Raw genomic sequence first — 57671 nt, 5'->3', positions numbered from 1 at the left:
TATGGTTGACGGTGACCTTGTTTTTTGCGGTAGTTCTTTTTAGGCTTGTATTTGAAAACCGTAATTTTCTTTCCACGGCCTTGCTTGACAACTTTACCTGTTACAGTAGCGCCTTCTACGAATGGAGCACCGACTTTAACGTCATCTCCGCCCACCATTAGCACCTTGTCAAACGTTACCACTTCATCAGCTTCACCAGAAACCTTCTCAATGTAGATTTCTTGGCCTGCTTCAACTTTGATTTGTTTTCCACCAGTTTCAATAATTGCGTACATACTTGCACCTCCTCATTTTACTCAGACTCGCCTTGACAGGTGATTCGACTTGCAAATACTTAGACCTGTTCAGTGCGGTTGTAGCACGGGTGCTACAATCAATAACAGTAAAATATTATCATGTAAGAAGTAAAAGGTCAAGCATTATCTTTATATGAATGACAGCTTACTTATTTTTAGCCGCTAATTCAACGTAGAACGCTTCCTACCAATCGCCATTTGTTCAAAGATTTGTTCATATTTCCGAAAACGATAGGTGATAATATTTTGAATAGCTAAAAATGAGGTGAGCAGTACGTAGGGCATGCTATCTGGCAAGTAGCTGGTCAAATAGACGGTTAGTATGATTGAAGCAATGATGGAGTAGAGTGTGAAGTGTGAACGTGTAATGTATTTGTTTTGATCGGTCTCTAGCAATACTGAAAGAACTTGTCCGCCATCTAACGGCAATATTGGCAGTAAATTGACAGTCAGTAAAATGATTTGTATTTGCAAAAACTGCTCATTCCCGGGAAACTCCACCAATAAGCCAATGACTAACAGAACGGCTGTCGCGATAGGTCCTCCTAGCGCCGTGATCAGCCGTTGCTGTTTCGTTGCGAGCTGCCGATTGACAATCTGCAATTCCCCTCCGTATGGCAAAATCGTACAACTGCGAATTTTCATGTCAGCTTTGGTAGCGGCTAATACGTGTCCAAGCTCATGAAATACTAACGAAAATAAAATCATCGCGTACAAGGAAACGCCACCAACGACCATGAAAAATAAAAAGATCGGCAATAAAATGGGATGAATGCGAAATTTCATTCGAGGTCGCCTGTCATATATGTCGCAAGAACGGTTGGCTCCAGCGGAATTCCGTTGCGTTTGACTCGGATATAGATCGCTTCCTCATCCATCACAGCGATTTCATCTCCTCGCCTCACTGCAGTGTAAGGTAATGTTGAAAACGTACCGACGAATCCATACGTCACTTCATCTCCGTTATCATATTGCACCGTCACGGTTTTGCCTGATGTACGTGTGAAGCCCGTAAATACAACGAGTCCGTTTCCTTGTGATGTAATAGCTAACGGTTGCGTATACGAAATTATAGCGCCGTCTTGATACGGCTGAAATGATTCATACGAAGCAAATGGGTCGAATGCTGATTCAGCAGATACCGTGATGGATTCGTCTTCTGCCAACCAAGAGGAAACCCATTTTTTCATTACGACAAAATCTTTTCCTGTCGTTACATATTGCGTAACAGGCACATTCACAAGCTGGCGTTCTTCTAATTTTGATAAGCCAACAATTGACACAGTCAATACAATTGCGATGATCCATTTCGTTCTCCACTTCACCACGTCCCCTCCTTTACCTGTAGTGTATGAGAGGCTGTCTAGTAAAATGCAAAAAACTCAGCGCCGAGGAGGCACTGAGTTTTATCACAGCTATTATTTTCCAAATATATTCTTGATCTTGCCGAAGAATCCTGTTTTGCTTTTCCCCATCGTCATCAACGGCACCGACTCGCCTAAAATGCGTCGGGCAATATTACGATAGCCAATGGCTGCTGGATGCGTTGGGTCCATCACGACAGGCTCGCCTTTATTGGAAGAAGAAATGACGTTTCGGTCATCCATTACGATTCCTAGAAGATCAATCGATAAATGCGTTGTAATCTCATTAATATCCAATGTTTCTCCACTTTCCATCATGCCTTCACGGATTCGGTTAATGATCAGTTTAGGGGGTTCAATCCCTTCCTCTGCTTCAAGTAAACCAATAATTCGGTCCGCGTCACGCACAGCGGAAATTTCTGGAGTCGTTACGACAATTGCACGGTCTGCACCTGCAATAGCGTTTTTATACCCTTGCTCAATACCTGCTGGACAGTCGATAAGCACATAGTCATAATCCATTTTCATCTCAAGAACAAGTTTCTTCATCTGTTCTGGATTGACCGCACTTTTATCTGTCGTCTGAGCTGCAGGTAATAAAAATAAACGATCTTCAAAACGCTTGTCCTTGACGAGCGCCTGATGGACTTTACAGCGTCCTTCTACTACGTCGACTAAGTCGTATATGATCCGGTTTTCTAGACCTAAAATAACATCTAGGTTTCGTAGACCGATGTCTGTATCAATCAAACATACTTTTTTACCTTGTAACGCAAGAGCGGTACCAAGATTCGCGGACGTGGTTGTTTTCCCAACGCCACCTTTACCAGAAGTAATAACAATTGCTTCTCCCAAATTATATACCTCCCTTAAATGTCGCAAGGTTCGGACGTAAATGTCGGAGCTCTTGAAGCCGGTCAATCGCAATCTGCCCATTCTTGTGGAGATAAGCACATTCCATTTCAGGTTGTTCAGAAAGAATCGTCAACTCATCCGTCATGATTTCCATTTTATCAGCAATCTTCAAATGAGTAGCTTCGAGCCAAGATGCCGCAATTACAGCGTCCTTATTCCCATTCGCTCCTGCATGTGCGATGCCTTTTACGCGACCTAACACATAAATACTACCGCCCGCAATGACTTGGGCACTTTGATTCACATCACCGATAATGACCAAATCGCCTTGCGCTCGGACAACTTGTCCAGAACGAACGATTCCGACATAAGTCTCGGATTGTTCCTCAATCAATTTTTTCTCGCACGCCTCTAATGAAATGACGTCACTATGAACCTTCGAAACACGTAGGTTAGGAGAGGTATGAATGATCGCAAGGATACTCTTCATGTCTTGCTCGTCACAAAAGCGACGCCCAGTATGTAGCTGCACTTCAGATACACCTTCAAGTACGCTGCCTGTTACTTTTTCTTTTAGCTCATCCAGCAGATCGGAAAACGAACAATGATCATCCAATCGTAGCACTAAGCCGTCTTTTGTTCCTTTTATCGTTATCAACTGTGATTTCGTCACCTACATCACCTCGCAATGCTTAAAAGCCAGCCTGTTTTTGTGAAAATCGTTTTACTATTACTTGTTTAAACATGTAACCAAACATCCCAATGAATAATGAGTTGGCAATAACTGTCGGAATAAGCCGACGAGTCAAGAATTCACTAAAATCAATGGATGTCAGTGCTATAATACTTGCAAAAAGATAGGACAATAATTCCAACATGACAATCATAACTAATGATAACACCATAACTGTCGAAGTACGTCGCTCAATTTGACGAATAACGGACGCCGATACGAAACAAATGAGCGGGTACATAAATGTATATAATCCAATAATATCAATGTGATACATATCATACAAGATGCCAAACACTAAAGCATAAAAAAAAGCTCGTTTTCTACCGTAATATGTCGCAATAAAGATTAAAAAGACAATCAAAAATCGCGGAATCAATATATACAAGTTATTATTCAGCTCAATCGGAGAAAATAAGCTAAAAATCGGTTCTAAGAAAAATAATACGATAGCGATTAAGGGAATGACGAACCGAATCATGATTCATCTTCCCCCTTTGCGTCCACAGAGTTACCTCCATCGGTTCCATCGACCACAATCGCAGAACGCTTCGCGACCATGACATGATCCAGCATGGAGAAATTGGCTGCTGGACGAATATACGCTAACTTCGTCAAGCCGTAATCATCCGTAGACACTTCCGTAATCTCACCAATTAAGATACCTTTCGGGAAAATTCCGCCGAGTCCTGAAGACGTTACGGACATTCCTTTTTCGACATCAAAACTGGAGTCGATTCGCTTCATGATTAATTGACGGGATTGTTGATCAAATCCTTCAATTAGACCAAAAATCTCTTGCTCCCCAACAACCATTGCAGCTACACGGAAGTTGCTGTTTTCTGTCGATATCAACTCAATCGTTGACGTGGAAGGAGTCGATAAAATAACTTTCCCAATCAAACCTTGTGCAGTCATGACCGCCATATTGACGCCCACGCCATTGGTCGTCCCTTTATCGATGATCAGCTTTTCTTCCCATTGATCGGGATTACGCGAAATCACGGTAGATTGGATCGGCTCATACGCACGCAGATCGTCTTGTTTATCAATGATTCCCCGTAATTTTACATTATCCGCTTTAACATCCGCCAATTCGGCTTGTATCGATGCAAATGTGTCCAGTCGTTCTTTCAATCGCTTGTTTTCTTCGTATGTATTAAGCATTGTATCAATATTTTCAACGACCCCCGTGACGAAATGAGCCGGCTTAGTAAAGAGCGACTGCCCAAATCCGACAACATCCTTCACTTTCTGTTCCGGAACATTTGCATGGTTACGGTCGCGAAGTGAGAATGCAATTAATGCCACAAGGACGATTACTCCTACTAATAAAATGATTAATCGTTTATTGGAAAAAATACGCGGCATCGCCTACATCTCCTCCAATTATTGTGTTTGAATCTTTCTAATGAGATCTATATTTTCTAATGCTTTTCCAGTGCCGATGGCTACACAGTCTAATGGTTGTTCTGCAATGAAGACTGGCATTTTCGTCTCATTTAAAATCGCTTTATCCAAATTACGTAGCAACGAGCCACCGCCCGTTAAGACAAGTCCGCGTTCCATAACATCAGATGCTAATTCTGGTGGCGTCTTCTCAAGTGTCGAACGCATGCCCTCGATAATCGCGGCCACAGGTTCTTGTAACGCAATGACGATTTCTTGGGACGTAACCTCCATTGTTTTAGGTAAGCCCGTCAATAAATCGCGACCATGAATATCCATCTTTTCCGTTTTCTCAAGATCAAAAGCGGATCCGATTTCAAATTTAATCGCTTCAGCCGTCCGCTCACCAATCAGCATATGATATGTCTTACGAACATAATCTATGATTGCAGAATCCATCGCATCACCACCGACACGAATCGAAGTACTCGTCACAATGCCGCCAAGTGAAATAATGGCAACTTCTGTCGTACCGCCACCTATATCAACGACCATACTACCGGTTGGTTCCCAAACTGGTAAATCTGCTCCGATTGCCGCTGCAAAAGGCTCTTCGATCGTGAACGCTTCTTTCGCACCTGCTTGTTTTGCCGCATCGATGACCGCACGTTGTTCAACGGACGTGATACCATACGGGACACAAATCATGACATTTGGTTTTCTCCAAGAACTGCCTGCTGATTTTAGGGCTTCTTTTAAATAACGAGAGATCATAATTTTCGTTGTTTCAAAATCAGCAATCACTCCATCTTTCATAGGGCGAATCGCCACGATTGAGCTCGGTGTACGACCAATCATATTTCTAGCCTTGGTACCAACCTCGATGATTTCATTTGTGGCAGTATTTTTTGCTACTACGGATGGTTCTCTCAGTACAATGCCTTGATCCTTAATGAAAACTAAGGTGTTGGCAGTCCCCAGGTCAATCCCTACACTTCTTGTTCTGAACCCAAACAATTGTAATCTCCCTTTCTGCATAACCGTCATCGGCCTTCTTAAAAGCATACACCACATTATAACGGAAAGGTAACTAAATTTACAGTATCGCCTCGTCATAATGCAAAAAACATGAAAAAAGAGACTGATTTACCAGTCGTCCTACCAAATTCACAGTCTAATAGCATCTTTATGAGGAGAAATTATGCATTGCGTTCATTGAAACCACGTGACCGAACATAGAATCTTCCCGAAACACAATAAAAAAACAAGCATGGAGAACACAACATCATTCTCCCTACTTGTCGCTCACACAAACTATCCACTCTCATCAAATATACCCTTTATCTTTCAAACTAATAAACTTTTGATCACCAATAATAATGTGATCCAATACGTCAATCCCCATAATTTGGCCCGCGTCAATCAATCGTTTTGTCACTTCAATATCCTCTTTTGAAGGCGTCGTGTCACCGCTTGGATGATTATGCGAAATGATCATCGAAGCAGCCGACCGCTTGAACGCTTCACGAAACACTTCGCGTGGATGGACGATACTAGAATTCAAGCTACCAATAAAAATGGTTTGCTTATGTAATACTTCATTTTTTACATTCAGAAATAAAACAACGAAATGCTCCTGATTCAACGACGACATATCCGTCATCAAATAATTGGCGGCGTCTTCTGGCGAGCGAATTTTATACCGTTCATGGGGCGCCGCACGGTAAAGTCGCTTCCCAAGTTCCGCAGCCGCTAGTAACTGCACTGCCTTCGCTTCACCGATTCCTTTAATCTTCGTCATCTCGTCTACTGTTAATTCTTTTAAATCAGCCAAGCGATCGAGTGTCGATAACACACGATTGGCAAGCACCAAGACGGATTCCGAACGCGTGCCTGTGCGCAATAAAATCGCCATTAGCTCTTGATTGGAAAGATTACCTGCTCCTTCCCTAATCAAACGTTCACGCGGTCTGTCTGCAATATGGACATCACGAATCATCATTTTAGGCGCTAAATCCAGTGGCATATCAAGCGTCACCTACTTCTAGCGTCAGCCACTGTTCTTGCCGTAGATATTCTACCAATTCGCCCATCGGCAGTCCCACGATGTTTTGATAGTCGCCAACAATCGCTTCAACAAACAACATGCCTTCTGTTTGGATACCATAAGCCCCCGCTTTGTCTGCCGCGTCTCCAGAGCGCACGTACTCATTCACAAGACCGATATCAAGCTCCCTGAACTTCACTTGAGAGAGACTCGCGAACTGTAGCTTGCGATCGCCCATCAGCACCGTGACGCCTGTAATCACTTGATGCGTCTCACCTGACAGCTGCAATAGGAATTCCACAGCTTGCTCATTATTCACCGGCTTCGGATACTGTCGATCGTCCTTCACAACAATCGTATCCGCCGCAATGACCATCGCAGTCGGATTCTCATCAAAGACCGCCTGCGCCTTTTGCTCGGACAATCGTACCGCATAGCGATCTGGCTCATCTGGTGTAAATGGCAAATCCTCTTTCACACGGCTCGGTTTTACCGTAAATTCAATACCTGCTAACTGCAATAACTCCTTACGTCTTGGTGAATTTGAAGCAAGAACAATTGGTTGAGTACTAGTAAATTTCATAGGTAATGCCTCCTTTTCCATAGTGTACGCTATTGTCACCTTTTTGAAAAAGAAGCAAAATTCAATTCTTCCCCCGATATCGCGTCAAAATTGAATTTTGAAGCATGGGTCTTCATTCGAATAATATGCCAATAGATGCAGTCTCGCAATCGAAGAATCCTTTGTAAATGCAGTGATAGCGGTCAATTTCTTCTCAAAATCCGTCGCTTTTTTCTTATCCCCCTTACCTGCAGACAATTCAATTTTCGATAAATCGTCCGCCAGCAATGCTTTTTTCACTTCTTCCGCAGATTCGTGCTTACAAGTACCCGGCACAACTTTAATTTTCTTCTTAAACGCGTCTTCCGTTTCGTTCAACACGACCTGGCTTTCCTTTAGCCAAGCAGCCCCCCAAACGTAAAACTGATCGTTTACTGGCAAAATCACAGTCTTTGCCAAGGACGGACTCACCGCCACAAAGTCAGTCGCAGCCTCCTTAGCCGAAAACACTCCATACTGCTTCACAAACATCGTCATCGCGTCACCGTCAGCTACTTGTTCTTCACCCGCAGTCGGCCCCGTCGTAGCCACCTTCTTCCCGGGATCCGCCCCTTTTTCACTCGTGCTATAAATAGTCAAGCCAATGATCAATACGGCAATTAAACCAATCGCTACGCCTTGTAACATTGCCCGAAACACAATATTTCTAGAATACCTTTTACGAAAATTCATCTGCATTCACTCCACTTTTTTCTTCACTTTACCAAAGTCGACGCAAAAAAAGACAAGACTGTTGTCGTCTTGTCCGTAAACATTTTCTTATTCAATAAAACAAACTCGTGTACCAACCGACAATCTCACTACCATAAAAATAAGCAATGAGAGCAGCTACCGCAATCGATGGACCAAATGGCACCGGTGTCTTACGTCCTTGTTTTGTTCGTTTCAAGAAAATCATTCCAACAATTGCGCCAATTAACGAAGCGAGGAACAGCGTAAATAGCGTCTGCATCGTCCCAAGCACTAGACCAATGACGAAGAACAGCTTAATATCGCCACCTCCCATGCCACCATTCGACATAACCGCAATGAGAAATAGGATACCAAATCCCACAACAGCACCAAGCAAGCTATCCCACCAAGGCGTTAATGGACTGACGAAGCGCAATATAAAAATCGCCACACCGAACGGCAAAAGAATTTTATTCGGAATGAGCATATATTTCAAATCGGACACAGTCAAAATGACCAACATCGAAATGAAAAGAAGCGCAACAACGAGTTCCCACCGAAATCCAAAGTATACATACGCACAAACAAATAATACACCCGTCAGCAACTCCATCAGCGGATAGATTGCACTTATCTTTTCCTTACAGCCCCGGCACTTCCCTCTCAAAAACACATAGGAAAACAACGGCACCAGATCCACCGCCTTCAACTTTCGGTCACACGTCGCACAGTGAGATGGAGGTGATACAATGGATTCCTTCAGCGGCACACGCAAGCCTACTACATTATAGAACGACCCAAACGTGATCCCGTAGAGAAAGAAAAACATACCAATAATCCATTCCATAGACAGTCCCCTTACTCCACGGTCTCATCTCCGCGCATTTTATTGATCGTTGTCGGATCATCTTTCAATGCAGCGGCTGGCGCGTCTACTCTAGGCGCTTCATTCTGCAAGTTGACTAGATCCGGACGGAAGAAGGCGTTGAATGAAATGACCAATTCCATTTCCTCTGTCTCCGTTTCCGCTTCAGTCTTCTCCGCAGGTCCTCTAAATTGAATCGTTTCAACATTCATGATCCGCAACATTTCTTCGATTTCATAAATAAATTTTTCCACTTGATCGTATGTATCTGCAACTAACGCCACTTCCATCAATACCGTTTCCAAATTTTGTACGTTTTCAGGCAATAACTCTACCGGAAATGTATCTTTACTAAACTTTACACTATTAACTCGGCTGTCTGATTTCACTTCCGCTTTATCAATACGCAACAGCAAGGCATCTTCTAATGGAATAACAGGCACCTTTTTTTGCAACGGACCCGAAGAAATCGTTTTATCCGAATCTTTATTAGCTAACTGTTTTTGTAATGCAAATAAAACATCACGCTCAGTAGCTAGTTGCGTTTCCACTAGTTCACGTTGCTCTTTCATCGGCAAATACAAGCTGAAAATTGAATAGTAGACGACTGCACCAAGGAATAATACCGCTAGTCCAATTAAACCGATTCGCTGCTGTTTTTTCGTTACATACCTATCCATTCGTGCCGCCTCCTTCCGTATTCATATCCGCTGGAAGTTGTGGTTCACTATCGGCATTTGGATCTGCTGTAGCGTTAGGTGGTGTAACGCCTCGTTCATCTACGAATTGGATAAAGTATTTAGCTTCGTATCGCGGCAACACGCTTTGGCGTCCTTCTTGCTTCGATTCATTCGCACCCAATTCCTTAGCTTCTACCCCTTCAAACGTCGCATCAATTACTAACGAGGAAGATTTAATGCGTGTCAAATAATGTGCTGGCTCGGTCATGTCGTCAAATTGCACGTTCAACATTACTTCATTAGGTGCAGTGAACGTCAATTCCATGAAAAAACCTCGCTCAGGCAACGCTTTTACAAGATCCTTAATTAATGGATGTGTTTTATATTGGTAACCTTCTAGGAACTCGACAGTCGAAGCTAAATCCGCTTTTTCTTGGCCGAATGCTGAAGGTCTTAGCTGTGAAGTAATAGCTTCTTGCTGCTTTTGTACTTCATAGGTTTGTTGCTTCAATAACCGAGCCTCGTCTTCATTTTTTTGAGCCATCCAAGAAAGAATCGCCCAACTAATCAACGCCGCAACGAAAATTGCAAGTACAATCCATAGCCATGTAGTCCGCTCGCGTATTTTCTCCGGCAGTAAATTGATATCAACTAACTTCTGCATCCTACATCACTTCCTTCAAAGCGAGACCAATCACCCGGTGGAAATCTGCAGTAATTTCCGTACCATCCACGCAAGTGATCGGTTCCTTTACTAAAGGAAGCGCTTCAATCGCCAAGCGATCTCGAACCATTTGAAGTACTAGCTCCTGCTGTCCATATGTGCCATTCCACAGTAAATGCGTAATGACCGAATCCCTCTCCGCCAAATTAAAACGATAGAAATTCGCCAACTTTTCCAACTCCATAACAATCGTCATCGGTTCAACTTGCTTCTCATCAAGCGCTTCGCCCGTCGTCATACTAAGTGGAACTTCTAATTCCATGGAGCGAATGAATAAAGGATAATGACTATTAAATATTGATACAGTCAAACTGCGTCCACGTAAATCAGCCAAAAGAATATGCTCAGCACCCTCAAACTGGTATTCATGATGAGCCAATCGATACAACGAAAGTGGCGAGATATCCGCAATGACTGGATCAAGTTTCACTGATTCCAGTACATGTTCATACGCCTGCATCACACTTTCCTTAGATGCAATCAAGATCGCTTCGTTTTGCACATTATTCGCTATGTATGGCACCACATCAAAAACAGGATCCTCAAATGGTAAATAAATCGTTGAACCAATTTCAATAAAGAAATGGCCTTTCAACTCTTCATCTTCAACCGTTTCAGGATAGGCTACTTTTCGGATAATGACATATGCATCTGGCGCTAAGAAAGCCATACTACGTTTCACAAGATTCCAATTCTTCACCACTTCACCTAACACTTGCTCAAGCACTTCTTCATTAGCGATTCTACCTTGAGTAATGGTATATGGCGGAAGCGCCAGCTCCTTCGCTGTATCGAGAACGATCGGATTTCGGGACTTAATGCGCACATAACGAATCGCGTCGTCATCAAGCGTCAGAGAATGAATACGTTTTTTACGATTAAGCATCGATAATCGATGTGATAAATTTGAAAAAACGGACATGGTGCAACTCCCTTCCAGACAAGCAATAACAGGAAATAATACTGTCCGTATCCTATTATTGAGCTCCATTAATTATAGCAAATGCATAGAAGGAATGAAAGATTCATAGTGAATAATGCTTATAAATTGTAAATATCTTGATTAGACAGCTGAAACCATTTCAACTTTTCATAGTACTCTATTCCTACCATTACAATATTCAAACTTGATACATTCAGCCTCAACATTTTTGAATGTAAAAAGACTCTGGAGAGAATAATAATCTCTGCAGAGTCTTTTATTATTGTATAATTATAGGATTATGATCTTTTGAAGGTAATTATCTTGTTACCTTTACCTTAACACCTGTGGCAGTGGTATCGGTAGCTTTAACATCAGCATCAGTTATATCTCTTGAAGTTGCATCTTTGAAAACTACAGTAACACCTTTCGTTGTAGCAGTACCAGAAATAGTGTTTCCTGTGTCAGCTTTTTTAACCGTTGCGCCTGTCAATCCACCAGCATCTTCTAGGAATCCGCCTTCAATTAACTGCTGTTGTGTAACTACTTTATCTCCATCCACATTCGCTGTACCGCCTGTTTCCGCAAAGTACATCTGTGCTGCTGACAACACATTCTGACCATCAGCCTTCAAAGCATTAACTTTCGAATTCGTGATGATATTCCCGATAGACGGTACAGCAATCGCAGAGATAATCCCCAAAATAACAATAACCGCTAGCAACTCAACAAGCGTTAAACCTTTTTGATTTAACTTCTTCTTCAGAAACTTTTTCATTTGTTTTCCTCCTCTTGTTTCCCCTACTCTATGAATCTAGTATACCATAGTAATTAGGAGAATAACACTAGTAAAATGAAAAATAAATTCTTATTCAATATAAAAACATGAATTCTGTTACAAATTATCTATTTGTTCAAACATACTGAACATCGGCATCATAATCGCCAAGACTATAGTACCGACTATTGCAGCTAAGAAAACAATCATTAATGGCTCGATTAGCGCCTTTAAGCGATCCGTAGCGGCTTCTACTTCTTTTTCATAGAAATCAGCCACTTTCGCTAACATGGAGTCCAAAGAACCAGTTTCCTCTCCTATCGCAATCATATGAGGGATTAATGGCGGAAACGCCCAATGATTTAACATCGGTTCTGTCAATGAACCACCACGTTCCATTGATTCCCTTGATTCGCCTATTACTTTCGCAATGACCTTATTACCTATTACCCGCTCAGTCATGGACAATGACTGCAAGATTGGCACCGAACTAGAAAACATAGAGCTCAACGTTCGCGTCATCATTGCCAGAGCAGCTTTTTGAACGATTGGGCCAAAGATCGGTAATCGAAGCACGATCGTATCTACTGTATATTTCCCTTTTGGATTACTACGCAACAACATAAAGCCTACTACAATCGCTGAAACAATTAGAATAAGAAGATACCAGTAACTCTCAATCCACGCACTCGCTGCCATGACAGCACGCGTCAACCAAGGCAATTCACCGCCAATACTAGCAAACATATCAACAAACATCGGCACAACAAACCATAATAGGAAAACAACAACACCAATCGCAACGATTCCTACGACGATTGGATAAGCCAACGCTGACATGACTTTCTGTCTCGTTCGGTAAGCCTTCTCAAAATGATCAGCCAACCGATCAAGTGCCTCATCTACCGTTCCAGATACTTCTCCTGCACCAATCATATTTAAGATTAACGGTTCAAATACTTTCGGATGCTTCCCAAAAGCGACCGACAATGGTGTTCCAGTCCGTAAATCCTCTTGTATCGCAGCTAATATTTTCCGAAACCTTACTTGCTCTACTTGCTTAGATAAAATCCGAACCGCATCCACAATCGTTACACCCGCTTGCAACAACGTCGAAAACTGACGCAAAAACATAATAAGTTGATCTCGTTTAACAGGACTTCCAATCGTAATCTCTTTCGTCAATGCCGTTTCTTGTTGTTCCACGATACTAACTACACGAATCCCTTGGTTTTTCAACTTTATCGCTGCATCTCTCTTATTCGTTGCCGTTACCGATCCGCGACGGATAGATTTCGCGTCACGCCCTTCATACGTAAAACGCGCCATGCTCAGTCATCTCCTTGTAAAAACGGAAGTGCCGCTTCATAGGATATAATCCTTTGCTCCATCAAACTTTTCACCGAATGATCCATCATATGCATTCCACTCGCTCGGCTCGTCTGAATCACGTTCGGAATCTGGTGCACCTTTTCTGAGCGTATCAAATTCGATACCGCCGCATTATTAATCATAATTTCTGTCGCTGCACGTCGGCCTTTTCCATCCATCGTCTTAAACAAACGTTGTGACACAACAGCCTTCAGTACACCAGACAACTGCACGCGGATTTGCGACTGTTGACCATGTGGAAACACGTCTATGATTCTATCGATCGTTGAAGCCGCACTCCATGTATGCAACGTCGCAAGCACTAAGTGACCCGTTTCTGCCGCTGTAATCGCGGTAGAAATCGTCTCCAAATCTCGCATCTCTCCTACAAGAATAACATCTGGATCTTGACGTAATGCCGCACGCAAACCATCCGCAAACGTCAACGTATCAAAACCAACTTCCCGCTGATCAATAATCGATGTACCATGATCATGCATATATTCAATCGGATCTTCAAGCGTAATAATATGCTTTCTCATCGTTTCATTCATATAACGAATCATCGCGGCTAGAGTCGTAGACTTTCCTGAACCTGTAGGACCAGTAACTAAAATCAAGCCTTGAGCAGTTCCCGCCAAATTCATAAGTGTTGCCGGCATATTCAAATCGTCAATCGTAGGGATTGTCGTAGGAATCGTCCGGAATGCTAATGAAATCGAACCGCGTTGTTGGAACGCATTGACACGAAAACGAGAGACACCTGCTATTTCATAAGAATAATCGATCTGCCCCGCTTCTCTAAACGCAGCAAGCATCTTTTCCGGTATCGTTTGAAAAGCAATTTTCTCGGTATCTTCTGGCGTTAACGGTGTTTCTCCATAACGCTTTAAATCTCCATGCACACGAAAAATCGGAGGTACACCGACAGTTAAGTGAATATCAGACGCCTTATTATTGAAAGCTTCCGTCAGTACTTGATCAATTCGTTCGAGCATTGCACACACTCCTATTCAATCAAGGCTATTCGCAACACTTCTTCTGTTGTTGTAATACCTTGTTTTACTTTTTCCAATCCGTCGTCTATCAGGAAAATCGTTTTACTCTTCTCTGCAATTTCACGAAATACAGTCGGCGCTGCTTCTTTGTTAATCGCGTCACGCATTTCTGCATTAATAATTAGCACCTCATGAATCGCAATACGCCCTCGATAACCCGTCATATTACATGCAGCACAACCTGATCCACGATGAATCTCATCAATTGTCATCCCACGCTTGGAAAAGATTGCTTTCTCGCGTTCAGTTGCTGGTTGCCTTGTTCCACAGTCACGGCACACGCGTCTGATCAAACGTTGCGCCACAATCGCATTCAAGGAAGCTGTCAGCAAGAAAGGTTCAACACCCATTTCAAGCAAACGAGAAATCGAAGCGACGGAATCATTCGTGTGGATCGTACTTAGTACTAAGTGTCCAGTTAAAGATGCACGAATCGCAATTTCTACCGTTTCTTTATCTCGGATTTCCCCGACCATGACCACATCTGGATCTTGCCGCAAAATCGAACGTAAACCTGCCGCAAACGTTAAACCTACATTAGGATTCACTTGAATTTGGTTGATTCCTTCTAATTGATACTCGACTGGATCTTCAATCGTAATGATATTGACATCTTCATTATTCAATCGATTCAACGCCGCGTATAGAGTAGACGATTTCCCGGAACCTGTAGGACCCGAAATTAAAATAATTCCGTTCGGCTTTTCAATTTCCACTAAAAAACGTTGCAAATTTGTCTCACCAAACCCTAACTTCGCTAAATCATTTAACGAGCTACTTAAGTCTAAAATCCGCATAACAATTTTTTCACCGAAAACAGTTGGCAACGTTGATAAACGCAAGTCAATCGGTCGGAAATCAATTGTTACTTTAAAACGACCATCTTGTGGAATACGTGATTCTGTAATATTCAAGTTGCCCATGATTTTAATACGCGCCAAGAGCATCGCTTGCATATGCTTCGGTAATGCCCGCTCCGTCTGAAGTTTCCCATCGATTCGAAAACGGATGACAACTTGGCGCTCTTGTGGGTCAATATGAATATCACTCGCTTTCATCGATACCGCACTTGAAATAATCTGATTGACGAGACGGACTACTGGAGAATCTTGATCGATTAATTCTTCTTGCTGTTGCAGTTGTTCTAGCGGCGTTTCCGGCTCTTCGAATAGTAGATCATCGAATATTTCATCATCATAATATCGAGTGATTGTTCGAGTAATATCGTCCTTCGAGGCAATCGCTGTTTCAATATGGAAGCCCGTCGATAAACGTAAATCTTCGATCGTATTATAGTCCATCGGGTCCGCCATCGCGACGAATAACTTATCTCCATCTTTCTTCAACGGCACAATCATTTTCTGCTTGGCCAATCCTTTGGGCACAATATTAAAGAGCTTCGGGTCAAACGGATATCTGAATAAGTTTACGTGCGGAATTCCTATCTGGAACTCGAGCACTTCGATCAATTGCTGCTCCGTAATATACCCACGCTGCAATAACGCATCCCCCAAACGTTGATCACGCGGTTTATCTTTTAATGTTACCATTAATTGCTCATCCGTCAGCAAACCCGACTCTATCAATAAATCCCCTAGACGTTTTCTAGTGACTACCATTAGACCCCTCCTTTATCAATCAAGCGGATCACCATTTTTATCGACGCGATTTCCACCTTTATCGTAAAATACTTCGTCCTTGTTTTGGCCTCCAGATGCGTTCGGGTTACCTGAATCATTTCCACCTGATATTCCCGATTTATCTGACGTATTGCCATTAGACGAGCCGTTACTACTAGACGATCCAGGCTTGCCGGAATCACTTCCATTAGCTGATCCATCTGTTGAAGAATTCCCTCCTGCAGTAGGTGAACTTGAATCTGGATTTAGATCCGATCCACTATTCGTCCCATCCGCACTACCAGCCGTCAAAGTTTTGGGACGAGTCAAGTTACGACGTTCCACTTTCGACTGTGGCGTATAGAAATCAATCGAAATATCTTCATAGTCTAGTAGAGAACCATTCAACAGGATACTTCGCTTAACCGTAGCTTCCATTGCTTTTTTACCTTTATTAATCGTTTGTACCCTACCAGACGGAATGAATGCACTATATTGAACAACCGTTTTCGGATTATATAGTTTTAAATTTTCGACTTCCGGAAGATACGTATGCATGAAAGGAAGTCCTTCAATAGAAAGTGTGATTTGAGAATTATCCCACTTGGTATGCAAGGTAAACACTGTCTGGTTTGGATTCGTTACTTGTAGATCGAGATCCAACTTGCGATTCACTACCGCTTCAAAACCAGGTTGCACACCTTCAGTTAACTCGTTACCAATACTGCGTTCGTCAATAATCCAGTTCGTTTGCAATGCTGTTTCATACAGTAACGATGCCATTATAGACATGTCCTGATCACTTGCAACGACTGACTCTCTGTCTTTCACGAACTCCTGAAATGAGAAAGTCGAGTTTGGTTGGATTTCTGCACCATTTAGATCATCCAGTAATAATCGCAATCCTTTAGTTAACTGCTTGGTTGCGTACGTTGCCGAAGCAATCGTTTGCGCTTGTTCATATAACTCCGGTATCGATTTTGCTAAATAAATATGCTGTGGCATAATTCCGCTACGTAATTGTGATTCAATTTGTGAAGCGAGTGTATCGACTTCATCTTCAGTAAAGACGAGCGAACTAAAATTCTGTGTTAATACGGTACGTAATCCGTCTCGCGATACAGTGGCAATTAATGCATTTTCTTGTCCCGATGAAGCTTGATCCACTGTCGCATCGACATCGAACGTTACCGCTTCAGAGGGAACATCCACATATAAATCTTGTACAATTAATTTCACTGCCAAATTCTGTTCTAACTCCACAAAGTCAGTCGTCAGTTTCTGTTTCGCTTTCTTACGGTTTAGTTTGGAGATATTAAACGGTCCAGCATAAGTATGCTTATCGAACCGTTTGATGTTGGAGAAGAACCCGTCGCCGGCATAGGCTTGCTGTGCGAATATCGTGGAAATTACAAGTAGTAATGCGCCTAAAGATAGGCTGATTTTGTATAGTTTATTTTTCAATAGTTATCGCCTCACAATGTAATGTACTAGCCTAGTAATAAAATACTTCTATCTCGGGATCAATCCAAGCAGGTTCATTCAAATCTGGGGAACTCGGATCAGTCACTACAGTTCCGCCACCTTGACAGTTCTTGAATAGATTATTAGGGTCTTTAACATAATCTGCTTCACTAATCCGGAAATGTTTACTTGGAATAATAGTCACACCAGCAGTTTTCGCTTTTTCAGCGACATAATATAACTTACCAGTACCACTAACAGTAATTTCTTTTAAATTAACAGAACCGCCTACACAAGCTTTAGAACCACTAGATATCTCTTGAGAGAAACTATTTGCTTCCCAGTCATTCCGTATTGCCAAAACACTGTTTCCGATAAGTTTGACATGCTTCGACGGTTTGAAGTTTCCACCCATCGCTACGAAAGATCCTGATAGATCAACTTGCTCTGCTGTGAAATTACCTTTTGTAAAAAAGTTGACGTTTTTGATATTTTGCATGTTTTTAAAAGCAATATTACCCTTTGCATAAAACTCACCGTTCTCCATGTTATTAAGATTGAACGAAGCAAGTTCACCTGTAACATAAAATTTGCTCCCTTTAACATTTCCACCCAAGTTACCATTAGGTTCTTTTGTGGCATCTCCGTCGAAATATAAAGTTGAATTATTTGCATTTTCAATTAAATTCACATCAGAAAACACACACTTTTTACCTGTTACATTTGCTTTTTTACCTGTAGGACATTGTAATGAAGGTTTAGTAATAAAAGGTAAATTATTATCCACAAACCAAGTTAAATCTTTCACTCCGCCGCTCGGCTGTGATCCACTATCTTCATCTTCATCTTCATCAAATTCAGGCATTGTAAAAACCAATTTAAAGTTCAGCATTTTATCATTTCCTCGGTATACCCCTTGAACATCACCAGAGATTGATACTGAGTAATTAGTAAGATCTTGTACGATGTTAAAATCTTTATCTGTAAAAGAGTACTTTTCACCAGCCAAATTTGCCGGTGTAATTGTATAATTATCTAATATCGCCCATAACGCCTTCACTGCATCTTTTCTAATCTTTGCTGGCAAATCCGCTAATTGCTGTTCTTTATTTATATCGTTACTACTTTGAATCTTCATTCTTTCCACTGAGTATATTTCTTTATAATCTTCCCATACCTGACCCTTAACATCGTTGTACTTATTAATATAGTTCCATTTGTAATAGTCCACGCCCATTTCAGCAGCCATAATCGCTAAATTATTTGTATCAACTATTTGCTCTTGTTTGGCATTGCTTAGGGCACCTCTCATAAACACTGCGCTAGTAATCATGATAAAAACAATCGCAAACAACACTATAATTAAAACGTAGCCATTCTCATTCTTACTTTTATCCATGATTTATCATCCTCACATCAAGAAGACTTTTTATATCTAGATGCCATTAGCGGAAAAGTTATGTTCCATTTAGTCTCTCTCGGATCTGTTATTTTGAATTCACTAATATACAGATCTTTATTACTTCGTAGTATCGAATATCGCACTTCTTCTGTAGTTGGCTCTTGTTCTTCTAGACTATAAATATACTCTTTGGTTATAGTATAGTTCTTTGGCGTATTGGGTTTATCACTATCACAATTCTCTACACTAACTTTGTTAGCTGTTATCACAAGTTCATACTCGTCACAAATGCGATGAAGCCGCTGAATTTCCGCAGTAATATAATTTCCATCTTGCTGAAGTCTTAATTTGTGCGTCTCCATAACATTATGCCGTGAACTAATAAAAAACGTTGTCCATATCAAACTTACAACTAGAGTCACAAGTAACAAAGTAGCCAACGTCTCAACGAGCGTCATACCTCGTTCATCTTGTTTAATGATAAATCCTCCTTTCAATCCACAGGTTTTTCCATGTAACCAAATGTTTCACTTACCTCTCGATCACCTTTGAAGACTACGACGTGGATTCTATGCAATGAAACTTCCGATACTAGCGGTGCAGTCAAATCGGTTGCAGTTTTGTAGGTTACTTGATATTTGAAAGATGGCTCTGCTTCATAGGTATACTCATAAATGATATAGCCTGGTTTAGATGTATGATCCGGCGGAATTTCTGTCAACTGATTATTGTCTTCTAAAAGAAGAGGATTTTCTTTCCAAAAGGCTAATTCTCTTTTTGCTAAATTCATTGTTTCTAGTTTAGCCTCTGTTCTTGCATTAAAGTTAGTCATCTGGGGATAAATCGTCATGAAGCCAACGAATACTATACCCAAAACCGTCAATGCAGCAAGTACCTCTACTAAGGTAAAGCCTTTCCCATCACTAACTTTCATGACGTAATCACCCTCCCTGTAACCTTCACACTCGGCATTTCCTACTACTCCATATCAAACTAAATATATTCCCAATAAAAAACCAGTCTAAAAAACCTATTACGTTAAGCCTATTGTCTCATTAAAGAACTCAATAAGTAAAGTGAGCCGACGACTACTTTTACTGTTTTTTCAATATTCTTTAAATCAATTTCTTCTAACGAGACTATCCTACTATTTTCTATTGGACATACTACCTGTAAATCCTCTGCTTTCGCTGCCTGCCCATGGGGAAAATCCACAAACGTAAAACTGTTTGCAAGTGGTGCAAGAATCTTCAATGTCTCGCCATAGTCCTTCGTATTCAACATCCCAACAACCCAGTCTACCTTTTCTCCTGGAAATTGTTCTTCTATCGTACGCACTAACATAGTAGCTGCTGCTGGATTATGTGCACCATCGATATAAACGTTTTCGCTAATTTCCTGAAAGCGGAACGGTAACTGTACGCCGGCGATTGCCTTTGCGACTTTTTCCTGTTTTAACGGTACGCCTGCTACTGATAACGCTTCGAGTGCGACTGCGTGATTGATTGCTTGGTGGGGGCCCTTCATGTTTCGTGTAGGGAGTTCGAATGTGTTCATACCGCGGAAGATTTCGATTTCTTCTTGTTTCATAGTGAAATTTTCTCCATAGGCTCGCACTAGACTTTTAGTATGTATAGCTTCTGCTAGAATAACGTCTTTTGCTTCATTTGGTAAATCTCCTACGACGACAGGAATATACGGTTTGATAATGCCCGCTTTATGTGAAGTGATTTTTCCCACCGTATCACCAAGAAATCCGGTGTGATCGAGCGCGATAGATGTGATGACGGAAACTAGTGGCGTGACGACATTCGTGCTATCGAGTCTGCCACCCATGCCCGTTTCGAGTAAAACGTAATCCGGTGTAGCGTTGCGGAAAGCTAAAAACGCAGCGACTGTCAGTAATTCAAAGTCTGTCAGCATGCCGCTTAGTCCTGCGGCTTCCATTTCTTCAAATACATACGCTAGTTCATCGGCTGTGATGGGTTTTTCGTTGATTCGAATTTGGTCATGTAGATCAAGCATCGCTGGCGAAGAAAAAACGCCTGTTTCGAAACCATGTGCTTGTAGGACTGCTTCCATAACCGCAATGGTCGAACCTTTACCGTTCGTGCCTGCCACATGAATGATGCGTAAATCTTTTTCTGGATTCAGTACATTCGCAAGCGCCTCTTCTATCGCGTCTAGTCCTGGCTTAATCGCATCATCACTTTTTATGTCAAATTGTTTTTTATATTCGTCTAATTTTGGAATCAAAGTATTTCCTCCTGTGCTAAAATTAAGATATATATGTAGTATAACAAAGGTGGCGAGTGGATTGAAAAGTTGTTGGGTAATATATAATGGAAGTTTGACGAGTGATAAATTCGCGGATCAGGCACGGCTCGTTCAAGGAGCAGCAGAACGTGCGGGGATACGAACGACTCTTTTGAAAAATTATGAAGTTCGGATGAACGTACAAAGAAAAATCGAGAATGTACCTGATTTTGTCGTCTTTCTAGATAAAGACACATTGCTGGCGCGTTACTTGAAACAACTGGGCATTCCTGTCTTCAATGATCCAGAAGTGATTGAGACGTGTGACAATAAAGCGAAACAATATTTGGAACTAGCAAAACACGGTGTCGCTATGCCGAGGACAATCATTGCGCCGAAAGTGTATCCGAATTTCACAATTGAAGATAGTGGTTATTATGAAAACGTCTTAGTAGAACTTGGTTTACCATTAATTATTAAAGAAGGTCACGGTTCATTCGGCATGAAAGTGTACTTAATCGAGACAAAAAAGGCATTTGATGAAAAAGTAAAGGAGCTACGTGGAGTCGATTACGTGTTCCAAGAGTTCATTGAAACGAGCAGAGGACGGGATCTACGCGTCAATATCGTAGGCGATCAAATCATTGCGTCAATGTACCGCCATTCTGAAACAGATTTCCGGGCGAATATTACAAACGGTGGTGTGGCGGAAGTTGTAGAGTTGACTCCAGCACAAGAAACACTCGCACTAGCAGCCGCCAAAGCAGTCGGTGCGGAATTCGCAGGTGTCGATTTACTATTCGGTCCAGGTGAACAACCACTCGTCTGCGAAGTAAATGGCGCGGCACATATTCGTAATCTCTTAAACGTCACCGGTATTAATGTAGCCGATGCGATGATTGCGTACATACTGGAGAAGCTTAGATGAAGGGTTTTGTCTATTACAATGCGGAGGAAGCGAAGCGAAATTATGCGTTTATAGACGATTTGATGAAAAAATCAAATGAGCTAGGAATCGCGTTAGAACTAGTGTTAGAACCACCTACAAAGTCAGTAGATTTCATTTTATTCCGCGATCGTGATCCCGAATTGGCTTTACAATTAGAACAAGCAGGCTATCGACTATTCAATCGCGCGAGTGTGCAAGAAATCGCGAATGATAAACTACGCACATTTGAACTCGCAAGGACGCTTGGCATTCCTACCGTCCCAACATTCCGTGCAGATCAGCGACTACCGGAGTTGCCATTGGTATTGAAAACACGTGGAGGTCATGGTGGAAGTGAAGTATTCCTTTGCGAAACGAAACAGCAAGTAGATGATGTGCTCATTTGCTTTGAAGCAAACGAACTTATCGCACAACCATTCATCCAATCCAATGCAACTGACGTCCGGGTATTCATGCTTGGTGAAAAAATTATTGGTGCAGTGAAACGAACAGGTTCTCAGGATTCTTTCAAATCCAACTACACACTCGGTGGTACAGTAGAAAAGTATTCTTTAAGCGATAGCGAAACGAAACAAGTGAAAACGATTTCCCGGGCAATTTCCAGCGACTATATCGGTATCGATTTTATTCTCCCGACGACTGGTGGCTGGTTGTTGAATGAAATCGAGGATCCAGTTGGGGCACGATCGTTGTATGTGACATATGATTTTTCTGTAGCGGAGAAGTTGATGGAGTATGTAAAGGAGCAGTTGGAAGCTTGATACAAGTGGCATTTGATTTTTTCATCAAGCGGTTAAACATGCTATTTTCGGGTAAATTAATTAGAATTCCTTTTAATCATTGATTGAAAGGGATTCTTTTTTGGATTAAACAGATAAAACTCCACGGAACGTTTATTGATACACACCTTAAATATCCCTATGATGAAAATAGAGTAGGAGGAACAAAAACTTTCTCCACAGCCCTGTTTTTTATTGCACAATATATTCAATCTTAAAATTAGAAGATAGCAACTACTTTTTAGTAAATCAATCCTCCCAATAAAAAATAGCATCCATAACTAAGTACTGTCTCACTGGACGATAAATTGTTGGGATTTTCGTTTGAAATGATAAAGGTTGTTCAATATCTTTAGCTTCCAACAATTCATAGTCAAAATCTTTTAGGACATTCTTTAATTCAGCTGCAAACGTTAGAAGCTTCTCGCTAACAGTTAATCGATGGGGACCATCGAGTATAGAACCGTATCCCCCACCAACGGTTTCATTCGTTTCAATACGCACTTTTTTATATCGTTCATCTTCGCCTAGTATCGCTACTGCTGCAAGGCGTGAAATATCAATAAGTATTCCCTTTATCTCTACCTCCTGAAATCCATACTTCTCTCCCACAACCATCACATCTTCTTTTCGATAACAAAAAAATTCAATAAACGAAGCGTAGCCACTGCCGAAATGATTCCATTCTGCTTTACACACTACATTTGGAATGCGATTAATCCGATAAAATAAATGTCTAATATGAGACTCAACTTCTATTTCATTAGCAGTATCATAAGGAAATGCATCCCCAATCATTTTTCCTTCAATGAGTTTTTGTAGTTGTTCATCCGAAAACATGCGAACACCTCTTTTACATTTACTCTTCACTTAATAAATCAGATAAAAATCGCTTTCGGTTCTCTAAAAAGTACCTAGTAATTTGATAATGGTCGGTCTTTTCATAGTCAATCGGTGAAATTTCCCCCTCATCAAAACTTAAAATCTCTGCGTTTGGATACCCTAATAGAATCGGTGAATGTGTCGCGATGATAAATTGTACATTTCCCTCTGACACTAAGTCATGAATAATCCGTAAAAAAGTCAGCTGTCTTGCAGGGGATAACGCAGCTTCCGGTTCATCTAACAGATAAATCGCTTGGCCTTTAAACCGATTAAGAAATAACGATAAAAACGATTCGCCATGAGACTGCTCGTGAAGCGATCTTCCACCATAATCTTTAAACCCTGACTCATCCACTTCCTCAAGATGTGTTGCAAAACTATAAAATGATTCTGCTCGCAAGAAAAATCCATTCGTTACTTTAGGTAGCCAAGAAAGCCGAATATGTTTACCAAGTACTGATTCTGATGCATAGACATCATATGTATTATTTCGTCCCCCGCCAGCCGTATTAAAATCACAACGATCCGCAATCGCTTCCAACAACGTAGATTTTCCAGAGCCATTTTCTCCTACGAAAAACGTCACCGGATTTTCTAAATTCAACTTTTTTAGATTTTTGATAGAAGGGATTGAAAATGGATATCGACCAAAAGAAGGAATCTCTTCTTCCAAAAGTGCAATTCTTTTTAAGAACATCTTACTCCCCCTTTTTTATTATTTTGTTCAAACTGATTTAGACGTAAAAACGACCTCATAATGATCACATTCATTCGTGACATTGCAGGCATGCTCATTTACTTCAGGTTTGCCGCTAGATTCTTAGGTTTATAATAAATAAAATACCTATGTAAGAAAAATCATACAGCGTTCTTACACAGGTATATTGTTCAAGTAATTATCCATTTACACATCTTCACTTTCAGCAATCACTTTTAGCACACCCGCTCGTTTTCTAATAAAATTCTGCATATAACGTTTCAAAAATAACTGATCAGCCATCACACCAAGTAAAGACAATGGCGAACTATAGTCGAAACGATCAATCATCCATGTTCCATTCTGTACCTCGATAAATTCATGGGTATGTGTAAATGAATGAAAGAGTCCTTTCACCATGGAATCCTTAAATAAATGAGGTCTTTCCACGACAATCATCTGAGAACTTAGTTGCGTACGTATACCAAAATGTACGGTTTCCCACGTAACGATATCCCCTTTTTCCAGCAAACCAGAAGTTACCCCGCCAACTGCTTTTTGTTTTATGTCTGGCGCTGTTCGCATAATCGTTTCAACATCTCTTGCAAGTTCAAAACACTTATCAATCGGAGCTGAAATAAATTCCCTATGTGTGATCATTGGCATGACAATTCCTCCATATGCTTTATGGATGATAGTATGTGTGCCTTTAGTCGCTTTAAACATGTACATGCTTATTACGCAGTAGCGTATTATTACAAATTTATATGCCAACTCTTGGATTTATTACGTGGTTACTCATTTGAAAAATGTTTTAAAGCCTCCCGCTTACTAAGCGGTTTTAAAGAGTGTTGATTGACAAAGTTTTTGACATGATTAGGTTGGGTTTTAGCATATTCACGTAATACCCACCCGATTGCCTTTTGAACAAAAAACTCATCACTACTTGCTCGTCTTAAAATATATCGAAATAACCGTTCTTCGTCTGTTTTTTCTTTATATTTAAGTTGGTACAATATCGCTGACCTTTGTAGCCAAATATTTTCACTTTCAATCCATTTATCAGCATATATAGGAATCGTTTCGGGATTCGTTAAAAACATATATCCAAAGATATTTGGCGAAAGCACATCTACCGTCTCCCACCATGACTTTTTTACAATTAAAGTGGATAGCCATGACATATCATCGGTAGTAAGGTTCTTTTTTGTGTGTTCAAGAATATCTAGAGCTGCTTTTTGGTATTCACGTTCTGGAAGATCCCAAAGTGAAAAAATAATATCTTTCAATTTATCATTTTGCGGTAAACCATTTTCTTTTATAAATTGTTTAATTAACTTTCTACGAATAGGTGTTCGAATACCTAGGAAATCAAATTGGTTTCTAACATAGTTTTTAGACCACACAGCATAATCCTCATCGGCATGTTCTGAAAAGATATGAACAAGTTCTTGAATATACGGCTTTAATGAATCATTCATAAGACTTTGTCACCTTTCACTTCATTAATCAATGGATTACAAACAAGTATATCATTTCTTACATATTATTAAATAGCTCAGTACCTCCCCCGAACGTAGAATACAAAAACCCATCTAACAGCGAAAACTTTTCGCCATCAGATGGGTCTCCTAAATTAATTAAATTTCCTTTAACTCCGCAATACGACGCTCAACCGCCGCATACTTCACTAAATAATCTTGTTCTTTCGCACGTTCTTCCTCAACAACTGCAGCAGGGGCTTTCGCTGTAAAGCGTTCGTTAGATAACTTGCCTTGCACTCGCTTCACTTCACCTTGCCACTTGCCGAGTTCTTTCGTCAAACGAGCCAACTCTTCTTCAATATCAAGCAATCCTTCAAGCGGCAAATACAACTCTGCCCCTGTCACGACTGCCGACATTGTCTTACCTGGTGCATTGACATTTACACCAATTGTCAACGACTCTGGATTACAGAAACGTTCAACATATTGACGATTTGCTTCAAGTACCGCCACAGTCGCGTCATCCTTTGCAGAAATATACAAATCGACTTTACGGCTCATCGGTGTATTCACTTCTGCACGAATTGTACGTACTGCTTTAATAATATCCATCAATAATTTCATATCCGTTGCACGCGATTTATCCATCAACTGTGCATCGACTTCTGGCCACTTCGCCACTGTGATCGACTCCCCAACGTGAGGAAGGTTCTGCCAGATCTCTTCAGTAATGAAAGGCATCAATGGGTGCAATAAACGCATCGTCTGATCTAGAACATGCGCAAGTACAGAACGCGTCATCTTCTTCGCTACTTCATCTTCACCATATAATGGCAATTTCGCCATTTCAATATACCAGTCACAGAAATCATCCCAGATGAAGTTGTACAATGCGCGACCCATTTCACCGAATTCATAGCGATCGGCAAGGCTTGTCACTTGTTCAACCGTTTCATTCAGACGAGTTAAGATCCATGCGTCCGCTACAGATTTCTCCCCTGTTAGATCGATTTCGTCGTATGTCATACCGTCCATATTCATCAATGCGAAACGGGAAGCATTCCAAATTTTATTGGCAAAATTCCAGATCGCTTCTACTTTTTCGGTAGAATAACGCAAATCCTGACCAGGTGAAGAACCTGTGGCTAGGAAGTAACGCAATGCGTCGGCACCGTACTGATCGATCACGTCCATTGGGTCTACACCGTTACCGAGAGACTTAGACATTTTACGACCGTCTTCTGCACGTACAAGTCCATGGATTAAGACATCCTTAAATGGACGCTCCTCCGTGAATTCGAGTGCTTGGAAGATCATGCGGGACACCCAAAAGAAGATGATATCATATCCTGTAACAAGGGTATCGTTCGGATAGTATTTCTTGAACGTTTCGCTGTTAACATCCGGCCAACCCATAGTCGAGAAAGGCCAAAGTGCAGACGAGAACCATGTATCCAAAACGTCTTTGTCCTGTGTCCAGTTCTCTTCATCTGCCGGTGCTTCTTGACCAACATGGATTTCACCTGTTGTGTTATGGTACCAAGCCGGGATACGGTGGCCCCACCAAAGCTGACGAGAAATGCACCAGTCATGAACATTTTCCATCCAACCAAGATACGTCTTTTCAAAACGTTCTGGTACGAAATGAACTTTCTCATCTTCGTTCTTCTGCAACTTAATCGCTTGTTCAGCAAGTGGTTGCATATTAACGAACCATTGTGTAGATAAATAAGGTTCTACGACTGCTCCACTACGTTCCGAGTGACCGACTGAATGCATATGGTCTTCAATTTCGAATAACACGTCCATATCTTGCAGATCTTTGACGATTTGCTTACGGCATTCGAAACGATCCAACCCTTCGTATTTACCTGCTAATTTATTCATCGTACCGTCTTCGTTCATGACGAGTACGCGTGGCAAGTTATGACGATTCCCTACTTCAAAGTCATTCGGGTCATGTGCAGGTGTAATTTTCACTGCACCGCTTCCGAAGTCCATTTCCACATAATCATCTGCCACGATTGGAATTTCACGGCCAACGATTGGCAATGTTACCATTTTGCCGATCAAGTGCTTGTAACGCTCATCTTCCGGGTGCACTGCAACCGCTGTATCACCGAGCATCGTTTCCGGACGTGTTGTAGCAATTTCGATAGATCCAGTACCATCCGTTAATGGATAGCGCATATGATAGAATGCACCTTGAACGTCTTTATGAATCACTTCGATATCGGATATTGCTGTTTTCGTCGCAGGATCCCAGTTGATGATATATTCACCGCGATAGATTAGCTTTTTCTCGTATAATTTTACGAATACTTCACGTACCGCTTTTGACAATCCTTCATCTAGAGTAAAACGTTCTTGCGAATAATCAAGCGCCAATCCTAGTTTCGCCCATTGTGCACGAATATGGCTTGCATATTCTTCTTTCCACTTCCATGTTTCTTGTACAAATTTCTCGCGGCCTAAATCATGGCGTGTCTTACCTTCAGAACGTAATTTTTCTTCAACTCTTGCTTGTGTTGCGATACCCGCATGGTCCATTCCAGGTAACCATAGTGCGTCGTAGCCTTGCATACGCTTCATACGAATAAGCATATCTTGTAGCGTAGTATCCCAAGCATGGCCCAAGTGAAGTTTACCCGTAACGTTTGGTGGCGGGATAACGATTGTATACGGTTCTTTCTCGCTTTTTACATCGGATTCAAAGTATTTTCCTTGTAGCCACCAGTCATAACGTCCATTTTCTACAGCTTGCGGGTCATACTTCGTTGGCATCGTTAATTCATCAGTCATTTCAGTTCCTCCTTCAGTTAAAAAAAGGGATACAAAAAAGCTCCATTCTTCCCGGTTAAAGGACGAAGGAGCTCGTGGTACCACCTTTATTTATGAACGCTAAAATAGCATACATCTTCATGAATTGGTAACGGTTTTCACCGGTCTCTGCTACTGTTTTTCACAGAAACTGCTCATAGGGGACTTTCCATCTGTCGTTTCCAGGTACGTTCCACCAATCGTACCCTCTCTAGAGAAAACTGTACACATGTACTTACCTATTCTTCGCATAGTTATTCTTATCACCCATTATTATAGGCGAAGAATACTATCTCCGTCAAGTTTTACTTGCAGACTAAAGAAAGGATGATGTATTGTGCGTAAAGGCTATAATCCGTATTTATTGCCACCTTGGCTGAGAAGAACACGGTTTTATTGTAAAGGCTGTATTATTCCTCTTACGGTGTTTCAATTAATCCGTTTACTCATTGTGCCAACGACGGGTGACTTTTTATTATTTTGCTTACTCGCTTGTTTATCCTTCTGCTTCTACAAAAATATTATTTGAATGGAAGATCTTTCTCGTCACGTCGTCATCTAGTGCGGCGATGTATAAGAGAAAGTCTTCCATTTCATTATGCACATTTTCGACTGCTCGGTCTGCATTCGCAAGGAATTCCATATGTGATGTCGATTCTACGGCGAATTCAGCAGCGACGGGTTGCGCGACAGCGACTTCTTCTTGGACTTTCACCTCTTTCAGATGAACCGTCCACTCTAAATGTAATCCACCGTCGTTTGGCGTGGCCTTTATTTCATCTACATGTAATTCCAATATGCCTTTGTATTCTGCAGGCAAATCAACGTTTAATGGCACAGCATATTCGAAATATCCTTTGTTGTTATCCACTTCTACGTCATCAATCACGAGGCGTTCTTCTGAAGCATCTGCCACTGGCTTGTCTCCATCAAATACGACATTCGCTGCAATGTGATAAATTCCCTGCAAGCGAATCGAATCTTCTGTTCGGTCTTCCGTAAACCCAGGCGTCACTTTACATTCAGCGGCTTCTGTAAACGCACCATATTCAGCTGGAAAATAAAATGTTTCTTGTACCGTCCATTGATGTCTAGTCAATCTACTTCACTCCTTTTCTTAGCTCAGGCTATTATATGAAGCAGGTAGAGGGTTTAGAAGGAAAAGCTGATAACAATGACAGCAATTGCGCTATTCCAGGCTTGCACCGCGCTATTCAACGCTCGAGACGCGCCATTCCAAAGGCAAACCGCGCCATTCAACGCCCGGGCCGCGCCATTCCAGAGGCAAACCGCCCTATTCAACGCCCGGGCCGCGCCATTCCAAAGCCAAACCGCCCTATTCAACGCTCGGGCCGCGCCATTCCAAAGGACAACCGCCCTATTCAACGCCCGGGCCGCGCCATTCCAAAGGCAAACCGCGCTATTCAACGCCCGGGCCGCGCCATTCCAAAGGACAACCGCGCTATTCACAGCTAGAACAGCGCCATTCGTCCAACTTATTGAACATAAAAAGCACCGGGCAAGTATATCTGCCCGGTGCTCCAAATTATCTCTTCAATTTCTCAAACACGGTATGGAATGCTTCCACTGTTTTCGCAATATGCTCTTCAGTATGTGCCGCTGACAAGAACATTCCTTCAAACTGGGAAGGAGGTAGGAAAATACCTTCTGCCGCCATTAAACGGTAATATTCTGCGAACAACTCTAGATCAGAGGATTTTGCTTTATCGTAATTATAGACGCGTTCATTCGTAAAGAAGAAGCCGATCATGGATCCTGCACGATTGACTGTGTGCGGAATATTATTTGCGGTAGCCGCTGCACGGAAACCTTCTTCTAATTGATCGCCTAACTTAATGAAACGCTCATAGGATTTAGGTGTTAGCTTCTTCAGCGTTTCGATACCTGCTGTCATCGCTAGTGGATTTCCAGAAAGTGTACCTGCTTGATAAACGGTTCCTGCAGGTGCCACATGTTCCATAATTTCTCTTTTCCCACCGTAAGCTCCAACAGGCAAACCACCACCGATTACTTTACCGAGACAAGTTAAATCGGGCTTGATGCCGAAGTGGCCTTGTGCACATTTATAACCAACACGGAATCCAGTCATCACTTCATCGAAAATCAATAATGTCCCGTTTGCTTCTGTCAATTCACGTAAGCCTTGTAAGAATCCGTGTTCCGGACCAACAACGCCCATATTACCTGCAACCGGTTCGACAATAACACCTGCTAAATCTTCGCCAAATTGTTCAAATGCTTCTTTGACACTCGCTAAATCATTATAAGGAACAGTAATCGTGTTTGAAGCGATTGATTCCGGTACACCAGGGCTGTCTGGCAAGCCTAACGTCGCCACACCAGATCCTGCTTTAATCAGTAATGAATCTGCGTGACCATGATAGCAACCTTCGAATTTCAAAATTTTATTACGCTTCGTATAGCCACGAGCTAAACGAAGTGCACTCATTGTCGCCTCTGTACCTGAAGATACCATACGCACCATTTCAATGGAAGGCACACGATCGATTACAAGTTCTGCTAGTTCATTTTCAAGTAAAGTAGGTGCTCCGAAGCTTGTTCCTGTTTCAGCAACTTTTTGAATAGCTGCAACAACGTCCGGATGCGTATGTCCTAAAATAAGTGGACCCCAAGATAATACATAGTCGATATATTCATTGCCATCGATATCTTTGATGATGGCTCCTTTACCACTTTCCATGAAGATCGGATCCATATTGACGGATTTGAATGCACGAACTGGAGAGTTCACACCACCAGGCATAAGTTCTACCGCCTGTTTAAATGCTTGTTCTGATTTCGAATAATTATTTCCCAATTACTTCTCCTCCAACCAGCGAGCGGCGTCTTTTGCATGATACGTCATGATAATATCCGCGCCTGCACGCTTCATACTTGTCAGCGTTTCTAGTACAATTTTCTTTTCATCCACCCAACCGTTTAACGCTGCAGCTTTGAGTACTGCATATTCGCCACTGACGTTATACGCAACGACTGGCAATAGCACATGATTCTTCACATCACGGATAATATCTAAATACGATAGCGCGGGCTTAACGATTAAGAAGTCTGCACCTTCAACAATATCAGATTCCGCTTCTCGCATCGCTTCCATACGGTTCGCCGGATCCATTTGATATGTTTTCCGATCTCCAAACTGCGGAGTCGAGCCTGCCGCTTCACGGAATGGACCATAATAAGCCGAAGCATACTTCACCGCATACGACATAACAGGAATATGCTTAAAGCCATTTTCATCAAGCGCTTGACGAATGGCAGCAACGAAACCGTCCATCATATTCGATGGTGCAATAATATCTGCTCCAGCTTGTGCTTGGCTCACCGCCGTTTTCGCAAGCAGAACGAGACTTTCATCATTATCAACATCTTCTCCATGAACGACACCGCAATGTCCGTGGTCTGTATACTCGCATAGACAAGTATCCGCAACTACTAAAAGGTCTGGATGGCGCTCTTTTACGGCACGAGTCGCACGCTGAATAATTCCTTCATCACTATACGCACCTGTTCCAAGCGCGTCCTTTTCGTTTGGAACACCGAATAGTATAATGGATGGAATGCCAAGTGCAACGACTTCATCTGTTTCTAGGAGGAATTGGTCAATTGAAAACTGATCAATTCCAGGCATAGACGCAATCGGATTACGAACGTTCTCGCCTTCTGTTACAAAAATGGGATAAATGAAATCCGCTGCTTTTACTTCTGTCTCTCTCACCATCGAGCGCAAGTTTGCATTTGCACGAAGTCTGCGATGGCGCTTGAATTCTACTGGATTCATTTCATTACTTCCTTTCCTTTAGCTAGCGCATGGACTAGCTCTACTAATGTGTACGTTTCAGGTTTTACGTGTACAGGCGCGCCTACTTTCAACAATGCACGTTCTGTCACATGACCGATCGCGCATATCGTAAAACCGCTCCAAGTCGTCTTCGGGGCTATGCGCGAAGAAAACACTTCGACTGCAGACGGACTAGCAAATAATACGGACACTTGATCTTTATGAGTAATTTGTCGAATGAGTTTATCGATTTCACTCGTTGCAATTTTCGTTTCATACACAGTCCACTCTGATACATGGAATGGTAATTGTTCTCTAATCAAACTACCTGCAAGCGAGCCTTTCAAAAACACGACATGCAATTTCTCGGATTCTTTTGGCTTGAACTGCTTAACGAAGACATCCGCACTAAAAACGCTCGGAATAAACGACACCGTAAAGCCAAGCTTATCAAGCGCAGCGGCTGTCCTAGTACCGACAGCTGCAACTTTCCCTTTGAATGTACCTGAAGACACATCATAACGTTGCATTTTCGCGCGGAATGCCGCAACAGCAGATTGGCTAGTAAAAATTAGCCAATCTGCTTTCATTGCTTGTCGAAGTTTTTGTAAATCAGCTTTCTTACTCACTTCTTCCACTTCAATCAATGGAATTGAAATCGGCGTACCACCGTAGGATTTAACCAAATCAGCGGCTTCTTTAGATTTCGGGGTACCTGTGAAAATTACCGTTTCCCCTAGTAACGGTAGAGCTTTACGCATCCATTTCCGCCTTCACTTTCTCGATTACTTCAGCGGCCCCTTGTTCGCGTAAAATCTTACTCACTTCTTTACCAACGGCAACCGGGTCTGTTCCTTTCACAGTTTCACGGAAGACTTCAATCGCATCTGGAGACGCAATGAAACCTGTCAGCTCTACTTCATTTCCATCATACGTCGCAAATCCAGCGATCGGAACTTGGCATGAACCATCCATTTCATTTAAGAAAGTACGTTCAGCTTGCAGTTCTATCCACGTATTCTTATCTGTTAGCTTAGACAATTCTTGGAGTAATTCAGCGTCGTCTTCACGGCACTCAATCGCCAACGCACCTTGTCCAACAGCTGGGATACAGTCGTCAAGCGATAAATGTTCCGTAACGATATCATCGTCCCAGCCCATGCGCTTCAGTCCAGCAGCTGCTAAAAGAATCGCGTCATATTCGCCGTCGCGCATTTTACGCAAACGCGTATCGATGTTACCGCGGATCCATTTGATTTCAAGATCGGGACGCAGCATCAATAGCTGTGAACTACGACGTAAGCTTGACGTTCCGACTACTGCACCAATAGGCAAGTCCATGAAACGAACATGATCATTTGCGATATAAGCATCGCGTGGATCCACACGTTTCGGAATACAACCAACTGTTAAACCAGCAGGAATTTCAGCAGGCATATCTTTCATGCTATGTACTGCAAAATCGATTTCTTTATCAAAAAGAGCTTGTTGAATTTCTTTAACGAATAATCCTTTACCGCCGACTTTCGACAACATGACGTCAAGAATCTGGTCACCTTTCGTAACGATTTCTTTGACTTCAAACTCAAATGGTGCACCAGCTTGCTTCATCTGCTCAATGAACCAATTAGTTTGTGTAATTGCTAATTTACTTCTACGGGAACCTACAATAATTTTTCTCACAATATACTTCCTTCCTTATATCCATAAATGAAATTGAGACAGGGTACTGCCTAAAAAGAAATTTACGACTGTTAAAAGAAATGCAAAAATCGTCATCCAAGCAAACTCCATTGACTGCAGTTTCCCTTTGTAGTTGAAATACACTACGGATGTATAGATCAGTAATACCGCGAACGAACCCATAATTTTAACGTCCCACACAGACCATTCGGAAAGCGCGACATATGCCCACTGAACGCCGAATAATAAACTGACGAATAAAATAGGGATGCCCGTATAAATAGACATTTTCATACCCATCATCGTCTGATGTAAATTCGGGAGGCTTGAAAATCGTTTCGTCCACTTTTTCTTCTTTAATACTTTATAGACAATTAAATATAAGACCGCAAAAACAAATGCTAAGGCAAATACAGCGTATGAGAGGATCGCTGTCGTAATGTGAATAAATAATACTTCGGATATAAGCGAATCTCCGACTGTCGAAGCTGAGTATTTCAAATTTGAAAATACGTGAATCATTAAGAACCCAAATCCGATGATGTTCGTAAAGAAAACCATGAAGTTTACTTTGTATATGAGTTGGAACACGATAGATAAGGTGACTAGCAACCAGACGTAAAAATAAATCCCTTCGACTAACGATAATACTGGGAAGCGTTTCATCTCGATGATGTACAGTGCTAGTATAGTGGTTTGTGTCACCCAAACGGTGATGATTAGCCAAAATGCAACGCGTTGCATGGCTTTTTGTTTTTTGATGTAGTCTATTAGATAAAAGACAAGACCAAGGGCGTAGAGGACTATCATGAATTCCTGAAGCCTTGCCATTGTCAATTCCACCATAAGTTATTCTCTACCTTTCGAGCGGAACCCTCTCTTTTTGCGTTTCGATCTTTCCCTATACATTGTCTCAAATGTGAGGGTATTCCTGCAAATGATTGCATCTGTAGTTTTAAAAGATAAGGATCAAGTTCACTCACTCACTTCAGCGCACTTGAAAAGTATAACTAATTTATAAGTGCTTAAGGTTTTATCTATTTCTAATGTTGTTCTAGTAAATCCGCAAATAAAAAAGGAGGTCTGTATCGTTCTTGTTAAAGAGCAGATACAGAACCACCAGTCAATTAGTATAGGTAATTTAATTCGTTTGCGTTAAGTTTTTTGTTCTTTTCATCAGCACGCTTTTGCAGGCGCTCCTTTGCTTGAACGGCTAACTGCTCTTTTTCTACAACTACATCTTCTGCTATGCCAAAGATTTGTTCGAATAGAGCTAGTTTTTCTACAGCCTTTTTGTCAGTAGACAACTCTTTCGCCTGTAGAATCGGTTCTTTAAGCAATTGATTGATGATGGATTTAGTGTGTTTGTTTAGTACTTTCTTTTCGCGTTCTGTTAAGTCTGGTATCTTGTTTTCGATACTGAGCATCGTTTCACTTTGGATGCGGCTTGCTTTTTTACGCAATGCGGAAATCATTGGAACTACGCCAAGTGTCGATAGCCATTCTTTAAAAGCAACGACTTCGCTTTCAATCATTAGACCAATTTCATCTGCTGCACGTTTGCGTTCTGCTAGGTTTTCTTCAACAATTCCTTGTAAATCGTCAATATCGTACAAGAACATGTTTGCAAGATCACCGATTTTCGGATCTAAGTCGCGCGGAACTGCGATATCTACCAAGAACAAAGGCTTCCCTTTACGTAACTTCTCAACGAACCCCATGAGTTCATAATCGATGACATAGTCGGTTGAACCCGTTGAACTAATTAGAATATCTGCTTCAAGCAAAAGACATTGCAACTCTTGCATAGACTTCGCTTCACCATCGAACTTCGCAGCTAGCAACTCTGCTTTGGAGAACGTACGGTTAATCACAGTGATCTTACCTACGCCGCTTCCTTGCAAGTTTTTGACCGCTAGTTCACCCATCTTACCAGCACCTAGGATGACGATATGTTTATTCTTCAATGAACCGAAAATCTTCTTTCCGAGTTCTACAGCAGCATACGAAACAGAAACGGCATTTTCGCCAATTGCAGTGTCCGTATGAGCTTTTTTCGCTGTTGTGATGGCTTGCTTAAACAATTCATTGAAAACGGTACCTGTAGTTCCAATTTCCTGTGCAGCTAAGAAACTGCTACGGACTTGTCCAAGAATTTGTGTTTCACCAAGTACCATGGAGTCGATACCTGCAGTCACACGTAGTAAATGCTCAATTGCGCCATCTTCTTCATGAATAATTAAGTGCGTGGAGAATTCTTCGATTGGAATAGAAAACCAATCCGCAAGAAATCGTTTTATATAATATCGTCCTGTATGAATCTGATCAACGACCGCATAAATTTCTGTACGGTTACAAGTGGAAATAATAATGTTTTCCAAGATGCTCTTTTGCTGTTGCAACGTTTGCATCGCTTGTGGCAGTTCAGTTTCAACAAATGATAATTTCTCTCTAATTTCGACAGGGGCGGTTCGGTGGTTGACACCGACAACAACTGTATACATTAGGTGCTCACACCTTTCAAAAATCTTTTCCTACACTCATTATAGCATACATAGTGATGTGCTTAGAATGCAAATTGTGAACATCGTTTGACGTCATTTTTTAGCAATAACTGTCTTACACATGAATCAAGTTACATACGGCTTTCGATTTCACGCCATGCTTCTTCCATGCCTAATCCTAATTCAGACGAAAAAGCGATGAGTGGATGATGTTTTTGCATATTCAATGTAGTTCGCACAACTTTCTTATGTTTTTCCCATTTACCTTTAGGAATTTTATCAGCTTTTGTCGCAATAACGATGGTGGGAATATTATAATGTGTTAAGAAATCGTACATCATGCAGTCATCTTTGGATGGCGGATGACGTAGGTCGACAATTTGAATGACCGCACGTAACTCTTCACGTCCAGTAATATAACGCTCAATCATTCCACCCCATGTTTCGCGTTCTGATTTAGACACTTTCGCATAGCCGTAACCGGGTACATCGACAAAAAATAATTTTTCTTCAATTTTATAAAAATTTAATGTTTGGGTTTTTCCCGGCTTCGATGAAGTACGCGCCAAACTTTTGCGACCAATCATCTTATTAATAAATGATGACTTCCCGACATTCGAACGCCCAGCTAACGCAAATTCTGGATAGCCTTCCGTTGGGTATTGTTCAGGTCTAACTGCACTCATAATCATTTCTACGTTATGGACTTTCATTTCTTTTCCTCCAAAGCGATATCGAGTACTTCATGAGCATCCGACACGAGTTTAAATGTTAATTCTTCGCGTACACTTTCTGGTATATCATCTAGATCACGTTCATTGTCACTAGGTATAATAATCGTTCGCAAGCCTGCACGATGGGCACTCAGCGTCTTCTGCTTCAGTCCACCAATAGGCAGCACACGTCCACGCAACGTCACTTCCCCCGTCATACCGACTTCACGGCGCACAGGACGTTCTGTTAATGCTGAAACTAATGCGGTAACAATAGTTATTCCAGCAGAAGGTCCATCTTTCGGTGTAGCACCTTCAGGAACATGAATATGAATATCCCATTTTTCATGGAACGTCGGCTCAATGTCAAACTGCATTGCTTTTGAACGTACATAAGATAAGGCCGTCTGAGCAGATTCCTTCATGACATCCCCGAGTTTTCCAGTCAGCAATAGTTGCCCTTTACCCGGTGATAAAGAAACCTCGATTTGTAGTGTATCTCCACCAACCGTTGTATACGCAAGTCCTGTAGCCATACCGACTTGGTTAACTGTTTCAGCTTGTCCAAATCGGAAGCGTTTTTTACCAAGCAAAGATTCCAATGTTTTCGAGCTCACCGTCAGACTTTTCTTGTCTTTGGCAAGGATTTGTCGTGCAGCTTTGCGGCATATACTTGCCACTTGGCGCTCCAATGAACGAACGCCCGCTTCACGCGTATAATAACGCACAAGATCCAACACAGCTTGTTCTTGGAAGCGCACTTGAGACTTCGTCAGTCCATGCTCCTTCAATTGCTTAGGAATTAAGTGACGAATAGCAATCGATTGTTTTTCTTGTTCCGTGTATCCAGGAATCGAAATCACTTCCATACGATCACGTAATGGACCTGGAATCGCCCCTAGGTCATTCGACGTTGCAATGAAAAGAACATTCGATAGATCATAAGGCTCTTCTATATAGTGATCACTAAATGTACTATTTTGCTCTGGATCAAGTACCTCTAACATAGCGGACGAAGGATCTCCTCGGAAGTCATTGGACATTTTATCAATTTCATCTAGTAAAAACACTGGATTGATCGTGCCCGCTGTCTTCATACTCTGAATAATACGGCCTGGCATCGCACCGACATATGTCCGACGATGACCACGAATTTCAGATTCATCCCGCACACCGCCAAGTGATATACGCACAAATTTACGGCCAAGTGATTCCGCAATTGACCGCGCCAATGAAGTTTTACCAACTCCCGGTGGACCATCTAAACATAGGATTGGTCCACGCAGTGAATTGGTCATCTGACGCACAGCTAAAAACTCTAAAATTCGTTCTTTTACATTTTCTAGACCTTCATGATCACGATCCAAGATAGCTTCTGATCTTGACAAATCTAACTGATCCACAGTTGCATAAGACCACGGTAACGTAATAAGCCATTCAATATACGTACGGATAATACCGCTTTCCGCAGAAATAGAAGGAATCTTTTCAAAACGATCCAACTCATGTTCAGCCGCCTCTTTGACATCTTCAGGCATATTAGCTTCTTCAATTTTCCGCTTCAATTCTGCTACTTCAAGACCTTTACCGTCTTTGTCGCCAAGCTCTGTCTGGATCGCTTTTAGTTGCTCACGCAAATAAAATTCTTTCTGCGTACGCTCCATCGCTTCTTTCACTCGCTCATTAATCTTTTGCTCGAGTTCCATAATTTCCTGTTCGTTATACATGCGAGTAATAAGCCAATCCAGACGTTTCTGAACATCTGTCATTTCCAGAACTTCTTGTTTCGCTGTCAATTTCAACGGAAGATTTGATGCAATCATATCTGCTAACCGTCCTGCATCTGAAATCTCCGAAGCCGTTTTCAATGTTTCTTCAGAAATACGCTTACTATTCTTCGCATAACGCTTAAATTGTTCAAGTAACGTCCGCATCAATGCTTCTATTTCTGCATCTTTCTCCTGATTTTCTTCATAGCCTACGATATTAACAACTGGGAAAAGATCTGCTTCCTCATACGAAACCCATTCCGCACGATGCAAACCTTCTATCAAGACGCGATATGTCCCATTAGGAAGTTGTGTCATCGATTGTATCGTTGCTAATGTACCGACGCGATGTAAATCTTCCATTTCAGGATTTTCTATGCTTAGATCCATCTGCATCGCTAAAAACACTTGGTGATCCCCGGACACGGCTTGTTCGAGTGCGTAAATCGAACGTTCTCTACCCACATCAATATGTAGTACCATTGTCGGATAAACAATCACTCCGCGGAGTGGCAATAAAGGTATGTTATTTTTTTTAATACTCGGCATTGCTGGCCACCTCCAATAAGATATGTATGTATTTACTGCATAATAGTGCAGTCATATGTAAGTAAAAAGCCGACTACCTAGCGTATAGGTACGCATCGGTAGAGCCGGCTTTTTTTGCCTTTTCGGCGTTATGCGGTATTTTTTTCTTTGTCGATATCGTAAATCGTTCCATCTTCTTTATAAAGAATAGGAGTTGCTTTACCTAGGACAGAATCCTTCGTAATGACACATTCCTTTACTTCTTCAAGAGATGGTAAATCGTACATGACGTCTAACATAATGTTCTCGATAATTGAGCGCAATCCACGAGCACCCGTCTTACGAGCGATTGCTTCACTTGCTATTTCGAGTAATGCCTCTTCTTCGAATCGAAGAGCTACATCATCAAGTTCCACCATCTTTTGGTACTGTTTAACGATTGCGTTTTTAGGAACTGTTAGGATTTGATACAATGTATCGACATCCAACGAATCCAATGTAGCGATGACAGGCAAACGACCGATGAATTCCGGAATTAAGCCGAATGCTTGCAAATCTTCTGGAATTAATTTAGATAATAGGCTTTCTTTTTCATCGATTTCTTTGTTCGGATCTGTACCAAAACCAATGACCTTACGTCCAATACGGCGCTTAATGATATCTTCAATACCGTCAAATGCTCCACCAACAACGAACAAGATATTCGTCGTATCTATTTGTAAAAACTCCTGGTGAGGATGCTTCCGACCGCCTTGTGGTGGCACGCTCGCTACTGTTCCTTCCAAGATTTTTAGCAATGCCTGCTGAACGCCTTCACCTGACACGTCACGTGTAATCGATGCGTTTTCAGACTTACGAGCTACTTTATCAATTTCGTCAATGTAGATAATTCCTTTTTCAGCTTTTTCGATATCGAAGTCAGCTGCTTGAATTAATTTTAAAAGGATATTTTCTACGTCTTCCCCAACATAACCAGCTTCAGTTAAAGAAGTCGCATCTGCAATCGCGAAAGGTACGTCCAAGATTCTTGCTAAGGTTTGCGCAAGTAAAGTTTTACCGCTACCTGTTGGCCCAATCAAGACGATATTCGATTTTGCTAGCTCTACATCATCAATTTTACTGCCTGAATTTACTCGTTTATAGTGATTATAGACAGCTACAGCGAGTGATTTCTTTGCGCGATCTTGCCCGATGATATATTCATCAAGGATGCTTTGGATCTCTCTTGGTTTCGGAACATCTTTCAGTTCGAAGCCTTCTTCTAGACCGACTTCCTCTTCGACGATTTCCGCACAAAGTTCAACGCATTCATCACAAATATATACACCTTGACCTGCCACTAATTTGCGGACTTGATCTTGTGATTTACCACAAAAAGAACAGCTCAGGTTATCGTTTTCGTCATTAAATTTAAACATTATGCTCACCCCTATTCAAGTGAATATACTACAAGATTACCATGACTTAATCAACTATTTAGAACTTAACGCTAAAATATGTATGCGCTTTACATTTTAGTCTGTGAAGTTTTTCAATGACTATACACGTAAGCTTTTTAAGAAAAACAAGGCACGGGAAAACCGTACCTTGTTCGGACTATATGAAAAGATTAGTTAGTAACTTTTGCGCTATCTACAAGCAATTGAACTGTCTTGTTGAAACGTAGGTCATTTTCAAGTACAGATGTTCCACCAAGCGTAGTCTTGATTTGCTCAATTTCCATACCGAATTGCTCTGACATTTTCTCAAGTTCTGCATTTACTTCTTCTTCTGTTACTTCAACGTTTTCTGCAGCACCGATTGCTTCAAGTGTTAAAGAAACGCGAACGCGGCTTAGCGCATCGTCTTTCATTTGGTCGCGAAGAGCTGCTTCGTCTTGACCAGAGAATTGGAAGTACAGTTCAAGGTTCATACCTTGCATTTGTAGACGCTGTTCGAAATCTTGCATCATACGATTGATTTCTGAATCGATCATAGCTTGTGGAATTTCCATTTCAGCGTTGCTTGCTGCTTGTTCTACTAGGTCGTCACGAAGAGCTGTTTCAGAATCATTCTTCTTCACTTTTTCAGCTTCTTCTTTCAACTTCGTGCGTAGTTCTTCAACTGAAGAAACACTCTCGTCAAGTTCTTTAGCTAGTTCGTCGTCAAGTGCAGGAACTTCTTTGGACTTAATTTCGTGAACTTTAACTTTGAATGTAGCAGGCTTTCCAGCTAATTCTGCCGCATGGTATTCTTCAGGGAACGTGATTTCGATTTCTTTGTCTTCTCCTGCTTTCATACCAACTACTTGCTCTTCAAATCCAGGAATGAATGACCCAGAACCGATTTCAAGATCATAACCTTCTGATTTTCCACCTTCGAATGCTTCACCATCAGCGAATCCTTCAAAGTCGATCGTTGCAGTGTCACCTTCTTCAGCAGCACCGTCTTCTTTAACAACCATTTCTGCAAGACCTTGACGGCGTTGTTCTAGTTGAGCTTCAATTTCTTCTTCAGTTACTTCAGTAGACTGACGAGTTACTTCAAGACCTTTGTATTCGCCTAATTTCACTTCTGGCTTCAAAGCGATAACTGCTGTGAATACAACTGGCTCGCCTTTTTCTAGCTTTTCAATGTCAATTTCAGGAGCTGCGATTGGATCTACGTCAGCTTCATCAACTGCTGCAGAATAAGCTTCTGGAAGTACGATATCAATTGCATCGTTGTAAAGTGATTCTTCACCGTACATTTTGTCGAACATTTTACGTGGCATTTTTCCTTTACGGAAACCTGGTGCCTGTACTTTCTTTACAACTTTTTTGAACGCTTGATCTACTGCTTCGTTGAAACGTTCTACAGAAACTTCAAATGTAAGTTTCCCTTGACTACCTTCTAATTTTTCCCATTTAACTGTCATATGTATGACCTCCAAATCATTTAAACAACTAGTACTCGTTTATTTTAATCAATTATACCTTCGCTTACTTGCTTCCACGCTTTCTCGGTACTACTTGAAAATGTCTTCAGCATCTATCGAAGGCTTTACCTGAATTCAGCTATTTTTCGTTACCAAACGATGTATGATAACGGGGCTGCACGCAGATAAGCAGTTGACAACCATTTTAGTATAACATAGTCTAATCATCTTTCAAGATTTTTTCCTTATCAGCTATCCATTTCCTCATCGACCGAACGTATGAACTGTAGCAGAGCGGTTTCATCAACTATATTACCGTACAGTAATTGCTTTGTGTACGCAATATACGCTTCCGCTACTTCCTCCGCTGTATAGGGTCCCCAGTGGAATGGAAACAGCAAGACACTGTACTTCAAGATTAGATTAACGACTAGTTCACTAGCTGTTGGATCTTTTTCAAAACGTGAGCGCGCTACGAACTGTACTTCGTCTATGAATTGATCATTTTCAGGCGAAATAAGTCTAGTGGGCTTTGTTTCTGTTTCAAAATGATACTTTCTTATATAGACAGGCTCATCCGAACCACTTTGTTGCAATAAAAGAAGCGCGTACGTCTTAACAATTGGAAAACTCTCCTCGAATTGCACAATTTCTTCAAGCAATCGTATATAAGGCTCTAACTTTTGGTTTTGTAGCGACAGCAGGAAATCCTGTTGTTCATGAGGCGACAGCTGCACGAACTCTTCTATCTTAATCATCGGTTCGTCAGAATATGCCGAGTCTTCTATATAACGATTAGATAATCTGCTGTTTAGTTCACGCAAATACCGAAATTTCTGCAGACTACGTTCTGGAATCATTTCTTTTTCCATCAATCCCTGAATCGTCAGTTCGACTTCTTCATATTGTTGCAATTGAATGGAGATGGATAAATATAACTCCAAGATTTCTATATAATTACCTGATTGGTTTTGCATCGCAAGAAGTGCAAATTCTTTTGCTCGTTTATAATCCTTTATCTCATATAAGGAAATAGCGAGTAAGTTTAAAACGGACGTATCATTAGGATTAATATCTAAGATCGCCTCGAAACTCTCAATCGCTTCATCGTGAAGATCCCGCTCCATCGCTTCCTTACCTTCCCGATACAGTCGTTCCATCGTTCCAGGAAAGACAATTACATTTCCTTTTTTAATCACTGATCTGCGTTTTTTCTGCAACGCCATTCACCTGCCTGTTCGCTAATACTATAGCATAGCAGTTAAAAAAGATTCCAGTTCTGAATGTCCCAATCACTATCAGATTATTTTACAACACAAATAACGCAAAGATATGAAATACTATCTTTTCTTTGCGCTAAAAGTGGTTGATTACACACCGGAATAGGCCAGAAAACCACCATCTACAGGCACAGTGATTCCTGTAATGAAGCTAGAGTAAGATTCGTCTACTAACCATAACATCGTACCTAGCAGATCCTCGGGTGCACCAAAGCGTTTCATAGGCGTATTATTCAAGATTTTAGTAGAGCGCTCAGTATGATTTCCGTCCTTATCAATTAATAAGTCATGATTTTGCTTTGTTAAAAAGAAACCGGGTGCAATAGCATTGACGCGTAAGTTAGATTCGGCAAAATGAACTGCCATCCACATTGTGAAGTTATTGATAGCGGATTTCGCTGCACTATAAGCCGGAACCTTCGTCATAGGTGAAAAAGCACTCATCGATGATATATTCAAAATAACAGGAGACTCTTGTTCCAAAAGTACTTTACCAAAAACTTGACTAGTTAGAAATGTCCCCGTGAAATTGCTGGCGAATACCGTTGAAAACCCACTTTCATCCATCTCGAAAAAGGATTGTTCCACTTTGTCTCCACTGTACATTTCTTCAGATGTAATTGCATCAGGGTGATTTCCGCCTGCACCATTAATCAGGATATCCACTTTTCCGAAATGTGAAATAACTTGATCTTTTGCGATTTCCAAAGAGGCTCTGTCCAGAACATTACCTTCAACGGCAATTGCTTGGCCACCCGCTTTTTGGATTTCAGTTGCTATTTGTTGGCCATTCTTTAATGTCCGGTTAATAATAGCTATCTTTACACCTTGTCTCGCTAATTCCGTAGCCATTGCAGAACAAAGTACACCACTACCGCCAGTTACTACAGCTACTTTATTTTGTAAGTTTTGGTGAATGGTCTGCATAGTTATTTCACCTCGTTTTTCTTATGATACGCATCCCAAAGTCCAAGCATATACATAATGCCTAACGCACGATCGTACAATCCGTATCCTGGGCGGCAGTCTTCATTCCATAGATGGCGACCGTGATCAGGACGCACGTAGCCTTTATATTGTTGTTCAGCAAATGTTTTCACTACTCCGGCGATATCTATTGATCCGTCTTCCGTAAAATGGGAAGTCTCGATAAAATCACCATTGTCAAAGATTTTAACATTACGAACATGGGAAAACGGAGCGTATTGTGCGTATTTTTCAGCGAGATAGACCATGTCATTTTGCGGGTTTGCTCCTAATGAACCTGTACAAAATGTAATACGATTGGATGGTGAATCCGAGATAGCCAATAATCTCTTTAGACTTTCCTCACCAGTCATAATTCGCGGCAAACCGAAAATCGACCATGGTGGATCATCCGGATGTATCCCCATTTGGATATCACATTCTTCCGCCACAGGTAAAATCGCATGTAAGAAATAGGATAGATTTGTCCATAACTTTTCTTCATCGACTTCTTTATAAGCTTCTAATAAATCCGTAATCTTCGCTAAACGTTCAGGTTCCCATCCGGGCATCGTTAAAGTAGAAGATTCCGAAACGGATTTTATAAGTTCCGCTGGATCAATCCCTTCTACTTTCGCTTTTTCATAAAATAGCGCAGTCGATCCGTCTGGAAGCGGATGATGCAAATCAGAACGCGTCCAATCGAATACAGGCATAAAGTTATAACAAATCACTTTGACACCTGCTTTTGCTAAATTACGTATGGTTTGCTTATAGTTCTCAATCAATTCATCACGTTCAGGTAATCCTAATTTTATAGACTCATGTACGTTGACACTCTCTACTACGTCCGCGTGAAAACCATGGGATTGAATATATGAAACTTCATCTTGAATTTCTTCTTCTGTCCATAATTCCCCTGCTTGTTTATTGTGAAGCGCCCAGACTATTCCTTTTGTTCCCGGAATTTGTTTGATTTGTTCCAATGAAACGGTGTCATTGTCTCGGCCATACCATCGAAAGGTAATATTCATGGTTACTTTATCCCCTTTGCTTTTTCCATGTATGTTTCCGCTAGTTTACGAACCGCATCTTCTCCGCCAGCTTTAAAGGCTTTTGTAAGATCACTACCAATACCAACAGCTACAGCACCTGCTTGTAACCAAGCTCCTATATTATCTAAAGAAACACCACCGGTAGGCATAAAGTAAGTATGTGGTAATGGCCCTTTAAAAGCTGAAATTATAGAAGGTTTAAATTGGTTGGCCGGGAATAGCTTTAAAATATCACAGCCACCTTCCATAGCGTTGTTCATTTCTGTAATGGTCATGCAACCAGGAAGATAAGGAATGGCGTAGCGGTTACACATTTTCGCAATTTGTTCATCATAATGCGGACTAACTATGAATTTTGCATTTGCTAAAATCGCAATACGCGCAGTTTCAGGATCCAAAACCGTTCCTGCACCAATAACTGCCTCTTCATTTACCAGTCCTTTAAAGGCGTCTTCGACAAAAGGTGTAGTAAATGTCAGTTCTATCGCTGTAATTCCGCCTGAAATGGCAGCTTTCGAAATAGCAATTGCTTCTTCCGCATTGGAAGCACGAATCACCGCCACAACTTTTTCGTTCATAATATGTTCAATCACTTGATGTTTGGGTAGCATTTCTAATTCTCCTTAGTCAAAAATAATACAAGCTTTGCGCACTTGATCAGGGTTCTTCTCGATGAAGTCAAATGCTTCTTGAACATCCTTCAAGTCAAACTTATGCGTTATCAAACCATCATGTGTTAACTTGCCTTCATTTAATAGCGTGATTACTTTTTCGAATTGATTGGTTTGTAAACGAGAACCAACAATAGTTAATTCTTTTTTTGTTATAGGAAGCTGAGATATTGCTCCAGGACGTTCGTCAAATCCTAGTACTACCACAGTTCCAGCTGGTGAAGCCACCTGTACTCCTAATTCAAATGTTGAAGGTAGACACACAGCATCTATAACTATATTGACACCTTCACCATTTGTAATCTTCATAACTTCATCTTCTATAGAGGAATTTCCAGCATTTAATATATAATCTGCGCCATTTTCTTTCGCAAATTGGAGTCGCTTTTCATCTAAATCCGTCATCACGACAATCGCGCCTGCTAATTTTGCCATTTTCAAAATACAAACTCCGATTGGACCACAACCTTGGATTAATACCGTATCACCGGTTTCAACTTCCCCGCGAAAAACAGCTTGTGCACCAATTGTATAAGGTTCTGCCAAAACGATTTCATCCCAATCAAGACTTTTATCCACTTGGTGAGCTTGTCTTTCAGGCAGAACAATTATTTCTTGCATGCCCCCATCTTCATGTACACCGAAAACCGAAAGTTCCTCGCATACATTTTGACGACCTTTTCTACAGGCATAACATTTCCCACAAAACGAAATCGGTTCGATTACAACATGATCACCCACCTTGAGTGTCGTAACCGATTCACCTATCGCAATCACTTCTCCAGCTACTTCATGTCCTACAACACGCGGATATGTTGCCAAAGGATTTGTGCCATGATAAATATGCATATCAGAACCACAGATCCCTACACGCTTCACCTTAACTTGTACGTCAAATTCATTTTTTATTTCCGGACAATCTTTTTCAATAATCATTAGTTTATGAGCTTCTGGAACTTGCACTGCTTTAATTTTCATTCTTAGCACCTACTTAAATAGACTTGGTAAATACAATGTGATTTGAGGGACGAACGATACTAACAATAAGACGAATAAACTTACAGCTAGGAATGGTAGTAACTCTTTAGTTGTTTTACCTATAGATACCTTCCCTATTTGTGATGCGACGAATAGACAGACTCCGACTGGTGGAGTTGTTAAACCAATAACAAGGTTTAAGACCATCATTACTCCAAATTGCACTGGATCCATTCCAACTTCCATAGCTACCGGCAATAATACTGGGAAAAGAATAACAAGTGCCGCGATGGTTTCCATAAAGGTACCAACAAAAAGCAACAAAATATTGATCAAGATTATTACTACGATTGGATTGCTTGAAATACCTAATATTGTACTCGCAACCAATTGTGGAATTTGTTCACTAACCATAATCCAACCGAATAAGTTGGCAAATCCTACTAGTAACATGATGGATGCCGTACTTGTCATAGAGGCCAGCATGATTTCAGGTATTTTTTTGATTGGCAATTCTTTATAAACAAAAATCCCAATTACTAATGCATATAAAACTGCAATAACAGAGGCTTCTGTCGGAGTAAAAATTCCGCCTAAAATACCAACTAAAATAATAACTGTCATGAAGAGAGCCCAAAAAGCGCCTACAAAACTTCTACCTATCTCTTTAAAAGATTTACGTTCACCTTTAGGATATTTTCTCTTAACAGAAATCAAATATGTAGGAATCATTAAGCCTAAGCCTAAAAGTATTCCGGGAACCGCACCGGCTAAGAAAAGATCTCCAATGGATACAGAGGCAAGTGTACCAACAATGATCATTGGTAAAGATGGTGGAATGATTGGTCCTACTGTCGACGAAGAAGCAGTGACAGCTGCAGAAAAGCCTGCTCCATAACCTTCTTTTTTCATCGCTGGTATCATGATTGCACCAATACTTGCCGTATCAGCAAGTGCTGTACCTGAAATACCCGCAAATCCCATAGATGACCCTACGTTCGCTAATCCTAAACCACCTCTAATATGACCAAAGCAGTTATTCGCAAACTGAATAATACGATCTGTAATCCCACCAGCATTCATCAAATTTCCTGCTAAAATAAAGCCAGGAATACAAAGTAAGACAAACGAATTGAGTCCACCAAACATTCTTTGAGGAATGATTGATAACGACATATCGTTAATAAACAAATACAACAGGGATGATAATCCTAAACTAAAAGCAACCGGCACACCTATAAAAATTAAAACTAGAAAAGATAGGAACAGAACTAATGCCATCATTCTACTTCACTCCCATCTAAATTTGGTTCTTTATTCTGTAATAATTGAACGATTTTAATAACCGCAAATATTGAAAGGAACACACCCATTAGAAAAATAGACGCATGAATAACAGACATTTGGATAGGTAATGTCGCCGCGCGTTGATTGTGCCCTAGCAACATAAACTTATAACCCTCTTTAGCAATTACGACTGTTAACACTAAAATAGTGACATAAATGCCAATATCATAAAATCTTCTGACACTGTCTTTCATTTTATTAATTAATAGATCAACATTAATGAATTCGTTTCGTATCAGAGCTAACGGAGTACCAAAACTAATAGCAAATAAAAATAAATATCGTGTCAATTCTTCTGTCCAGATGTATGAAAAAGGTAGGAATCTAGATAGAATTTGTATAGTAACTACAATGATTACACCGGCAAGACTCACTATGGATAGTATACCTAGAATGCGTTCCACTAACTTCAACATGATTGCGACTCCTTCCTTTCTTAAGGAAAGGCACAACCAAGTATTAATTAGTTGTACCTATTTTTTCAAATTACTTTGCTTCAAGAATTTTTTCTAGTACTTCATTTTGTTCTTCAGTCAATGCTTGTTTAACTGCTGGCAACATCGCATCACTAAACGCTTCACGATCTACATCAACAAACTCCATACCTTTGTCTTCTAAATCTTTTTCGATTGAGCTAATTGTTTCATCGTATAACGAATCTCCATATGCTTGTGCTTCAGCAGCCGCTTCTTTCACTGCTGCTTGCTGTTCTTCAGTAAGAGCATTGTACTGCTCATTTCCAACTAATACATAAATCCAAGAATACACATGCTCTGTACGATTCACATACTTCTGAACTTCATACAGACCAGCACTTTGGATCAAATCAACTGGGTTTTCTTGTCCCTTAATGACTCCTTGCTGCAAACCTGTAAATACTTCGTTAAAGTCGATAACCTGTGGCTTTGCTCCCGCTGCTTCCCAAACTTTCAGGAATAAAGGAACGTTTGGTACACGCATAGTGAAGCCTTTCAAATCATCTAGCGTTTGAATCTTTTTATCAGATGTTAAATTACGTGGTGCTCTTGTATGGTAATAAAGGGGAGTTAATTTAGCCTTGTCGATAATTTGCTCTTCAACTTCCTTACCTACTTCACCTTCAACCACTTTTTTCACATGATCAATTCCGTCAAATGCATACGGTACAGCCATTAGTGCTGCTTTAGGTGCCCAGTTTTGCAACGTTTCGCCTGAAACAACCATATCTGCTGATCCTGCTTGAATAGAGTTGATTGTATCTGTTTCTGAACCTAGTGAGTTATTCGGATAAATGACAATTTCCAACTGACCATCCGTTTTTTCTTTTACTGATTCCGCAAATGTCAAAGCTGTTTTATGCCAAATATGATTCTCGTCAGCTAAATGTCCCAACTTCCACTTGATTACTTTGTCACTTTTTCCATCTGCTGAATCTCCAGCTTCATCCGATCCACAAGCCGTTAACATTAATAATGCAACCAGTAAACCTGCCATCCACTTAATTTTCCTCATGTAATCCGCTCCTTTGATAGTTATCTGTAGAAAATGAACTGTTGACGTTACCTACCAAATCACCCCTTTCATTGGTATTTATCTTTCTATCTCTTTCGTTCCGGAGATAAATGATTGTACTTCCCTTAAATAAGGAAGTCCTTCATTATCACCTGAAACGCTTACAACAAGTGCTCCAACGCCATTCGCAAATTGCAAAGCTTCGGTTGGCTCAAATTGATGTAAATAACTATACACATACCCTGCATCAAACCCATCTCCAGCACCCACCGTGTCAATCACTGGCACGTTAAATGCTGGTGAAGTAAACCACTGTCCATTGCGATAGAGTCTAGAACCTGCAGAACTATCTTTGATAACCAAATCCGCTATATTGTATTCATTTGCGAAGTTAATCAACGACTGTTCAGAACTATCTCCTAAAATTAAATGAAGCTCATCTAAACCAGTCAATAAAATATCAATTTGAGAAAATATTTCTAAATATGCTTTTCGCGCATCTTCAATCGTCCATAACTTCAAACGGATATTCGGATCAAATGACACCGGAATATTTTTCTCATTTGCTAATGTGAGCAATCGCTTAGCAATAGCAAGATTTTGTGGATCAATTGCCAAGAATACCCCTGTAATATGTACTAAGTTAATAGAATCCAAGAAGTGTTCATGGATATCATCCACTTCCAGCGTAAGAATAGGTGATTGTTGACGATAATAAAATGTCTTTCCTTCACCATTCTCCCTAATCTCCTTAAAGTTTACAGATGTGGAATAGCCATCCACAAAATCAACCGTGGATACATCGATTCCTTCACCACGTGCAAAATTATAAATTACTTGTCCGAATTCATCCCTACCTAAACGACTAATCCATTTACTATTAAGCCCAAGTCGAGAACAACCTATAGCAAAATTTAGTTCTGCGCCACCCATCTTTCTTTCAAAATGAGTAACAAATCTCATTGGACCTGTTGTAATTGGATTCATTGTAATCATCGCATCACCAATTGTTAATACATTAAAATTTGTAGACATTTTCATAACCCCTTCTTCTATACAGACTCCCTTTTCAATAGCTGGGGCGTATACCGTTGCACTTCTATATCATTCGGCATCTCTTTATCATGAATGATTTTCAAAAGTAACTGAGCCGCATCGTTCCCCATTTGAAAAGTTGGTTGTTTAATTACCGTAATGGCAGGTGTAAAAACTTCCAAGAAGGGAGAATCATCCAGTCCAATTACAGCAACATCATGCGGAATCGATATATTATTTTTCTTAATAAATTTCATTAACTCCATTAACGCTAAATCATTAATGGCATAAAATGCATTGGGCTTCTTTTCTGTTTTCCATAGCGCTTCAAGAGCCTCAACAATCTTTGTTCTTTCGGTTGCTACAATCCACGATTCTTCAATAGGTAGGATAAGCGTTTTCATTCTATTTTCGTATCCTTCAATTCGCTCTATTCGTGGCACTACTTTTCGCTCGATAGAAGTTGATACAATAGCTATCTCACTCTTTCCTACCTCTATGAATTGATCAATTGCTATTTCCGAAGCTTTATGATTATCGAGCATAATAGATGGGTAGTAAGGTTTTTCCGTCCTTCTATCTACGAATACGATTGGGAAATTTGATTTTCGTAGATCCGCATAAAGATCTTCATTACCTACAGTAGGAAAAATAATAAGTCCATCTACTTGTTTGGCACGTAACATATCGATATATGAACGCTCTTTTTGAGGGTTATCATCGGCGTTACACACAAAAACATGTACTCCGTTTTTTTCACAGACATCTTCTATAGCTCGTATAATTTCAGTAGAGAACGTATGCAAAATATTTGCCACAATAATACCTATCGTATTCGATTCTTTTCTCTTTAAACTTCTCGCCATGTTGTTCGGAATATAGCCAAGTTCTTCAATAGACTCCTGTATTTTTACTTTGGTTGTTTCAGCCATGAACTCATACCGTTTATTGATAAATTGTGAAACAGTACTTTTGGAGACGCCTGCTTTTTTTGCTACATCAGCCATCGTCACTTTCATTTCACTTCACCTTTTCCCATTTACTAAATCGGTTTAGTAAACCGGTTTAGTAAAAGTATAAGTGCAACCGTTTTCAAAATCAATAGTTATATTAAATTTATTTAGAATCTTTTTATTGCATTAAAAAGCTTATCTGCCGATTGGGATTTGCAGATAAGCTTGTATATGATTACAAAATAGTACTACTATAAATCAGCCGTTCGTATCAATCGAAATCTGACAAAAAAACTACCTTAAATCCACCGCATAAACGACAGACTGATGAATTTTCGTCGTCCTTATACGTGGACACACCCTGACATCGTGTGTGCCCGCTAGTAAATACCGGTAAGAGAACAAACAAGAACTTAGCATGTCCGCTCAAACGATAGAAAATGCGGATAAGAGTCGGCTACTAATGCATCCCCCATAGTAGCAGAAGATGAAACGCTAGACTAAACTTAAACGATTCGGTATTTTACCAGCAAACTTGCACTTATCGTTAATGTGCCAGACTCAATAGGTGTCACGGTATCAGCCATAGCCATTGCACGAAACGCAACAGGCTGTGATGCATGTTGTTCCTCGACTTTCATCACTATCGGTCGGTTCGCTAGTTTCAACGAAGAACCGATGGTAACCATCTTCGTTTCTGCATCATGTAAAGCAAGAGTTAATGCTTGTTGATAGAACTCTTCTTGATTTTGCACAGTAAATTCAATCGATCCAATTTGATTCGCACCGTTTTTCACAGCTGTATCTACAACCTCACCCGTTTTTGAAAGGTCATTGCTCGTAACTCGGATTGTATTGATCACCTCATACCCACGAAAAACTTGTTCACCGTTGACATAATCATTGACTGGACGTATTTGATAGTCGATCGTTTGAATAGCGGACTCCGGAATGCCTAACCCGACTAGCGAACTGATGACTTTATGCATACGCTCTGCATTTTCTTGCTGAATCTCCTGTAACTCCATACCCCTTGTTTGTACAGTCAAAACGATATGGACTGTATCTGGGGATGCTTTCACTGCACCTTCACCAAAAACTGTGATCGTGCGATTTTCTACTTCGTTATACAAATTCAACACACTCCTTTTTATTACTACTATTTCTATGCTAGCAACCTAACACATCATGCGTGCAGAACCACATTCCATATTCCTTCATAAAATAAGATAAAAGGTTCGGGAGGTTTTCACGTGGGAGATAACTCCAAGAAAAACAATCCATCTAATGAAACGCAAATTGCGAAACTCGTTTTACTTGGCGAAGCAATCGGCCTTTTCGGTCAAGCGATTACCACACTTGCTGCGTACCTTGCGCTTGAAGCTGAAGAGGAGGAAGTGAATACAAATTCACAGATGCAAGCACAGATTGATTTTTTGTTGAGTGAAATGGACCAGTTAAGGAGATGAATCTGTAAAAGAGCTGAAAATTTGTTACTTACAGTTCTTTTCATTTAAATTTTCTAGTAAAATCATCAACAAATGCTTATGGGCACAAACCCAAAGCTGTATGGCGAGGCGAATATCTTCCCCTCCAGTTAATTGTTGTGCATTCACCTTTGCAATGAAAAGTAAATCCTTTATCCAGTTCTCGATTCTTGTTATGTTCTTAATAATAGTCCCTAATGTTTCTTCTATGTTATGAATTGGCAACTGCGCGGTCATTCGTGTTCCTATTATAGAGTCTTGTATTCATATCGCTTCCACTTATAATGATACTGATTACTTCAAATCAGGATGGACGCTCATAGAAATAGGCATCACTGCAAACGAAATTTCAAAGATGTTGAATTAAACGAAAAAATCCTCATGCCATTTAATTCTAGGCATGAGGATTGTTGTTTGTTTGGGTAGTTGATTTGTTTTTTATTGTACCTAACGACGTGCAAAATAGGCAATCTAATTTTTCACAGGACAGCTTATTCGATTTCTTTCTTAAGCTGTTGTAAAAAAGCTACCATGAAGTCGTGTCGCTCTTTTGCGAGTCGTGCCCCTTCTTTTGTAACCATTAAATCCTTTAACAACAATAACTTCTCATGAAAATGAGTGACCGATGCGGTTTCTTTTGATCGGTATTCGGAAGCTGACATAGTCATTCGAGCTCCCTCTTCAAAGTCGTATAGTTTCCTTCCACGTGCACCACCGAATGCAAATGTTCGAGCGATTCCAATCGCACCTATTGCGTCCAGTCGGTCAGCATCTCGGACGATTGCCCCTTCAATCGAGGTAATTTCTTTTGCGTGACCACCGTTGAATGACACGCTTTCTATGACAGATAAAACCTTATCGATTAATTTAGTAGAAGAACCAATTTTTTCTAATACCTCTCTTACCGTGAAGTCATGTATCGATTCGTATTTTGCGTCCTCTACATCATGCAGTAAGACCGCGAGCCGAACGACTAGTTCATCAGCTCCTGATTCGGTCAGTAAGATTTTCTCCGCATTTTTCATTACACGATCTATATGATCCAAATCGTGACTAGCATCGTATTGGTTATAAATGTCTTCCACTAAAAGTCTACATTTTGCTACCATTTCTATCATTGTATCCCTTCCCCTCTTTTCCTATAATTATATGCAAATAAGCGTTAGAAAAGCCGTCTAATCTTTTAAAGTACGCGCCTTTATACGAATGGAACGGCAATAATGGTAGAATACATGGTGAGAAAAACGACAGAATACCTACTGTAAGTACCCTGCTGAGTAAACGTTTTCTGCCCCCCATTTCTTATTATAAAATATCTTGAACATATAACCAATAGACTAACATCCTGTAAAACTAAGAAATGTTAAGGTATGCAATAAAACATCATTCGACAAGAAGGAACTAGTTATCACAAACGTTGACAATTTGTCAACGAACCTATAAAATCTTTGAGAGTGCAAAATGTAGTAATCAGGATGTGTTGGCTCCTGTTTGTTTTCGAAGGGGGTTCATCTTATGTTAGAAGCTAATTCCGATCATTCCATCGGGCAATTATTACGCACGACGTTGGATGAGCATTCATTATCGATGCGCAAACTGAGCGAACTTACTGATATCGACACCGCAACGATTTCTCGCATCATCAACGACAAACGGAAAGCGACGCTCGATCACCTGGAGAAGTTTTCATCCGTCCTCGCAATTCCTTTAGCTAAACTATTGGAAGCTTCCGGTTATTCTGTAGGTCTAGCGAAACATTCGACTGTTGCTTTTGATCAAACGATTCAGCAGTTAGTGAATACGTCAGAGCTATTATCTGCTAATATTTCTCTCTCACAAGTAGAGTCACAATTAGTAGAGTACGAGGATTATGTGCAAACAACGGAAGGTAAGCAAAAAGTTTTATATGAGTTTACTGAAAAACTTGAGTCTGCTGGCGGGGTTGGTCCGCTTGCTGATCAAATGAAAAAACTATTCAACCGCTTTAAAACACAAAACGGCAACACACGCGAACTCGCTATTATTGGTAGCGCTTTACTTTATTTCATCGTGCCTATCGACGTTATACCAGACTATTTATTCGCAGTTGGGTATCTCGATGATGCAGTTGCTGTTCAAATCGCTTCTAGCGTATTAATCAAAAATTCATAAGTAAATGAGTAGGTGGCAGATTGAAAAAAAGAGAGACTGAAAAAATCAAAAAGAGAAAACTAAAGAAAAGCGTCAAACGATCATTATTCCTGATGTGCATGCTCTTCGTCGCAGCTGGCGGTCTATACTTTGTATACCAATACAATAGTGGTGTATCTTTAGCAAATGATCATGAAACACAAGAAATCGAAACGGGACTGAGCGATAATAGTACGATTTACGATCGATACAGTCAGTTCGACCCGTTCGAAGGAGCAGATGCACAATTCGGAGAGATCAACGTCCTACTCATTGGTAATGATGCGAGAGGAGACGAAGAAGAAGCACGTTCGGACGCATTGATGATTGGACATTATGACCAAGATACAAAAAAAGTAAAACTCGTCTCACTTATGCGAGATACATATGTAGAAGTACCAGACTATGGCATGCAGAAGATTAACGCGGCCTATTCTCTTGGCGGTCCTGAGTTAGTACGGCAAACAATTAAGCATAATTTTGATGTTGATGTACAATATTATGCTATCGTTAATTTTGAAGGTTTCTCAAAAATCGTTGATGTCATCGCACCTGATGGTATTGATGTAAATATTCCTTATGAGATGTCTCACGGAATCGGTATGACACTAGTACCTGGCGAACAATCATTAAACGGTGATCAAGTACTTGGGTATGTCCGTTTCAGACACGACATTCATAGTGACTTTGGACGCGTGGAGCGGCAACAAGAAGCGTTATCCAAACTAAAAGACCAAGCGATGAGCGTCAATACATTACTGAACTTACCAAAGTTAATGGGCGTGATCGATCCGTATATCGAAACGAATATTGACAGCAAAACATTATTTACAATTGGTAAAGGTTTGCTTGCAGGCGGTAAATCCAATGAAGTAGAGTCACTGCGTATTCCAGTAGAAGGATCATTCACTGACGAACGTGTAAATGTCGGCGCAGTTTTAGCTATTGATACGTATACAAATAGAGAAGCGCTAAAAGACTTCTTATCGACGGATGCACAAAAGGAAGAAGAAGTTGTAGAAGAGAAGGTAGAATCTACAGAATCAGATGAAGTGATATACTATTCAGGATCAGATGATTAGGATCAACAAGAGTAAATATAGTTTCCCGGACAACATCATCTAATTAACTACGTATAAATAGATATATTCATTACGCTTGAAGTAAATAGACATAGACAAAAGCCCTTCTTGATCGAGAAGGGCTTTTGCTTATTATAGTTACTGAATATGTAACGTCACTTGTTCTTTTAGACTGGACAGTACCGGTGATCGCTCGATAGCATGTGTATTTCCTCCTGTGTGTCGCTAATGCTAATGTAACCATTATACGTGCAAGAGAGATGTGATGTATTGTGAGAAGATTTACTTTATGTATTTTAAATAATAGTATAAGTAATTAGTTTAAATAAAAAGAGGCGATTATCTCCTATACAATAGAGAAATCGCCATTAATCACTTATTATGCTGGATTGACTTGAAGTTCTACCATTATTTTAATATCATCGCCTACTAGTACGCCGCCTGTTTCTAACGCTTGGTTCCAAGTTAGACCAAATTCTTTTCTAGAAATCTTTGTTTCCGTTTCAAAACCAA

58 protein-coding genes and 2 other annotated features (1 of these 60 running past the window's edge) are annotated in these 57671 nt (G+C 40.8%); of the genes, 5 read left to right on the top strand and 53 right to left on the bottom strand.

All coding sequences use genetic code 11. From position 1 onward, the window contains the following. From rplU to CSV79_RS09805, 23 genes are all read right to left on the bottom strand, one after another. Window positions 1–275, bottom strand: the 5' portion of a protein-coding gene (gene rplU, locus CSV79_RS09920) for a 50S ribosomal protein L21 (protein ID WP_099688896.1). 34 nt of this gene lie to the left of the window's left edge; only the first 275 of its 309 coding nucleotides appear in the window; the start codon lies at window positions 273–275; its stop codon lies beyond the left edge, outside the window. 13 nt (window positions 276–288) lie between these two features. Next, window positions 289–365 (bottom strand) — a sequence feature (ribosomal protein L21 leader region). A 93-nt stretch (window positions 366–458) separates the two neighbouring features. Continuing rightward, a complete protein-coding gene (locus CSV79_RS09915; RefSeq protein WP_099688895.1) occupies window positions 459–1082 on the bottom strand; it encodes a metalloprotease in 624 nt (207 codons plus the stop codon). Next, window positions 1079–1621: a hypothetical protein gene (locus tag CSV79_RS09910; RefSeq protein ID WP_099688894.1), complete on the bottom strand. Its 543-nt coding sequence runs from the start codon at window positions 1619–1621 to the stop codon at window positions 1079–1081. The genes CSV79_RS09915 and CSV79_RS09910 overlap by 4 nt, the downstream gene beginning before the upstream one ends. Before the next feature lie 93 nt (window positions 1622–1714). Further along, on the bottom strand, window positions 1715–2515 hold the full coding sequence (gene minD, locus CSV79_RS09905) for a septum site-determining protein MinD (RefSeq protein ID WP_099688893.1): 801 nt from the start codon (window positions 2513–2515) through the stop codon (window positions 1715–1717). A gap of 1 nt (window position 2516) precedes the next feature. After that, complete coding sequence (gene minC, locus CSV79_RS09900) at window positions 2517–3188, bottom strand: septum site-determining protein MinC (protein ID WP_099688892.1); 672 nt, start codon at window positions 3186–3188, stop codon at window positions 2517–2519. A 19-nt stretch (window positions 3189–3207) separates the two neighbouring features. Then, window positions 3208–3729: a rod shape-determining protein MreD gene (gene mreD / locus CSV79_RS09895; protein ID WP_099688891.1), complete on the bottom strand. Its 522-nt coding sequence runs from the start codon at window positions 3727–3729 to the stop codon at window positions 3208–3210. Then, complete coding sequence (mreC, locus tag CSV79_RS09890; RefSeq protein WP_099688890.1) at window positions 3726–4619, bottom strand: rod shape-determining protein MreC; 894 nt, start codon at window positions 4617–4619, stop codon at window positions 3726–3728. Before mreC ends, mreD begins: the two co-directional genes overlap by 4 nt. 18 nt (window positions 4620–4637) lie before the next feature. After that, entirely contained in the window at window positions 4638–5654 is a 1017-nt protein-coding gene (locus CSV79_RS09885) for a rod shape-determining protein (RefSeq protein WP_099688900.1), read from the bottom strand. 310 nt (window positions 5655–5964) lie between these two features. Continuing rightward, on the bottom strand, window positions 5965–6663 hold the full coding sequence (radC, locus tag CSV79_RS09880) for a RadC family protein (RefSeq protein ID WP_099688889.1): 699 nt from the start codon (window positions 6661–6663) through the stop codon (window positions 5965–5967). A 1-nt stretch (window position 6664) separates the two neighbouring features. After that, entirely contained in the window at window positions 6665–7267 is a 603-nt protein-coding gene (locus tag CSV79_RS09875; protein WP_099688888.1) for a Maf family protein, read from the bottom strand. Window positions 7268–7351: 84 nt separating this feature from the next. Beyond that, on the bottom strand, window positions 7352–7978 hold the full coding sequence (locus CSV79_RS09870) for a hypothetical protein (protein WP_099688887.1): 627 nt from the start codon (window positions 7976–7978) through the stop codon (window positions 7352–7354). A gap of 91 nt (window positions 7979–8069) precedes the next feature. Further along, window positions 8070–8825, bottom strand: a complete 756-nt coding sequence (locus CSV79_RS09865; protein ID WP_099688886.1) for a prepilin peptidase — start codon at window positions 8823–8825, stop codon at window positions 8070–8072. Window positions 8826–8836: 11 nt separating this feature from the next. Continuing rightward, entirely contained in the window at window positions 8837–9523 is a 687-nt protein-coding gene (locus CSV79_RS09860) for a pilus assembly protein PilO (RefSeq protein ID WP_099688885.1), read from the bottom strand. Continuing rightward, window positions 9516–10187, bottom strand: a complete 672-nt coding sequence (locus CSV79_RS09855) for a PilN domain-containing protein (RefSeq protein ID WP_099688884.1) — start codon at window positions 10185–10187, stop codon at window positions 9516–9518. Before CSV79_RS09855 ends, CSV79_RS09860 begins: the two co-directional genes overlap by 8 nt. Before the next feature lies 1 nt (window position 10188). Beyond that, on the bottom strand, window positions 10189–11169 hold the full coding sequence (pilM, locus tag CSV79_RS09850) for a type IV pilus biogenesis protein PilM (protein WP_099688883.1): 981 nt from the start codon (window positions 11167–11169) through the stop codon (window positions 10189–10191). A gap of 319 nt (window positions 11170–11488) precedes the next feature. Next, window positions 11489–11947, bottom strand: a complete 459-nt coding sequence (locus CSV79_RS09845; protein WP_099688882.1) for a type IV pilin protein — start codon at window positions 11945–11947, stop codon at window positions 11489–11491. Between the two features lie 117 nt (window positions 11948–12064). After that, window positions 12065–13276 (bottom strand): type II secretion system F family protein, encoded by a 1212-nt coding sequence (locus CSV79_RS09840; RefSeq protein WP_099688881.1) that lies wholly within the window; start codon window positions 13274–13276, stop codon window positions 12065–12067. Window positions 13277–13278: 2 nt separating this feature from the next. Beyond that, a complete protein-coding gene (locus CSV79_RS09835) occupies window positions 13279–14316 on the bottom strand; it encodes a type IV pilus twitching motility protein PilT (protein WP_099688880.1) in 1038 nt (345 codons plus the stop codon). An 11-nt stretch (window positions 14317–14327) separates the two neighbouring features. Next, complete coding sequence (locus CSV79_RS09830; RefSeq protein WP_099688879.1) at window positions 14328–15995, bottom strand: GspE/PulE family protein; 1668 nt, start codon at window positions 15993–15995, stop codon at window positions 14328–14330. A 15-nt stretch (window positions 15996–16010) separates the two neighbouring features. Further along, entirely contained in the window at window positions 16011–17459 is a 1449-nt protein-coding gene (locus tag CSV79_RS09825) for a VanW family protein (RefSeq protein WP_099688878.1), read from the bottom strand. 31 nt (window positions 17460–17490) lie between these two features. Next, window positions 17491–18858 carry a hypothetical protein gene (locus CSV79_RS09820; protein WP_099688877.1) on the bottom strand — a complete coding sequence of 456 codons (1368 nt, stop codon included), beginning with the start codon at window positions 18856–18858 and terminating at the stop codon, window positions 17491–17493. A gap of 496 nt (window positions 18859–19354) precedes the next feature. After that, window positions 19355–19795, bottom strand: a complete 441-nt coding sequence (locus CSV79_RS09810; protein ID WP_099688875.1) for a PulJ/GspJ family protein — start codon at window positions 19793–19795, stop codon at window positions 19355–19357. A 110-nt stretch (window positions 19796–19905) separates the two neighbouring features. Beyond that, on the bottom strand, window positions 19906–21117 hold the full coding sequence (locus tag CSV79_RS09805; RefSeq protein ID WP_158232508.1) for a bifunctional folylpolyglutamate synthase/dihydrofolate synthase: 1212 nt from the start codon (window positions 21115–21117) through the stop codon (window positions 19906–19908). A gap of 61 nt (window positions 21118–21178) precedes the next feature. Here CSV79_RS09805 and CSV79_RS09800 point away from each other — a divergent pair, with 61 nt between their 5' ends. Then, on the top strand, window positions 21179–22045 hold the full coding sequence (locus CSV79_RS09800) for an ATP-grasp domain-containing protein (RefSeq protein ID WP_099688873.1): 867 nt from the start codon (window positions 21179–21181) through the stop codon (window positions 22043–22045). Further along, window positions 22042–22827: an ATP-grasp domain-containing protein gene (locus tag CSV79_RS09795; RefSeq protein WP_099688872.1), complete on the top strand. Its 786-nt coding sequence runs from the start codon at window positions 22042–22044 to the stop codon at window positions 22825–22827. The genes CSV79_RS09800 and CSV79_RS09795 overlap by 4 nt, the downstream gene beginning before the upstream one ends. Window positions 22828–23094: 267 nt before the next feature. Here the strand turns inward: CSV79_RS09795 and CSV79_RS09790 are convergent, their stop codons facing one another. The 27 genes from CSV79_RS09790 to CSV79_RS09650 all read right to left on the bottom strand — a co-directional run bounded on the left by CSV79_RS09790 (window position 23095) and on the right by CSV79_RS09650 (window position 53553). Next, the gene (locus CSV79_RS09790) at window positions 23095–23685 is read right to left on the bottom strand and encodes a hypothetical protein (RefSeq protein ID WP_099688871.1); all 591 of its coding nucleotides are present in this window, start codon (window positions 23683–23685) and stop codon (window positions 23095–23097) included. 19 nt (window positions 23686–23704) lie between these two features. After that, a complete protein-coding gene (locus tag CSV79_RS09785; RefSeq protein WP_099688870.1) occupies window positions 23705–24427 on the bottom strand; it encodes an AAA family ATPase in 723 nt (240 codons plus the stop codon). Between the two features lie 207 nt (window positions 24428–24634). Next, complete coding sequence (locus CSV79_RS09780; RefSeq protein WP_099688869.1) at window positions 24635–25093, bottom strand: SRPBCC family protein; 459 nt, start codon at window positions 25091–25093, stop codon at window positions 24635–24637. Window positions 25094–25221: 128 nt separating this feature from the next. After that, the gene (locus CSV79_RS09775) at window positions 25222–25908 is read right to left on the bottom strand and encodes a DNA alkylation repair protein (protein ID WP_099688868.1); all 687 of its coding nucleotides are present in this window, start codon (window positions 25906–25908) and stop codon (window positions 25222–25224) included. A 159-nt stretch (window positions 25909–26067) separates the two neighbouring features. Further along, window positions 26068–28713 carry a valine--tRNA ligase gene (locus CSV79_RS09770; RefSeq protein ID WP_099688867.1) on the bottom strand — a complete coding sequence of 882 codons (2646 nt, stop codon included), beginning with the start codon at window positions 28711–28713 and terminating at the stop codon, window positions 26068–26070. Window positions 28714–28768: 55 nt separating this feature from the next. Beyond that, window positions 28769–28987, bottom strand: a binding site (T-box leader). Window positions 28988–29227: 240 nt separating this feature from the next. Further along, window positions 29228–29830, bottom strand: a complete 603-nt coding sequence (locus CSV79_RS09760) for a hypothetical protein (protein WP_099688865.1) — start codon at window positions 29828–29830, stop codon at window positions 29228–29230. A gap of 447 nt (window positions 29831–30277) precedes the next feature. Beyond that, on the bottom strand, window positions 30278–31570 hold the full coding sequence (gene hemL / locus CSV79_RS09750; RefSeq protein WP_099688863.1) for a glutamate-1-semialdehyde 2,1-aminomutase: 1293 nt from the start codon (window positions 31568–31570) through the stop codon (window positions 30278–30280). Further along, window positions 31571–32551, bottom strand: a complete 981-nt coding sequence (gene hemB, locus CSV79_RS09745) for a porphobilinogen synthase (RefSeq protein WP_099688862.1) — start codon at window positions 32549–32551, stop codon at window positions 31571–31573. Beyond that, window positions 32548–33312 carry a uroporphyrinogen-III synthase gene (locus tag CSV79_RS09740; protein ID WP_099688861.1) on the bottom strand — a complete coding sequence of 255 codons (765 nt, stop codon included), beginning with the start codon at window positions 33310–33312 and terminating at the stop codon, window positions 32548–32550. The genes hemB and CSV79_RS09740 overlap by 4 nt, the downstream gene beginning before the upstream one ends. Further along, window positions 33305–34234, bottom strand: coding sequence for a hydroxymethylbilane synthase (gene hemC, locus CSV79_RS09735; RefSeq protein WP_099688860.1), 930 nt, complete (start codon window positions 34232–34234; stop codon window positions 33305–33307). Before hemC ends, CSV79_RS09740 begins: the two co-directional genes overlap by 8 nt. Window positions 34235–34249: 15 nt before the next feature. Continuing rightward, window positions 34250–35080, bottom strand: a complete 831-nt coding sequence (gene ccsA, locus CSV79_RS09730) for a cytochrome c biogenesis protein CcsA (protein ID WP_099688859.1) — start codon at window positions 35078–35080, stop codon at window positions 34250–34252. Between the two features lie 281 nt (window positions 35081–35361). Next, window positions 35362–36738 carry a glutamyl-tRNA reductase gene (gene hemA / locus CSV79_RS09725; RefSeq protein WP_099688858.1) on the bottom strand — a complete coding sequence of 459 codons (1377 nt, stop codon included), beginning with the start codon at window positions 36736–36738 and terminating at the stop codon, window positions 35362–35364. A 131-nt stretch (window positions 36739–36869) separates the two neighbouring features. After that, on the bottom strand, window positions 36870–37451 hold the full coding sequence (yihA, locus tag CSV79_RS09720) for a ribosome biogenesis GTP-binding protein YihA/YsxC (protein WP_099688857.1): 582 nt from the start codon (window positions 37449–37451) through the stop codon (window positions 36870–36872). After that, window positions 37448–39769: an endopeptidase La gene (lon, locus tag CSV79_RS09715; protein ID WP_099688856.1), complete on the bottom strand. Its 2322-nt coding sequence runs from the start codon at window positions 39767–39769 to the stop codon at window positions 37448–37450. Before lon ends, yihA begins: the two co-directional genes overlap by 4 nt. A gap of 128 nt (window positions 39770–39897) precedes the next feature. After that, the gene (gene clpX / locus CSV79_RS09710) at window positions 39898–41166 is read right to left on the bottom strand and encodes an ATP-dependent protease ATP-binding subunit ClpX (protein WP_099688855.1); all 1269 of its coding nucleotides are present in this window, start codon (window positions 41164–41166) and stop codon (window positions 39898–39900) included. A gap of 191 nt (window positions 41167–41357) precedes the next feature. After that, window positions 41358–42644, bottom strand: coding sequence for a trigger factor (gene tig, locus CSV79_RS09705; protein WP_099688854.1), 1287 nt, complete (start codon window positions 42642–42644; stop codon window positions 41358–41360). Between the two features lie 248 nt (window positions 42645–42892). Continuing rightward, window positions 42893–43870 carry a tetratricopeptide repeat protein gene (locus CSV79_RS09700; protein ID WP_099688853.1) on the bottom strand — a complete coding sequence of 326 codons (978 nt, stop codon included), beginning with the start codon at window positions 43868–43870 and terminating at the stop codon, window positions 42893–42895. A gap of 144 nt (window positions 43871–44014) precedes the next feature. Then, entirely contained in the window at window positions 44015–44851 is an 837-nt protein-coding gene (locus tag CSV79_RS09695) for an SDR family oxidoreductase (protein WP_099688852.1), read from the bottom strand. Between the two features lie 2 nt (window positions 44852–44853). After that, window positions 44854–45924: a mannonate dehydratase gene (gene uxuA / locus CSV79_RS09690; protein WP_099688851.1), complete on the bottom strand. Its 1071-nt coding sequence runs from the start codon at window positions 45922–45924 to the stop codon at window positions 44854–44856. 2 nt (window positions 45925–45926) lie between these two features. Then, complete coding sequence (locus CSV79_RS09685) at window positions 45927–46556, bottom strand: bifunctional 2-keto-4-hydroxyglutarate aldolase/2-keto-3-deoxy-6-phosphogluconate aldolase (RefSeq protein WP_099688850.1); 630 nt, start codon at window positions 46554–46556, stop codon at window positions 45927–45929. A 12-nt stretch (window positions 46557–46568) separates the two neighbouring features. Continuing rightward, on the bottom strand, window positions 46569–47588 hold the full coding sequence (locus CSV79_RS09680) for a zinc-binding alcohol dehydrogenase family protein (protein WP_099688899.1): 1020 nt from the start codon (window positions 47586–47588) through the stop codon (window positions 46569–46571). Between the two features lie 15 nt (window positions 47589–47603). Then, window positions 47604–48878 carry a TRAP transporter large permease gene (locus CSV79_RS09675; RefSeq protein ID WP_099688849.1) on the bottom strand — a complete coding sequence of 425 codons (1275 nt, stop codon included), beginning with the start codon at window positions 48876–48878 and terminating at the stop codon, window positions 47604–47606. Further along, window positions 48875–49357: a TRAP transporter small permease gene (locus CSV79_RS09670; protein WP_099688848.1), complete on the bottom strand. Its 483-nt coding sequence runs from the start codon at window positions 49355–49357 to the stop codon at window positions 48875–48877. Before CSV79_RS09670 ends, CSV79_RS09675 begins: the two co-directional genes overlap by 4 nt. Window positions 49358–49427: 70 nt before the next feature. Further along, window positions 49428–50432 carry a TRAP transporter substrate-binding protein gene (locus CSV79_RS09665; protein ID WP_099688847.1) on the bottom strand — a complete coding sequence of 335 codons (1005 nt, stop codon included), beginning with the start codon at window positions 50430–50432 and terminating at the stop codon, window positions 49428–49430. 78 nt (window positions 50433–50510) lie between these two features. Next, window positions 50511–51467 carry a sugar kinase gene (locus CSV79_RS09660; RefSeq protein ID WP_099688846.1) on the bottom strand — a complete coding sequence of 319 codons (957 nt, stop codon included), beginning with the start codon at window positions 51465–51467 and terminating at the stop codon, window positions 50511–50513. Window positions 51468–51484: 17 nt separating this feature from the next. Continuing rightward, entirely contained in the window at window positions 51485–52486 is a 1002-nt protein-coding gene (locus tag CSV79_RS09655) for a LacI family DNA-binding transcriptional regulator (protein WP_099688845.1), read from the bottom strand. A gap of 440 nt (window positions 52487–52926) precedes the next feature. Further along, window positions 52927–53553 (bottom strand): SIMPL domain-containing protein, encoded by a 627-nt coding sequence (locus CSV79_RS09650; protein ID WP_158232507.1) that lies wholly within the window; start codon window positions 53551–53553, stop codon window positions 52927–52929. A gap of 120 nt (window positions 53554–53673) precedes the next feature. Between CSV79_RS09650 and CSV79_RS09645 the strand changes: the two genes are divergently transcribed. Next, window positions 53674–53889, top strand: coding sequence for a hypothetical protein (locus tag CSV79_RS09645; protein ID WP_099688843.1), 216 nt, complete (start codon window positions 53674–53676; stop codon window positions 53887–53889). A 24-nt stretch (window positions 53890–53913) separates the two neighbouring features. Here CSV79_RS09645 and CSV79_RS09640 read toward each other — a convergent pair whose 3' ends face one another. Further along, on the bottom strand, window positions 53914–54144 hold the full coding sequence (locus CSV79_RS09640) for a hypothetical protein (RefSeq protein ID WP_099688842.1): 231 nt from the start codon (window positions 54142–54144) through the stop codon (window positions 53914–53916). 254 nt (window positions 54145–54398) lie between these two features. After that, window positions 54399–55025 (bottom strand): HD domain-containing protein, encoded by a 627-nt coding sequence (locus CSV79_RS09635; RefSeq protein WP_099688841.1) that lies wholly within the window; start codon window positions 55023–55025, stop codon window positions 54399–54401. Window positions 55026–55422: 397 nt separating this feature from the next. Between CSV79_RS09635 and CSV79_RS09630 the strand changes: the two genes are divergently transcribed. Both CSV79_RS09630 and CSV79_RS09625 read left to right on the top strand, forming a co-directional pair. Further along, window positions 55423–56058, top strand: a complete 636-nt coding sequence (locus CSV79_RS09630; RefSeq protein ID WP_099688840.1) for a DUF1232 domain-containing protein — start codon at window positions 55423–55425, stop codon at window positions 56056–56058. Between the two features lie 20 nt (window positions 56059–56078). Further along, window positions 56079–57158, top strand: coding sequence for an LCP family protein (locus CSV79_RS09625; protein ID WP_099688839.1), 1080 nt, complete (start codon window positions 56079–56081; stop codon window positions 57156–57158). Between the two features lie 379 nt (window positions 57159–57537). Here the strand turns inward: CSV79_RS09625 and CSV79_RS17005 are convergent. After that, the coding region (locus tag CSV79_RS17005) for a YceI family protein (protein WP_143560528.1) at window positions 57538–57671 on the bottom strand (134 nt) is incomplete at its 5' end.

It is taken from the genome of Sporosarcina sp. P13 (genome assembly GCF_002743055.1).
Lineage (GTDB): Bacteria > Bacillota > Bacilli > Bacillales_A > Planococcaceae > Sporosarcina.
Note: the sequence above shows the minus strand (reverse complement) of the source record. Positions and strands in the feature narration are given on the sequence as shown.

Excerpts from the sequence above, each read along its gene's own strand:
- CSV79_RS09915 (WP_099688895.1), bottom strand. The coding sequence starts at position 1,082 with ATGAAATTTCGCATTCATCCCATTTTATTGCCGATCTTTTTATTTTTC.
- mreD (WP_099688891.1), bottom strand. The coding sequence starts at position 3,729 with ATGATTCGGTTCGTCATTCCCTTAATCGCTATCGTATTATTTTTCTTA.
- mreC (WP_099688890.1), bottom strand. The coding sequence starts at position 4,619 with ATGCCGCGTATTTTTTCCAATAAACGATTAATCATTTTATTAGTAGGA.
- radC (WP_099688889.1), bottom strand. The coding sequence starts at position 6,663 with ATGCCACTGGATTTAGCGCCTAAAATGATGATTCGTGATGTCCATATT.
- CSV79_RS09875 (WP_099688888.1), bottom strand. The coding sequence starts at position 7,267 with ATGAAATTTACTAGTACTCAACCAATTGTTCTTGCTTCAAATTCACCA.
- CSV79_RS09870 (WP_099688887.1), bottom strand. The coding sequence starts at position 7,978 with ATGAATTTTCGTAAAAGGTATTCTAGAAATATTGTGTTTCGGGCAATG.
- CSV79_RS09865 (WP_099688886.1), bottom strand. The coding sequence starts at position 8,825 with ATGGAATGGATTATTGGTATGTTTTTCTTTCTCTACGGGATCACGTTT.
- CSV79_RS09860 (WP_099688885.1), bottom strand. The coding sequence starts at position 9,523 with ATGGATAGGTATGTAACGAAAAAACAGCAGCGAATCGGTTTAATTGGA.
- CSV79_RS09855 (WP_099688884.1), bottom strand. The coding sequence starts at position 10,187 with ATGCAGAAGTTAGTTGATATCAATTTACTGCCGGAGAAAATACGCGAG.
- pilM (WP_099688883.1), bottom strand. The coding sequence starts at position 11,169 with ATGTCCGTTTTTTCAAATTTATCACATCGATTATCGATGCTTAATCGT.
- CSV79_RS09845 (WP_099688882.1), bottom strand. The coding sequence starts at position 11,947 with ATGAAAAAGTTTCTGAAGAAGAAGTTAAATCAAAAAGGTTTAACGCTT.
- CSV79_RS09840 (WP_099688881.1), bottom strand. The coding sequence starts at position 13,276 with ATGGCGCGTTTTACGTATGAAGGGCGTGACGCGAAATCTATCCGTCGC.
- CSV79_RS09835 (WP_099688880.1), bottom strand. The coding sequence starts at position 14,316 with ATGCTCGAACGAATTGATCAAGTACTGACGGAAGCTTTCAATAATAAG.
- CSV79_RS09830 (WP_099688879.1), bottom strand. The coding sequence starts at position 15,995 with ATGGTAGTCACTAGAAAACGTCTAGGGGATTTATTGATAGAGTCGGGT.
- CSV79_RS09820 (WP_099688877.1), bottom strand. The coding sequence starts at position 18,858 with ATGGATAAAAGTAAGAATGAGAATGGCTACGTTTTAATTATAGTGTTG.
- CSV79_RS09810 (WP_099688875.1), bottom strand. The coding sequence starts at position 19,795 with ATGAAAGTTAGTGATGGGAAAGGCTTTACCTTAGTAGAGGTACTTGCT.
- CSV79_RS09795 (WP_099688872.1), top strand. The coding sequence starts at position 22,042 with ATGAAGGGTTTTGTCTATTACAATGCGGAGGAAGCGAAGCGAAATTAT.
- CSV79_RS09790 (WP_099688871.1), bottom strand. The coding sequence starts at position 23,685 with ATGTTTTCGGATGAACAACTACAAAAACTCATTGAAGGAAAAATGATT.
- CSV79_RS09785 (WP_099688870.1), bottom strand. The coding sequence starts at position 24,427 with ATGTTCTTAAAAAGAATTGCACTTTTGGAAGAAGAGATTCCTTCTTTT.
- CSV79_RS09780 (WP_099688869.1), bottom strand. The coding sequence starts at position 25,093 with ATGCCAATGATCACACATAGGGAATTTATTTCAGCTCCGATTGATAAG.
- CSV79_RS09775 (WP_099688868.1), bottom strand. The coding sequence starts at position 25,908 with ATGAATGATTCATTAAAGCCGTATATTCAAGAACTTGTTCATATCTTT.
- CSV79_RS09770 (WP_099688867.1), bottom strand. The coding sequence starts at position 28,713 with ATGACTGATGAATTAACGATGCCAACGAAGTATGACCCGCAAGCTGTA.
- hemB (WP_099688862.1), bottom strand. The coding sequence starts at position 32,551 with ATGAATCCAGTAGAATTCAAGCGCCATCGCAGACTTCGTGCAAATGCA.
- CSV79_RS09740 (WP_099688861.1), bottom strand. The coding sequence starts at position 33,312 with ATGCGTAAAGCTCTACCGTTACTAGGGGAAACGGTAATTTTCACAGGT.
- ccsA (WP_099688859.1), bottom strand. The coding sequence starts at position 35,080 with ATGGTGGAATTGACAATGGCAAGGCTTCAGGAATTCATGATAGTCCTC.
- hemA (WP_099688858.1), bottom strand. The coding sequence starts at position 36,738 with ATGTATACAGTTGTTGTCGGTGTCAACCACCGAACCGCCCCTGTCGAA.
- yihA (WP_099688857.1), bottom strand. The coding sequence starts at position 37,451 with ATGAAAGTCCATAACGTAGAAATGATTATGAGTGCAGTTAGACCTGAA.
- lon (WP_099688856.1), bottom strand. The coding sequence starts at position 39,769 with ATGCCGAGTATTAAAAAAAATAACATACCTTTATTGCCACTCCGCGGA.
- clpX (WP_099688855.1), bottom strand. The coding sequence starts at position 41,166 with ATGTTTAAATTTAATGACGAAAACGATAACCTGAGCTGTTCTTTTTGT.
- tig (WP_099688854.1), bottom strand. The coding sequence starts at position 42,644 with ATGACAGTTAAATGGGAAAAATTAGAAGGTAGTCAAGGGAAACTTACA.
- CSV79_RS09700 (WP_099688853.1), bottom strand. The coding sequence starts at position 43,870 with ATGGCGTTGCAGAAAAAACGCAGATCAGTGATTAAAAAAGGAAATGTA.
- CSV79_RS09695 (WP_099688852.1), bottom strand. The coding sequence starts at position 44,851 with ATGCAGACCATTCACCAAAACTTACAAAATAAAGTAGCTGTAGTAACT.
- uxuA (WP_099688851.1), bottom strand. The coding sequence starts at position 45,924 with ATGAATATTACCTTTCGATGGTATGGCCGAGACAATGACACCGTTTCA.
- CSV79_RS09685 (WP_099688850.1), bottom strand. The coding sequence starts at position 46,556 with ATGCTACCCAAACATCAAGTGATTGAACATATTATGAACGAAAAAGTT.
- CSV79_RS09675 (WP_099688849.1), bottom strand. The coding sequence starts at position 48,878 with ATGATGGCATTAGTTCTGTTCCTATCTTTTCTAGTTTTAATTTTTATA.
- CSV79_RS09670 (WP_099688848.1), bottom strand. The coding sequence starts at position 49,357 with ATGTTGAAGTTAGTGGAACGCATTCTAGGTATACTATCCATAGTGAGT.
- CSV79_RS09665 (WP_099688847.1), bottom strand. The coding sequence starts at position 50,432 with ATGAGGAAAATTAAGTGGATGGCAGGTTTACTGGTTGCATTATTAATG.
- CSV79_RS09660 (WP_099688846.1), bottom strand. The coding sequence starts at position 51,467 with ATGTCTACAAATTTTAATGTATTAACAATTGGTGATGCGATGATTACA.
- CSV79_RS09655 (WP_099688845.1), bottom strand. The coding sequence starts at position 52,486 with ATGAAAGTGACGATGGCTGATGTAGCAAAAAAAGCAGGCGTCTCCAAA.
- CSV79_RS09640 (WP_099688842.1), bottom strand. The coding sequence starts at position 54,144 with ATGACCGCGCAGTTGCCAATTCATAACATAGAAGAAACATTAGGGACT.
- CSV79_RS09635 (WP_099688841.1), bottom strand. The coding sequence starts at position 55,025 with ATGATAGAAATGGTAGCAAAATGTAGACTTTTAGTGGAAGACATTTAT.
- CSV79_RS09630 (WP_099688840.1), top strand. The coding sequence starts at position 55,423 with ATGTTAGAAGCTAATTCCGATCATTCCATCGGGCAATTATTACGCACG.